At 65.3% G+C, this 43,431-nt stretch carries 41 protein-coding genes, 1 tRNA gene and 2 pseudogenes (1 of these 44 only partly in view); 21 read left to right on the top strand and 23 right to left on the bottom strand.

Annotated features, from left to right (window positions below):
* Positions 1-446: 446 nt before the first annotated feature.
* The 3 genes and pseudogenes from JF542_RS04850 to JF542_RS04840 all read left to right on the top strand — a co-directional run.
* Positions 447-1,271, top strand: coding sequence for a hypothetical protein (locus tag JF542_RS04850; RefSeq protein WP_207074929.1), 825 nt, complete (start codon positions 447-449; stop codon positions 1,269-1,271).
* The gene (locus tag JF542_RS04845; RefSeq protein ID WP_207074928.1) at positions 1,252-2,676 is read left to right on the top strand and encodes a hypothetical protein; all 1,425 of its coding nucleotides are present in this window, start codon (positions 1,252-1,254) and stop codon (positions 2,674-2,676) included. Before JF542_RS04850 ends, JF542_RS04845 begins: the two co-directional genes overlap by 20 nt.
* An 89-nt stretch (positions 2,677-2,765) precedes the next feature.
* Positions 2,766-3,083: pseudogene (locus JF542_RS04840) on the top strand (transposase); the annotation flags it as partial.
* Positions 3,084-3,104: 21 nt separating this feature from the next.
* On the opposite strand, the gene JF542_RS04835 reads toward JF542_RS04840, so the two are convergent.
* The 3 genes from JF542_RS04835 to JF542_RS04825 are packed head-to-tail and all read right to left on the bottom strand — an operon-like array spanning position 3,105 to position 4,239.
* Positions 3,105-3,644 (bottom strand): IS3 family transposase, encoded by a 540-nt coding sequence (locus JF542_RS04835; protein WP_207074927.1) that lies wholly within the window; start codon positions 3,642-3,644, stop codon positions 3,105-3,107.
* Positions 3,527-3,880 (bottom strand): hypothetical protein, encoded by a 354-nt coding sequence (locus tag JF542_RS04830; RefSeq protein WP_207074944.1) that lies wholly within the window; start codon positions 3,878-3,880, stop codon positions 3,527-3,529. Before JF542_RS04830 ends, JF542_RS04835 begins: the two co-directional genes overlap by 118 nt.
* A 41-nt stretch (positions 3,881-3,921) precedes the next feature.
* A complete protein-coding gene (locus JF542_RS04825; RefSeq protein ID WP_207074926.1) occupies positions 3,922-4,239 on the bottom strand; it encodes a transposase in 318 nt (105 codons plus the stop codon).
* A 56-nt stretch (positions 4,240-4,295) separates the two neighbouring features.
* Between JF542_RS04825 and JF542_RS04820 the strand changes: the two are divergent.
* Positions 4,296-4,730, top strand: a pseudogene (locus tag JF542_RS04820) (IS5 family transposase); the annotation flags it as partial.
* A gap of 18 nt (positions 4,731-4,748) precedes the next feature.
* Here JF542_RS04820 and JF542_RS04815 read toward each other — a convergent pair.
* The 4 genes from JF542_RS04815 to JF542_RS04800 form a co-directional block, all read right to left on the bottom strand.
* Positions 4,749-5,930 carry a TIGR02594 family protein gene (locus tag JF542_RS04815; protein ID WP_207074925.1) on the bottom strand — a complete coding sequence of 394 codons (1,182 nt, stop codon included), beginning with the start codon at positions 5,928-5,930 and terminating at the stop codon, positions 4,749-4,751.
* Positions 5,931-5,948: 18 nt separating this feature from the next.
* Complete coding sequence (locus tag JF542_RS04810) at positions 5,949-6,353, bottom strand: hypothetical protein (protein WP_207074924.1); 405 nt, start codon at positions 6,351-6,353, stop codon at positions 5,949-5,951.
* A gap of 863 nt (positions 6,354-7,216) precedes the next feature.
* Entirely contained in the window at positions 7,217-7,555 is a 339-nt protein-coding gene (locus JF542_RS04805; protein WP_207074923.1) for a hypothetical protein, read from the bottom strand.
* A 158-nt stretch (positions 7,556-7,713) separates the two neighbouring features.
* On the bottom strand, positions 7,714-8,982 hold the full coding sequence (locus JF542_RS04800; protein ID WP_207074922.1) for a plasmid recombination protein: 1,269 nt from the start codon (positions 8,980-8,982) through the stop codon (positions 7,714-7,716).
* Between the two features lie 499 nt (positions 8,983-9,481).
* Here JF542_RS04800 and JF542_RS04795 point away from each other — a divergent pair, with 499 nt between their 5' ends.
* The 4 genes from JF542_RS04795 to JF542_RS04780 all read left to right on the top strand — a co-directional run bounded on the left by JF542_RS04795 (position 9,482) and on the right by JF542_RS04780 (position 12,180).
* A complete protein-coding gene (locus JF542_RS04795) occupies positions 9,482-10,027 on the top strand; it encodes a hypothetical protein (protein ID WP_207074921.1) in 546 nt (181 codons plus the stop codon).
* The gene (locus tag JF542_RS04790) at positions 10,020-10,442 is read left to right on the top strand and encodes a hypothetical protein (protein WP_207074920.1); all 423 of its coding nucleotides are present in this window, start codon (positions 10,020-10,022) and stop codon (positions 10,440-10,442) included. Before JF542_RS04795 ends, JF542_RS04790 begins: the two co-directional genes overlap by 8 nt.
* A gap of 121 nt (positions 10,443-10,563) precedes the next feature.
* Positions 10,564-10,851 (top strand): hypothetical protein, encoded by a 288-nt coding sequence (locus tag JF542_RS04785; protein WP_207074919.1) that lies wholly within the window; start codon positions 10,564-10,566, stop codon positions 10,849-10,851.
* A gap of 204 nt (positions 10,852-11,055) precedes the next feature.
* Complete coding sequence (locus JF542_RS04780; protein WP_207074918.1) at positions 11,056-12,180, top strand: site-specific integrase; 1,125 nt, start codon at positions 11,056-11,058, stop codon at positions 12,178-12,180.
* A 55-nt stretch (positions 12,181-12,235) separates the two neighbouring features.
* On the opposite strand, the gene JF542_RS04775 is transcribed toward JF542_RS04780, so the two are convergent.
* The 3 genes from JF542_RS04775 to JF542_RS04765 all read right to left on the bottom strand — a co-directional run bounded on the left by JF542_RS04775 (position 12,236) and on the right by JF542_RS04765 (position 13,988).
* Positions 12,236-12,312 (bottom strand) — tRNA-Ile (locus tag JF542_RS04775).
* 74 nt (positions 12,313-12,386) lie between these two features.
* Positions 12,387-13,451, bottom strand: coding sequence for a site-2 protease family protein (locus tag JF542_RS04770; RefSeq protein WP_207074917.1), 1,065 nt, complete (start codon positions 13,449-13,451; stop codon positions 12,387-12,389).
* Positions 13,452-13,520: 69 nt separating this feature from the next.
* Positions 13,521-13,988 (bottom strand): YbaK/EbsC family protein, encoded by a 468-nt coding sequence (locus tag JF542_RS04765; RefSeq protein WP_207074916.1) that lies wholly within the window; start codon positions 13,986-13,988, stop codon positions 13,521-13,523.
* Positions 13,989-14,089: 101 nt separating this feature from the next.
* Between JF542_RS04765 and JF542_RS04760 the strand changes: the two genes are divergently transcribed.
* The 4 genes from JF542_RS04760 (at position 14,090) to JF542_RS24500 (ending at position 20,649) form a co-directional block, all read left to right on the top strand.
* Complete coding sequence (locus tag JF542_RS04760) at positions 14,090-16,867, top strand: [protein-PII] uridylyltransferase family protein (RefSeq protein ID WP_207074915.1); 2,778 nt, start codon at positions 14,090-14,092, stop codon at positions 16,865-16,867.
* Between the two features lie 13 nt (positions 16,868-16,880).
* Positions 16,881-17,144 (top strand): hypothetical protein, encoded by a 264-nt coding sequence (locus tag JF542_RS04755; protein ID WP_007801028.1) that lies wholly within the window; start codon positions 16,881-16,883, stop codon positions 17,142-17,144.
* Positions 17,145-17,258: 114 nt separating this feature from the next.
* Positions 17,259-18,509 (top strand): vWA domain-containing protein, encoded by a 1,251-nt coding sequence (locus tag JF542_RS04750; protein ID WP_207074914.1) that lies wholly within the window; start codon positions 17,259-17,261, stop codon positions 18,507-18,509.
* Between the two features lie 115 nt (positions 18,510-18,624).
* Positions 18,625-20,649, top strand: a complete 2,025-nt coding sequence (locus JF542_RS24500; protein WP_207074913.1) for an OmpA family protein — start codon at positions 18,625-18,627, stop codon at positions 20,647-20,649.
* Between the two features lie 84 nt (positions 20,650-20,733).
* Here JF542_RS24500 and JF542_RS04740 read toward each other — a convergent pair whose 3' ends face one another.
* The 3 genes from JF542_RS04740 to JF542_RS04730 form a co-directional block, all read right to left on the bottom strand.
* Positions 20,734-21,135, bottom strand: a complete 402-nt coding sequence (locus JF542_RS04740; RefSeq protein WP_207074912.1) for a carboxymuconolactone decarboxylase family protein — start codon at positions 21,133-21,135, stop codon at positions 20,734-20,736.
* The gene (locus tag JF542_RS04735; protein WP_207074911.1) at positions 21,080-21,505 is read right to left on the bottom strand and encodes a MerR family transcriptional regulator; all 426 of its coding nucleotides are present in this window, start codon (positions 21,503-21,505) and stop codon (positions 21,080-21,082) included. The genes JF542_RS04740 and JF542_RS04735 overlap by 56 nt, the downstream gene beginning before the upstream one ends.
* Before the next feature lie 249 nt (positions 21,506-21,754).
* Positions 21,755-23,362, bottom strand: a complete 1,608-nt coding sequence (locus JF542_RS04730; RefSeq protein WP_207074910.1) for a peptide chain release factor 3 — start codon at positions 23,360-23,362, stop codon at positions 21,755-21,757.
* Between the two features lie 101 nt (positions 23,363-23,463).
* Here JF542_RS04730 and JF542_RS04725 point away from each other — a divergent pair, with 101 nt between their 5' ends.
* A complete protein-coding gene (locus JF542_RS04725; RefSeq protein WP_207074909.1) occupies positions 23,464-23,718 on the top strand; it encodes a DUF7218 family protein in 255 nt (84 codons plus the stop codon).
* A gap of 438 nt (positions 23,719-24,156) precedes the next feature.
* Positions 24,157-25,422, top strand: coding sequence for an MFS transporter (locus tag JF542_RS04720; protein ID WP_207074908.1), 1,266 nt, complete (start codon positions 24,157-24,159; stop codon positions 25,420-25,422).
* A 7-nt stretch (positions 25,423-25,429) separates the two neighbouring features.
* On the opposite strand, the gene JF542_RS04715 is transcribed toward JF542_RS04720, so the two are convergent.
* Positions 25,430-26,446, bottom strand: coding sequence for a Hint domain-containing protein (locus JF542_RS04715; RefSeq protein ID WP_007801012.1), 1,017 nt, complete (start codon positions 26,444-26,446; stop codon positions 25,430-25,432).
* 209 nt (positions 26,447-26,655) lie between these two features.
* Between JF542_RS04715 and JF542_RS04710 the strand changes: the two genes are divergently transcribed.
* Positions 26,656-27,435 (top strand): SDR family oxidoreductase, encoded by a 780-nt coding sequence (locus JF542_RS04710; RefSeq protein WP_207074907.1) that lies wholly within the window; start codon positions 26,656-26,658, stop codon positions 27,433-27,435.
* A gap of 89 nt (positions 27,436-27,524) precedes the next feature.
* Complete coding sequence (locus tag JF542_RS04705; RefSeq protein WP_207074906.1) at positions 27,525-28,661, top strand: hypothetical protein; 1,137 nt, start codon at positions 27,525-27,527, stop codon at positions 28,659-28,661.
* Positions 28,662-28,748: 87 nt separating this feature from the next.
* Here the strand turns inward: JF542_RS04705 and JF542_RS04700 are convergent, their stop codons facing one another.
* Positions 28,749-32,459, bottom strand: coding sequence for an efflux RND transporter permease subunit (locus JF542_RS04700; protein ID WP_207074905.1), 3,711 nt, complete (start codon positions 32,457-32,459; stop codon positions 28,749-28,751).
* Complete coding sequence (locus JF542_RS04695) at positions 32,456-33,781, bottom strand: efflux RND transporter periplasmic adaptor subunit (protein ID WP_207074904.1); 1,326 nt, start codon at positions 33,779-33,781, stop codon at positions 32,456-32,458. The genes JF542_RS04700 and JF542_RS04695 overlap by 4 nt, the downstream gene beginning before the upstream one ends.
* A 260-nt stretch (positions 33,782-34,041) precedes the next feature.
* On the opposite strand from JF542_RS04695, the gene JF542_RS04690 reads away from it, so the two are divergent.
* The 3 genes from JF542_RS04690 (at position 34,042) to der (ending at position 37,671) form a co-directional block, all read left to right on the top strand.
* Positions 34,042-34,698: a tetratricopeptide repeat protein gene (locus tag JF542_RS04690; RefSeq protein ID WP_207074903.1), complete on the top strand. Its 657-nt coding sequence runs from the start codon at positions 34,042-34,044 to the stop codon at positions 34,696-34,698.
* 78 nt (positions 34,699-34,776) lie between these two features.
* Positions 34,777-36,102, top strand: a complete 1,326-nt coding sequence (locus tag JF542_RS04685; protein WP_207074942.1) for a PQQ-like beta-propeller repeat protein — start codon at positions 34,777-34,779, stop codon at positions 36,100-36,102.
* A gap of 105 nt (positions 36,103-36,207) precedes the next feature.
* Positions 36,208-37,671, top strand: a complete 1,464-nt coding sequence (der, locus tag JF542_RS04680; RefSeq protein ID WP_207074902.1) for a ribosome biogenesis GTPase Der — start codon at positions 36,208-36,210, stop codon at positions 37,669-37,671.
* Positions 37,672-37,881: 210 nt separating this feature from the next.
* Here the strand turns inward: der and JF542_RS04675 are convergent, their stop codons facing one another.
* The 4 genes from JF542_RS04675 to hpt form a co-directional block, all read right to left on the bottom strand.
* On the bottom strand, positions 37,882-38,781 hold the full coding sequence (locus JF542_RS04675; protein WP_207074901.1) for a c-type cytochrome: 900 nt from the start codon (positions 38,779-38,781) through the stop codon (positions 37,882-37,884).
* 3 nt (positions 38,782-38,784) lie between these two features.
* Positions 38,785-39,243, bottom strand: coding sequence for a c-type cytochrome (locus JF542_RS04670; RefSeq protein ID WP_007800995.1), 459 nt, complete (start codon positions 39,241-39,243; stop codon positions 38,785-38,787).
* A gap of 295 nt (positions 39,244-39,538) precedes the next feature.
* On the bottom strand, positions 39,539-39,724 hold the full coding sequence (locus tag JF542_RS04665; protein WP_207074900.1) for a hypothetical protein: 186 nt from the start codon (positions 39,722-39,724) through the stop codon (positions 39,539-39,541).
* A 1-nt stretch (position 39,725) separates the two neighbouring features.
* Positions 39,726-40,268, bottom strand: a complete 543-nt coding sequence (gene hpt / locus JF542_RS04660) for a hypoxanthine phosphoribosyltransferase (RefSeq protein WP_007800991.1) — start codon at positions 40,266-40,268, stop codon at positions 39,726-39,728.
* Between the two features lie 85 nt (positions 40,269-40,353).
* Here hpt and JF542_RS04655 point away from each other — a divergent pair, with 85 nt between their 5' ends.
* The gene (locus JF542_RS04655) at positions 40,354-40,809 is read left to right on the top strand and encodes a type II toxin-antitoxin system RatA family toxin (RefSeq protein ID WP_007800989.1); all 456 of its coding nucleotides are present in this window, start codon (positions 40,354-40,356) and stop codon (positions 40,807-40,809) included.
* Positions 40,810-40,815: 6 nt separating this feature from the next.
* On the opposite strand, the gene JF542_RS04650 is transcribed toward JF542_RS04655, so the two are convergent.
* From JF542_RS04650 to JF542_RS04640, 3 genes are read right to left on the bottom strand one after another with little or no spacing between them, the layout of a single operon-like run.
* Positions 40,816-41,295 carry a CinA family protein gene (locus JF542_RS04650; RefSeq protein ID WP_007800988.1) on the bottom strand — a complete coding sequence of 160 codons (480 nt, stop codon included), beginning with the start codon at positions 41,293-41,295 and terminating at the stop codon, positions 40,816-40,818.
* Positions 41,292-41,777, bottom strand: coding sequence for a phosphatidylglycerophosphatase A family protein (locus tag JF542_RS04645; protein ID WP_007800986.1), 486 nt, complete (start codon positions 41,775-41,777; stop codon positions 41,292-41,294). The genes JF542_RS04650 and JF542_RS04645 overlap by 4 nt, the downstream gene beginning before the upstream one ends.
* A complete protein-coding gene (locus tag JF542_RS04640; protein WP_207074899.1) occupies positions 41,774-42,910 on the bottom strand; it encodes a bifunctional 2-C-methyl-D-erythritol 4-phosphate cytidylyltransferase/2-C-methyl-D-erythritol 2,4-cyclodiphosphate synthase in 1,137 nt (378 codons plus the stop codon). Before JF542_RS04640 ends, JF542_RS04645 begins: the two co-directional genes overlap by 4 nt.
* Positions 42,911-43,087: 177 nt before the next feature.
* Here JF542_RS04640 and dusB point away from each other — a divergent pair, with 177 nt between their 5' ends.
* Positions 43,088-43,431, top strand: partial view of a tRNA dihydrouridine synthase DusB gene (dusB, locus tag JF542_RS04635; RefSeq protein WP_007800982.1) — the 5' end (the start) only. 640 nt of this gene lie beyond the right edge of the window; 344 of the gene's 984 nt are visible here — the first part of the coding sequence; it begins with the start codon at positions 43,088-43,090; its stop codon lies off the right edge, out of view.

Genomic DNA, 43,431 nt, shown 5'->3' with positions numbered 1-43,431 from the left:
GCCCAGAACCTCGCCCAACATGGCATCTCCCGCTAAGACACGTGCATAACTACGTCTTTATGCACGTGTCTTAGCTCACCCAGCCTTCGTCAGGCAGGCGGCTTCAATCGGGCGGTTACAACAGTCCTGGGCAGTGAGATCCATCCAGTGTCTGGCCGTTAAACTCGCACTTCTACAGATTGCCAGATCTATCCAGCTCGCAACCGAGTTTGCTTGGACGTACGCTAAAACGCTGAATTCGAAGAGCGCAGGGTTGCGACGACATGCCCAGATGGCGAAGATTGAGCCAAAGGTGCTCGTCATCAGAACGATTGACTGGATTGCCGTGGCAACTTATAGTTGTGGCATTGGGTGAGGTTATAGTTGTGGCATTGGGTGAGGGGATGCCGCCTGTTATTTTTGTAGAGCGGTATTGCGACCAAAACAACATGTCAACGGATTAGGCGATGATTAAAGTATTGGCATTTTCAGTCGGTTTCATGCTGATGCTGATCGGCATCATACTATCGACGCAACAGTTCATAAATTTTCCGGTATTTAATACTCTCTTTTTTCCAGACCCTAACTCACGGAGTCAGGTTGGGTTATTCGGATTGCTTTTTTTTGGGACGGGATTTTCCCTGATGTTGACCCAAGTTTTTGCTGAACGATACGGCGCAAAAATTGCAGGCATAGCTTTTGCTGGTACGCTGGCCGCGCTCTATATTTTTATGCTGATCTCAAGAAGTACGGTGTTTGATTTCGATGTATCCCTTTATTACCCGAGAGATCTCGAGCTTGGAATAAATTGCGGGAGGGAGAATTTCAGTGCGAGCAATAGCCACGTACAGAAGCCGGTACTGACAATATCCGCAAATCCTGAGAAAGTATCCCAGATAAAGTCCGCAGTTTTGAAATATCAAGAGAAGTATATAACCTCTCTAAATCAGCCGCCGATCCTGCTCGATGAGGCCGATAGAATAAATCGATTTCGCCAAGTTGGTGAACCCAAACGTGACCTGATGTTGGTTCCGGTAATGGATGAAGGGAACTTTGTTCGTTTCATGGTGCCACACGTCGTATTGGCGGAGCAGGATAGGCTTACCTTCTATGTGGCGGATGATGCCGGAACGACGGCAACTGGAATTTCAGCAGGGTCAGAGAAGCTTAGTGTAACTCGAGTCATGGTGTTGCAGATAGATAAGTCGGACCCCTATGATGAAAGCAATCATCCTGTGATTAGTGCGGTAATAAACCTTGAAGGGGTGGCGGATGCTTGTGGGAACTACTAAGTGGGTGATCGCTATTCTCGCAGTAGTGTATTTCAACACCAATCGAGTTGGCGCGGAAAGCTTGACAGAGATAATCGGAAGGATTGAGAGTTCAAGGAGTGATTTGTGCAGCGCAGATCCTAAGTTAGTTCACGTTTTGATCAAAGGTATGGAGGCTCGGGTTCGCGCGGGAGATGATTTGTCGGAGATATCAGAGGGGCTGGCTTTTCTCGCTGACGAGCGGGAGTGGAGAAGTGAAAATATTCAAAAAAGTCTTGAATCACTGATAGCCATAGGGAAGATGCGGCCCGAGTTGAAGCCCACTATAGCAGATGCCCAAGCTACTGCACGCGGAGAGTTGTTCCATATCCTGTCGCGCGATAGCAGTGACATAGAGAAGATTGAGGTTGATTTGGAGAACTTGGCCAAGGTGAATGCCTCTTTGGCCTCGGCGAACGAGTACTATGTTGCCAAGATTAAGCTTTCTCTTGCTGAAACACTAACTGATTTCGGCGTCGCGGAAATACTGAAAACCGAGCAGATTGTTCCTCTTAAGGTCAACCCTCCTCAAACTGGATCTCAAGCCGGCGCAAATGAATCCATCCGTGCGATTGACCTCCTAAATAGATCTATAGAGCTTTATGGGGAGCTGTCTACGTTCTATCGAAGGAAATTTCTTGAGGGGGAGTTCTTCTCACGAGACATTGGGATGGATCTTAGGTACCAAATGAGCCTCTTGCGGTATATATCGGGAGACTCGGATTGGGTGGGTGATCTGAAATATTTAGCAAAGATTAATTCTTGGAATGATATGTTTAACAGCTTTGCTCCTGTCGGGCATGTTTCTGTGCAGTACTTTATTTCGCCAGCATTATTGCCATCCCCGCCTGGCGACATTCGTGATTTGGGAGCTGGAGGCTGCGCACTTTCTTCTCAGAACGCGACTGGTCGGCCTGACTACGTAAAAAGGCAATTCTTCAATCCGATACAGCTGGCAAGCTATACGTGTGCTGAACTTTCTAGCAACTCTCCATTTGAAGATTTGACCGCCATACCTGCCCTCCTTTCTCGCTTCAAGAATTCTGACTATAGGGTTGTTCTGGGACATTTTCGCGGTGAGAACGTACGCTTTTCATATTTATCGAGAGCGAAAATTGCGGAGCTTGGTGATGAGGTCATTCGGAGCATTGATATTAGCGATATTTTGGGAGAGCGAGCGGAAATTCCTGATTACTGTGAATCTCAACTTGGCAGCGTTTCGCCTCGGTCCACGATATCCGCTGCTCGTGAGCAAGTGACAGGTGATAAAGAGGGCTACATATACATTGGAGAGGCGCTAAATTACATTGAGGCGCGACGACTACTCGACGAAGTGGTGAAGACGCCGGGCCTCGAGGAAGCATACTTGATCAGGCCAAAAATTTGAACACAACAAAGTAGAGTGTTGCACTAGGCTCAGGACCCATTGATTTTCCCTGAGCAGCGTGATTCAGCGTTCGGAAAGCGAGCGGTGACATGTCTGATCTCTTCTGGCTGAGCGACGCGCAGATGGCGCGTCTTGAACCCTATTTCCCGAAGTCCCACGGCAAGCCTCGCTTCGATGATAGACGTGTGCTGAGCGGGATCATCTTCATAAACCGCAATGGCTTACGCTGGCGGGATGCGCCGAAAGAGTATGGCTCTCATAAGACGCTCAACAATCGTTGGAAGCGATGGAGCGACAAAGGCATCTTTGCTCACATGATGGCCGGGTTGGCTGCCGAGCACGGCGAGAAGAAAACGGTGATGATTGATGCGACTTACCTGAAGGCACATCGCAGCGCGTCTGTATTGACCCAGCGAAATCTGCTCAGGTTAGGCCGCTAATCTGAATGCCTCGGCGGGCGTACGCATGGCAAGCGCCTGATGAGGGCGCCGGTTGTTGTAGAAGGCAATCCAGTCACCGATAACGCGCATCGCGTGCTGGATGGTCTCAAAACGGTGTTGATGCACGCACTGCTCCTTCAGGGTCCGGATGAAGCGCTCGACCATGCCGTTCTGCTGCGGGCAGTGCGGGGTGATGAACTCCTGCTTCAGCCCGTAGCTGCGGACGATCGCCGTGAAGTGGTGGCTGGTGAAGACCAAACCGTTGTCCGAGCGCAGCAGGAACTCCTCTTTGACCCGGCCCAGAGTGCCGAACCTCGCGATCAGGGCATGCTCCAGAGCGGCGCTGGCTGTCGTGGCCTTGCCGGATTTCGACACGTGCCAGCCCAATAGCTCGCGGGTGTGGCAGTCGATCACCAAGGCCAGCGAGGCCCAGCCGTCCTTGCCGGTCCAGATGCGGGCGAGATCGGTCGACCACCTCTCGTTCGGTGCAGCTGCGACAGACGGAACCGCCTGGATGCGGGGCCGCATGCCCACGGCACGCTTGCGAACCTCCAGCCCTTGATCTGAAAGATCCGCTGCACCGTGTTCTTGTTAAAGCCCAGGAGCCAGGCCACGGTCCGATGGCCGAAGGACGGCTCCTCCTCGATCATCTTCTTGATCGGATCGGCGAAGCGGGGATCGACCTTCGGCGCGGCTTTCACCGGCTTGTAGTAGACCGTACGCCGGGGAATGCCGAACCAGGTGTAGAGCTTGGCGATCGACACTGCGACGCCCTCCGCCAACAGGCCCTGCTGGATGCGACGGATCAGTTCCCGTCCTGCGCATCCAGCAGGGCCTGGAGCTTTTTTCGCGCCCGCAGCTCCAGCATGGCCTCGCCATAGGCTTCCTGCAGGTCCCGGAGTTGCTTCTCGTATTGCTCGCGGATGTCGAGCGGGTTGGCGCGCAGCGAGTTCTCCATGCCGCGCTTGGCATCCTCGACCCATCCTTCGATCTCGGAGGGCGCGAGATCGAAGGACCGGCTTGCCTCCGACACGGTCGTCTTGCCCTGGATGATCTCGATCACCAGAGCCGTCTTCCGCTTCGCCGTCCAACGCTTGATGCTGTCGTCCATCGTCATACTCATTGCTACGTTCTCCCTTGTAGCATGAGCAGGCTTTCACTGGGTCGATACACGTCCAGCTTGGGCGCGAAAAAGGGGGGCGTGGCCGCCTGATCGGTCGCACCAAGGGCGGCATTAACACCAAGCTGCATGCCATCTGCGACAGCAACGGCCGCCCGATCAGTTTCTTCGTCTTCGCTGGCCGAGTCAGTGATTACATCGGGGCACGAGCGTTGCTCAGCAGCCTGCCCGATGTCGACTGGCTGATCGGGGATCGCGGCTACGACGCCGATTGGTCCCGAGAAGCGGTGCAAGACAAAGGGATACGCGCCTGCATCCCGGGCCGGAAACAACGCAAGACAACCATGAAATACGACAAACGCCGCTACAAACGCCGGAACCGTATCGAGATCATGTTCGGCAGGCTCAAGGACTGGCGCCGTGTCCTGACCAGATATGACAGATGCCCAAAGGCTTTCTTCTCCGCCATCGCTCTCGCCGCAACTGTCATCTAGTGGCTATGAGTCCTAAGCCTAATTCATCCGAGGCATCATAATGGCTTCTAGACGCCTTGTTGTGTTCCCATATCCATCTTTGATCGGTAGTTTGTAGTAGCTTATCTTGACGGTATTAGACTGGTTGCCACCTAGCAAAAAAAGTCCATCCGAATCCGAGTCTACTATAAATCCCACATGTCCTGTGCCGTTATCCCAGTTGGCGTCGTCAAACGGCGCATCTCTAAGAACTGCGATAGCGCCATAAGCTGGTTGCCCCAGACGGATAAATTGGTGCATTCTATTCCAAAAAACTGATCTGGCTCCGGGATGCTCAGTTCCTACAAAGCCAGCATTTTCGAGGCAGTAGTTTATGAAACCAGCGCACCAGTTAATTTCGTCGCTATCAGCGGCGTCGGAGGCATAGAAGTCACAGCTATTGAGGTATTCCAGTATGCGTGGATTCTCCCTTCGGCCTAGCGGAGCACTGTCCGGCCATTCCGTTCTATTGTCTTCAGGAAGCGCTGCCTCCCGTTCCGCTATCTTCATCCATTCTTGCGCAACTTGCGCTGCGCTTACAATTGCACCCGAGGGCGGTTGGGATGCACGGGTATCTCTGAGCGTTCCCTCTTCCCAACCTTCCATCTTTTCAATCGCAGCAACAATCTTACGTAAATCACCAATCAAAAGTGCCGAGAGCATAGTGTTTTCATGGATTCCCGTCTCTTGGGCTACGTAGTTGACATACCCGGCACTATCATTTTCGTGTGGCGGGGCATAACGAAAGATCGCGTCTCGGATCGTCAAATTTCGGTACGAAGGCCCACGTAAAAGTGTTTCGATGGCCTTTCTTCCAATTTTTCTGCTTGGAAAGATTGCCATTACTCCATCGGAACCGATAGAGCCATTTGCTTCCGCAAAAGAACCAGCGATAATATTGCCAGGATTATTGTTCCGCCAAGAGCGGCTTCCTCGTGATTTCTCAAGTATAGAACCATCCTCGCGCCGGTAGTTGACCACTCTTCGTGTCGGAGACCACGCTACAACGAATTCGTCTCCACCCACTGCAACTACCCCACCAGCAGCCCCGTTTGCGACCGGACCTGGCGATGCGGCCCCTTGGGGGGCAGAAGAGCTTTTCAGAGGCTTTAGGGGTTTTAAGGGCTTTAGAGGTTTTATCGGGGAGATGGAAGGCAGGGGGGATAGTGTTCCTATCGGCATTGGATGCTCCTAACAAACCTAGCAAACATTTCGAGTATTAGAGGCACCTGCCTTTGCAGCAGCAGCACAACCCAAACCTTGCGCTATTCTCTGAGAAGACAGGCCGGTTGCAAAGAATTGTCCAATACCCACTCCTTCAGATGATGCCTGAGATTCGAAGGAGCCAAAGGTTGATAGCGCATCAGTAGCGCCACTTGCATTTGCTTCAATACGACCCGGCGCGACTTCTGAACCCGCAATCGTGGGGACGACCGCAACATTCTGCGACCTGAAACCGACTGTTATATCGGCCGGACCTCCGGCATTCCCTGTGCCAACGCCAACTCCTAAGGTCTGTGTCTGTGAGAAAAAAAGTGGTGCATGTGCTGGGTCGGTGCAGGCAGCAAGCCCTACAAGCAATAATGCCGAAACATATTCTTTCATCTTTATCTCCTTAAGTAGATGCAGTCGTTAGAAAGGTTTGGTAGAATTTCTTGGATCCGTGTGATCGCAGCCTCATTTGGATCAATGAAAACCGCGCCGCAGCGGGATGGAAAAGTTAATACTTCATGATATCCTATCCCTACCGATGTTGCTGAAGTACTGGAGACCGCTCCAATTGAGGTCACGCGGACGAACTGGCTGCCTGATTCTGCAGTTGGAATAACCACTCTGCCTATGACGAGGTAAGTGCGCTCTTGTTTGTCTGACACAGTAGAAATTGAGCAAGATGCCAGAATCGTAAATAGGATTGATGAAGTAAGCCTATGCAAAGAAAACGTCCCCACCGATCGATCATCCAATCGGACCTGCGATTCTTGGTTGTGTCAAGGTTGACCTGCTCTCTTAGGCGGTTTTACTAGGAGTTTATTCTGGAAATGTCCTGATGTGATACCGGAAGTGTCCTCGAGCGTCAGCACAGCCATTCTGCGAAAGCGGACTTAGGCGCAGCTGCAGCGAAAGGCGGTTTTGTCCGCACTGCGGCCCTTGGCTCATCAGATATTGCTGCGCGATGGTACGAAGGGCCGGTTCGAGGAAGCCGCAGTGCGGCGATGGGCGCCGAACGAACGACAGGTTGGGGCCGGTTGCGTAGTTAGGTGATGATGAAGCCACGCGGATCGACAAGGCAGCTACCTCCACATCCCAGCCATTCGTGTATCCAGCAAGCAACGCTTGTCGCAGGCCATGCTCCGTAACAGGCCCTTCGGCAAAAGGACTCATACGCATGGCGTGATGCAGCCCCAGAACACAAAAAAGGCGCGGGCCAGGTCCCGCGCCTTTCTCTCATCTCACCGAAGTGACGGAGTTTACTCCGCCGGCTTGTCCTTGTTGGTGCGGTTGCCCTCGCGCTCGGCCTTGCGGGCCGCTTGCTCGTTGGCGGCCTGCGTCCGCATCTGCTCCACGAGCGCGCTGACCTCATCGCGGCGCAGGCTGTGCTGGGCGATGAGCTTGGCCGCGCTCCTGGTGGCGTGGAACTCGATGCAGGCGAAGAACCGGTCGAGGAGGTCAGGCTGCTCGTCGAGCTCGGCGAGCACCTTGTCGAACTTCTTGGCAAGCGCCTCCAGCGCGGCATCCTGGGCCGCGCCGTTGGTCATGGTCTCGCCGATCTGCGCGATGACGCGCTGCTGGTTCTTGGTAAAATTCATGCGTATTTCCTTATATATGGCATGGACTTCAGATGGTGCTATCGCACCGGTGAGGGTCGGAGCGGGTCGGCGTTTGTCCTGGTCGCCACCGCCCCGATGATGAGGAGGTGTGATCTTTTTTCTGACGCCAAAACATTGGTTCGGTTTGTCCCGCGCGATCACTCGTCAGAGCGCAGGTCGGTGGGATCCGACCGGTCCTGACCGAGCTGTTTCGGCAGGCGGACAAGAGCACGGGCGAGGGACTTGCGGGCCTCGGCAATCGCGCCACGGGCCTTCTCCGGCAGAGATTGCGCCACCTCGATAATGGCGTCATCCGCCTTTCGGATCTCGTCGAAGGCTTGCGTCAGCTCCTCCCGGGCCTCGCGCTTGGCACGGATCCGCAGGGCCTCCAGGGCTTTCGAGAACAGGGATTTTGCAAGCCGTCGGCGCGGCCCGTCTGCCGCTGGGTCCTCCGCCTCTGGCAGAATGGTCGCGCCGCTGGCAACCTTGCGGGCAATATCGAGCACCGCATCCGCGTCGGCTTCGCGGGACCTGACGTCGGTCTCCCGTTGCGAGACGTCGTCTTCCCGCGTGGCAAGCTCCTGCTGTCGCGCCGCAAGTCTCTCCTCCTGTGCGCGCCGCCAATCCCGCGGGCTCACGTGCTCACGCCGCTCCGGCACCTTCACCTTGGCGGCCGGTGCGGCATCCTCCCCGGCGTCTTTCGCCTCCGGATCCGTCACCCGCTCCCGGATCCCACGATTGTGCTTGATCGCAGCCCGGATGGCCTCGGCCCGCCGTTCGCCGCGGTGCAGGCCGATCTCCGAGAACCACGCACCGACGCTGTCCTGCGCAGCCTCGTAGTCGCGGATCATCGCGTGCTTCGAGGGCTGCAGCATGCGCCGCCCGTCCTTTGTCTCGCCCCGCGGCAGGATGACTGCGTGGATGTGGTAGGCCTCCTCATCGAGATCGGCCCGGGCGTGGATCACGTCGTCGCCGAACTGCTCGGTGAGCCAGCTCACCGCCAACGTCTGGAAGCGCTTCTGCCGGGTGTCGCCAAAGACGTCGTGGAAGGACTCGCTGTCGATCTCCTCGAACCAGGCCTTGTTGGCGGTCAGGATGACCTCTCGGAGCGGGCCGTGGCGGGTGGCGCGCCAGGGATCCCGCGGGCCTTCCACGATCCGCTTCCTGATCTCTGCCGTGCGGCGGCGCTTGCGGAGCTTCTCCAGCTCGCTGGCGAAGTTCCCGGTGCGCATGTCGTCGATCTCCGCCAGCGCCGTTGCCGCCCAATCCTTCTTGCCGATCAGCGGTCGATTGAGCTTGGATCGTTCGCGGTCCACATGGCCGAGATCGCCGCCCTTGCGGTGGCGATGACCTTCGTAGCCGCCGAGATCCTTCGGGAACATGCCCGCCATGCGCAGCACGATCGGGTGGGTTTGCCTGGTCGGCATGGGTCGTCCTCCTGTTGTGGAGGTCGGGACATCGGATCGGCTATGGGTCTCCGGAAACGCGGGTTCGGTTTGCCCTCGCGATGCGCCGGTGTGCAGGGGGGATTACTCACTAATCAGCCCGCGCAGTTTCCCCTGGAAACCGCTCGGGCTGGCGTTCGTCGGGGCGCTGCCCCGAACCCCGCGCCTGTGCGGCGGACACGCCTGCGCGGCGCGCGGAAGGGGCGTCGTTCTGCACTCCCCCTTCACCCCCTGCGCCCGGGGACACCGCTCCGCGCGGTATCCCCGAACCCCTTCCGGCTCGGAGGGCGCGTTCGCCACATCCCTCCACCCTGTGGCGTCTCCGACGGCTCGGGAGGCTGCACCCCCAAGACCCCGGCGAGAGGCGCGGACGGCAGGGCAGGAGCCCGCGTCCGGCTGCGCAGCACGGGTGTCGCGCAGCCGGACGCGGGCCCCGGCCCAGTCGGCGGAAGACGTGACAGATCATCGATAAGGACATCCGATGACCGGACAGACCCTTTTGCAGATCCCGGCGCCGTGGCACGCCACCGTCGCACCGGGCGACATCGTTGCGTTCCGCTTCCCGCACGAGACCGACGAGGCCGATGGCAGCGAGCTGCCCAAGGTGCGCCCGACGCTGGTGATCGACGTCGTCGAGCGCTTCGGCGAACGCTACGCCGTCCTCGCCTACGGCACGACCAACCCGCGCCGCTTCGGACGCCGGGAGGCCTACGCCATCGACGTGCTCGATGAGGCCGAGCGCGACGGCGCGTCGCTGCACCGACAGACCCGCTTCCATGCCTCGCGTCGGCTGATGGTCTCGCTCAAGAACAGCGGCTTCGACATCCGGCGCGACGCGTGCACGGCGCGGCTGGGGCGACTGTCTGGCGACAGCCTCAAGCGCCTGCAGCAGGTCCGCGCGAGGATCCACGCCGAGCAGGACATGCGCCGTGACCGCAACCGACAGCGCCGGGCCGCACGACCGGTCGTGATCGAGACCAGGCGCAAGGGCCGCATCCGCAGCGAGAAGGAGGTTCGCCATGTCTGATCTCGATTACGATCCGCTGATGAAGCGCATCCACGCGGTGCTGCTGCTCTTCCCAGCTGCGGAGACGGCGCTCGACACGCTCGATGCGCTTGAAGTGCTGCGTCACATCAAGCTGGCGCGGGACCTCCGCCGGCGCTTCTTCCGCCGGCAGATCTTCGGCGGGAAGGATCTGCACGATCTCGAGACGCTGCTCGGACCGATCACGCAAGTCCTCGAGGCCGAGTGGCGCATCGAAGTGATCAACGATGAAGGCATGGTACAGCCGCATGTCGAGCGCACCCGCACCTGTCGGGGCGCAGAAGTCCATGCCGCGAGCCGGCCGCTCTACGCGCTCCGCGACGGGCTGATCGACATCTTCGAGCTGCGCCACGCCGAGGAGATCGCGATGGCGCTGCGCCAGGAGACGCCCGACTGAGACCTGCGGGGGCGCTGAAAGGCGCCCCCGCGAGGGATCCGAACCGAACCGTTTCTGCGATCCATGCAACGGCAACACGTCCTCCCTGCCCAAGAACGGGCAGGCTTTTTGAGGACTGAGCATGACCAAGACCAACACCGCAATCGACCTGCAGACCGCCAACGACAACCCCGGCGGCGCACAGAGCATCGAGGGCGCACTGAGGCTGCTACGCACGATCTGCTCGACCAGTGGGCCGCGAGCGCGCTCATACAGAAAACCGAAGAAAACGGCTCCTGATTGCTTCGATTTCAGTGACGGCTTGTGGGTTTGTCGGAGGTATTTAGTGGTGACTGAAGCGACGGATACAAACCAAATTTCCGCAGAAAATTTACGGTCAGATTTCCCGATCTCATCAAGTGAGGTGTGAGACATTGCCGTCAGCAACGCTAACAAAAGCGTCTGTTTCCAATGCGTTGTCCGCTGCGGCGGATGCGGGGCTGCCAATCACTGCAATGGTCGTCCAGCCAGATGGCTCTTTGCGTCTCGAATTCGCCGCACACGGTCAGACGGACAACGCAAATATCAACAGAAAAATTGGTGAAAAAGCACCGAAGAAGTGGGGCGGGACAAGATGAAATACCGTTTTAAGGGATTGCTCAAAGACAAGACCGCAGCGGGCAGCCTTCGTTGGCGCGTTCGTGTTGAGGGCGATCGGGATCGTAAAATTACAATTCCGATGGGTCCAGGCGAGCCTCGATTTCATGAGCACTACGCTGCTGCTCGCGCAGGACACGCACCGCAAGTCAGGAAGCCGGAGAAGTCTGTTGCCGGGACCTTGGACGCCCTCTGCGAGGGCTATCTGGCATGGCTATCCGAACAGATAAACGACACCGAAATTGAATCACAATTCAAGCCGTCGCCGTTAACCCTGAAGGGTTATAGACCTTTGCTGAATCGCGCATGTGACATCAAGGATCTTGATGGGGATCGGATGGGGAGCTTGGACGCGGATCTGCCGAGGGAAGCATTTGTACACATCCGAGACTCCTTTGGTTCGAAGACAGGGTCCGCCGACAATTGCCTGAAAGCGCTGCGCGCGGCTTATAGATGGGGCGAGGAGCGCTCTGGTTTCCCTGACACTTCCGCGATCTTCGATGTGAAGAAAGTGCACAAGAACCGCGGCGGAGCGACGCCATGGGCCGTCGCCGATATGAGGAGATTTCTGCAGCACCATGGGCCTGGTACTATGGCAAGACTATGGTTCTTGCTTTCGCTCAATGTGCTACCCCGGATTGGCGACGTGTATCGTCTCGGCCCGGAGCATATTCTGTGGTCGCCGACTGGTGACGCAGTGTTGTCTTTTCAACCGTCCAAGAAGGGCTCCGCACATGTTGACGTGCCCGTCCTCAGACAACTGCTCGAAGAGCTGAAACTGCATCCAGAGCGGGACATCTTCATCGGCAACAAAGCGGGTGGACGGTTTGCCTCCGCTGAGGTCGTGCGCAACAAGATTCAGGATTGGACGGCCGAGGCCGGGTTGCCGAGAGGGCGTACTCAGCACGGAATTCGAAAAGGCGCTGCTGAGTTGCTCGCTGCTGCAGGCGCGACGCAATACGAGATCATGGCACTGATGTCGCACACCCAGGCGCAGACCTCGGAGATCTACACTCGAAAGGTCGAAAGAGCAGGGTTGGCCGCACGCGCTATTGAGCGGATTTCCTGCCTGGATCTCGGAAAAGTGGACCACGTGGTGTGACGCGTGGTCCAAAAGCGTCGAAAAATGAAGAAAAAATAGTGTCTTATTTCATCTCTGGTAGGCCCGGCAGGACTTGAACCCGCAACCAAGGCGTTATGAGCGCCCTGCTCTAACCAATTGAGCTACAGGCCCACCGTGACGCTCTCCGTAGCATTCCCGCCACCGGGGTCAAGCGTTTCGCGCCTCGGGCGGCGATGCCGGCCGGCTCAGCGCGGAGTGCGCAGCACCATCAACTCGCCCACGTTCTCGCGCGTGATGTAGCCCAGCACCCGCGCATCGGGATCGACCACCGCCACCGAGGGGGCCTCGCTCAGCGCGTCGAGCGCGGCATCCAGCGGGGTGTCGAGCGACACCTGCGGCACGTCCTCCATCACCGCGCCGATCTCGAGCGTGTTCTGCCCCTCGGCCACCGCGTGAAACAGCGCCGTGCGCGTGAGGAAGCCAGCGAGCTTTCCGTCCTCGCCGAGCACCGGGAATTCGTGCTGCGTGGTGCGGATCAGGGTCTGCGAGGCCACATGGATCGGATCGGCGGGGCTCAGGCTCTCGAAGCTGGTGATCATCGCATCGCGCGCCATCAGCCCCTTGGCCACTGCGCGCGAGCTGACATCCTGGCTCTCGGCCTGGCCGGCGAAGAACACGAAGATGGCGATCAGAAGCAGCATGAAATTGCCCGAGGCCAGCCCCCAGAACGCAAACAGGAACGCCATGAACTGGCCCGCCGTGGCGGCGGCGCGGGTGGCGTGGACACGGTCCATGCGGGTGGCGAGTGCCGCGCGCAGGACGCGCCCGCCATCCATCGGGAAGGCGGGCAGCAGATTGAACAATGCGAGGAACAGGTTCACCGCAGCAAGCTGGCCAAGGAAGGCGCCGGGCGCGTTGCCAAGCGCGATCAGCTCGTCGAGATGGGTGTTGGCCCCGAAGAGCAGAAGCACCGCCCAGATCACGATGTTTACCGCCGGGCCTGCCAGCGCCACGATGATCTCGTGACGCGGATTTTCCGGCATCCGCTCGAGCCGGGCGAGTCCGCCGATCGGCAGGAGCGTGATGTCGGGGGTCTTGATGCCGTAGCGCCGCGCGGTCAGCGCGTGGCCGAACTCGTGCGCCACCACGCAGGCGAAGAGCGCCAGCACGAAGGCCACGTTCTGCAGTGCCGCCGCCGGCCCGCCATAGGACCAGGCCGAGACCGCGATCCAAGCCAGCAGCAGGAAGAAGGTGGCGTGCACCCGCAGCTCCGAGCCGAACAGCCGACCGATGGGAAAGGACCAGCCCATGACAAAATCTCCTCGCTTTGCCCGCAGCATGGCGCCGCCACGCCGCAGCGGCAAGGGCTCAGCGGCGACTCAGAGCGTGAACTCTGCCGCCACCGCGCCGGTCAGCTCGGGGAGCAGGTGCGCGTCGAGTGCAAAGACGTGGCGCGGCGTGCCGGCGGCGGCCCAAATGGTGGTAAAGTCGAGCAGGCGCGGATCGATCCACGCCCGGATCGGGTTGAGATGACCCACCGGCGAGACGCCTCCGATGGCAAAGCCGGTCTGGCTGCGGATCAGGGTGGCATCGGCCTTGCCCAGCGGCTCGCCTGCCAGCGCCGAGGCCTTCTCGGCGCAGACCTTGTTGCCGCCGGCGGTCAGGAACAGCACCGCCTCGCCGCTGTCCTCGGCGCGGAAGATGATCGACTTGGCGATCTGGTCGATTTCGCAGTCGACGCTGTCGGCGGCCTCTTGCGCGGTGCGGGCCTGGCCCACCTCGCGGATCTCCGGGGTCAGCCCTGCGTCTTCCAGCGCCGCTCGGACGCGTTTGAGGCTCTTGCTCATCGTGGTCTCCTGTTCTTGCCGGCCCGGTTAGAGCGCGTCGCGTGCCCGGCTGCAAGCGCAGCCCATTGCGCAATGCCGCCGCGCTCCGCCATATAGGCGGCATGAGCTTTGCATCCCGCATCACCCGCCTGCCGCGCCCCTTCGAGCCAGACCTCGGCGCCGAGGCGCTTGCCGCCACGCCCTGGGCCGAGGGCGATGTCGCCACGCTGATCGAGGGCACCGGCGGCACCAGCCCCTACCTTCAGGGCCTGATCCGCAAGGAGGCCGACTGGCTGCACGCCGCGCTCGACGATTCCGACGCCGCGCTGCCCGCGCTTTTTGCCGAGCTCGACGCCGGCGCACCCGACGAGGTCGACGTGGCGCTTCGGCAGGCCAAGCGCCGCGTGGCGCTGTTGGCAGGGCTGTCGGACCTTGCGGGCGTCTGGACGCTCGAGGAGGTCACCGGCGCGCTCACCCGTTTTGCCGATCTCGCGGTGCAGAAAGCGCTGCAGGCCGCCATCGCGCGCGAGATCCGCCGCGGCAAGCTGCCCGGCGCGACCGAGGACGACATCCCGACCGCCGGCGGCATGGTGGTGCTGGCAATGGGCAAGATGGGCGCGTTCGAGCTCAACTACAGCTCGGATATCGACCTGATCTGCCTGTTCGACGAAACCCGCTTCGACCGCGATGATTTCCACGAGGCCCGCAGCGCCTTCGTCCGGGCGACGCGGCGCATGTCCGGCAGCCTCGGCGACCTGACCGGCGAGGGCTATGTCTTTCGCACCGACCTGCGGCTGCGCCCGGATCCGGCGGTGACGCCGGTCTGCATCTCGATGGAAGCCGCCGAGCGCTATTACGAGAGCCTCGGCCGGGCCTGGGAGCGCGCCGCCTATATCAAGGCGCGGCCCTGCGCCGGGGATCTTGCCGCCGGTGAACGCTTTCTCGAGACCCTGCGCCCCTTTGTCTGGCGCCGGCATCTCGATTTCGCCGCCATCCAGGACGCGCACGACATGCGGCTGCGCTACCGCGACAAGCACGGCCACGGGCCGATCACCCTGCCGGGGCACGACATGAAGCTCGGCCGGGGCGGCATCCGCGAGATCGAGTTCTTCACCCAGACCCGCCAGATCATCGCCGGCGGGCGCGACCCGGAGCTGCGGGTGCGCGGCACGGTCGACGGGCTCCGCGTGCTGACCCGGACCGGCTGGGTGCCGCAAGGCGTCACCGAGAAGCTCACCGAGCATTACCGCGCCCATCGCGAGATCGAGCACCGGGTGCAGATGCTGCGCGACGCCCAGACCCACCAGCTGCCAGGCTCGGATCCCGAGTTCGACCGGCTGGCGGCGCTTTGCGGGCGCGACCGCGCCGAGCTCGAGCAGGATCTGAAGCGCCGTCTGGAAGAGGTGCACGAACTGACCGAGGGCTTCTTCGCCCCCGACGCGCCCTGCGAGACCGACGTGCCCGACGAGATCGAGCGCAGCGAGCTGGTGGCGCGCTGGCCGAACTATCCGGCGCTGCGCTCGGGCCGGGCGGTGGAGATTTTCAAGCGCCTGAAGCCCGAGATTCTCGGACGGCTCGCCAAGGCCGCGAAGCCGCAGGAGGCGCTTTCGGCCTTCGACGGTTTTCTTGCCGGGCTGCCGGCGGGGGTGCAGCTGTTCTCGCTCTTCGAGGCCAACCCGCAGCTCATCGACCTGTTGATCGACATCGTCTCGACCTCGCCGGATCTGGCGCGGCACCTGTCGCGCAATTCCAGCGTCTTCGATGCGGTGATCGGCGGCGATTTCTTCAGCCCTTGGCCAGGGGCCGCCGCGCTCACCGCCGAGCTGAAGGAGATCCTCGCGCGCGAGGGGGACTACGAGACCCGGCTCGACATGGCGCGGCGCTGGCAGAAGGAATGGCACTTCCGGGCCGGGGTGCACCTGCTGCGCGGCCTCAGCGAGCCGGAGGAGGCGGGCGAGCATTATGCCGACCTCGCCGAGGCGTCTCTGGCCGCCGTCCTGCCGGTGGTTCAGGAGGAATTCGCCCGCAAGCATGGGTCCGCCCCGGGGCGCGGCGCGGTGGTGGTGGGCATGGGGTCTCTGGGCGCGCGACGGCTGCACGCGCTCTCGGATCTCGATCTGATCTCGATCTATGATCCCGACGGGGTCGAGGCGTCCGACGGGCGCCGCCCGCTGCCCGCGCGGCAATACTACGCCCGGCTGACCCAGGCCGCGATCACCGCGATGACGGCACCGATGGCGGAAGGAAAGCTCTACGAGATCGACATGCGCCTGCGGCCCTCGGGCAATCAGGGGCCGGTGGCGACCTCGCTGGCCTCGTTCCGCAGTTACCAGAGCGAGCAGGCCTGGGTCTGGGAACATCTCGCGCTGACCCGGGCCCGCGTCGTGGCGGGCCCTGCGCCGCTGGCCGAAGATGTCGAGGCGCTGCGCGCCACGCTGCTCGCCAGCCCGCCCCCGCGCGACAAGGTGCTGGGCGAGCTTGCGACCATGCGGGCGCGCATCGCTGCCGCAAAGGGGCAGGGCGCGGTCTGGGATCCCAAGATCGGGCGCGGCCGGATGCAGGATATCGAGCTCACCGCGCAGGCCGGCGCGCTGCTCTCCGGGCAGGCGCCGCGGCGCACCACGCGCGGGCTCGCAATGGCGGCGCGCGAAGGCTGGCTGAGCAAGGCGGATGCCGATCACCTCGCTGCCACCTACCGGCTGTGCTGGAGCCTGCAGATCGGCGCCCGCCTGATTGCCGAGGGCGCGCTCGACCCAACCGAACTCGGCGCCGGGGGCTGTGCCTTCCTGACCCGCCTGACCGGGACCGACGGCCCCGACGAGCTGCGCGAAAAGCTCTCCGAGATGACCGCCCGCGCGGCCGATATCATCGACGCTGCCCTGCCGCCGCCCGAGACATGAAGGAGCCTGACCCATGAAGAAGGGAACCCCCGAGGACCCAAAGGGCCTGATCGCCGAGGCCTACCGCATCGACGGCATAACGGACGCGGAATGTCGCTCGATCTTTCTCGACTGGGCGCTGTCGCTGCCCGGGGATGCCGAAGCCCGCCCGCTGATCGAGGTGCTGCTCGCGCGTCATCGCGAGGAGGGCCACCCGATGACCGCGGTGCTGCGCGAGGGCATGGCGCGGGGCGGTGCGCCGCGACGGCGCGGAGGGGCATCCGGCCGGCGCAACTGACCGGGCCCCGCGACCAAGGAAGCACTTGCCCCGCGTCTTGCGATGCGGTTCGCTGGCCCGACCCGGAGGAGAGGAGACCGGCGCCCGCGCGCTGCCGGCAGGAACAGAGGCCTAATGCCCGAATACGTCCCCATCGCGATCCCCGACAACCCGAGGCTCGCGCAGAACATCATCCATTTCGCCCGCGCCCTGCGGCGCGCGGGTCTGCCGGTGGGGCCGGGCCGGGTCATCGATGCGATCCGCGCGGTGGCGGCGGCGGGCTTCACCGACCGGATGGATTTCTACTGGACCCTGCATGCCTGCTTCGTGAACCGACCCGAGCATCGCGTGGTGTTTGCGCAGGTCTTCCGGCTCTACTGGCGCGATCCGCGCTATCTCGAGCACATGATGTCGATGATGTTGCCTGCGGTGCGCGGCGTGCAGGAGGAGAAGGTCGCCCAATCTGCCGAGAAGCGCGCGGCGCAGGCGCTTCTGGGCGACCAGATGCCCGAGATCCCGCAGCCCGAGGGAGAGGAGGAGGCGACCAAGATCGAGGTCGACAGCTCCTTCACCCTCTCGGCGGAGGAAAAGCTCAAGACGCTCGATTTCGAGCAGATGTCGACCGACGAGATCGCCGAGGCCAAGCGCATGATCGCACGGCTCACCCTGCCGGTGAAGCCGATCCCCTCGCGGCGCGGAATGGCGGCTCATGGCGGGCGGCGCATCGACTGGCGCCGCACCCTGCGCGGCTCGATGCGGCAGGGGGGAGAGCTGCGCGAGCTCGCCCATCTCAAGCCGCGCCCGCGCTGGCCCAATCTCGTGGTGCTCTGCGACATCTCGGGCTCGATGTCGCAATATTCCCGCATGGTGCTGCATTTCCTGCACGCGGTGGCCAACGAGAAGGGCGCCGGCTGGGCCAAGGTGCATGCCTTCACCTTCGGCACGCGGCTCACCAACATCACCCGCCACCTTGCCACGCGCGATGTCGATGCCGCGCTGAAATCCGCCGGGGCCGAGGCGCAGGACTGGCAGGGCGGCACCCGCATCGGACAGTGCCTGCATGACTTCAACCGGGACTGGTCGCGTCGGGTCATGGGGCAGGGCGCGGTGGTGCTGCTGATCACCGACGGTCTCGACCGGGACGACGCGGGGGCTCTGGCGAAAGAGATGGAGCGGCTGCACCTCTCGGCCCGGCGTCTGATCTGGCTGAACCCGCTGCTCCGCTGGGACGGGTTCGCACCGAAGGCCGCGGGCATCCGCGCCATGCTCCCGCATGTCGACAGCTTCCGCGCCGGCCATTCCATCCGCACGCTCGAGGAGCTGGCCGAGGCGATCTCGCGTCCCGAAGATGCCGGCGAGAAGGCGCGGCTGATGGCGGCGCTCTGAGCGGCGACTGCCCGGATCGGCGGCGTTTTGCCTGCTCTTTGAACAAAACCTGTCTGGCCGCGTTGTGTCCTTCAAACCGCCTCTTCTGACGGCGGTCCGGAGGAAAGGACGCACAATGACCATGACCAAACCGTTTCTGAGAACCACCACCGCGCTGGTGATGATGGCCAGCATGACACTTCCCGCAGTGGCGCAGGGGCTCGACGGGATGACGCCGAAGGACATTCTCAAGGGTGCCCGTGATGGCTCGCTCGATGTGGGGTTCGAGACGGACGGCATGAACCGCAAGCAGCTGGTGGCCGAGCTTGCGCGTCTGCAGGCGCTCTGCGAGGCCGGAGAAGCCTCGGAGGGCGTGAACTGCGACCAGATCGTGGAACTGCCCGACGCGGCGGCGCTGGCGGGCGGCAATGGTGCGCTCGGCGCGGCCGTCGAGGACGCGCAGGCGGAAGGCAACGGCCAGACGCAGGAGATGAGCGCCGAGGTGGACGCCACCGCCGAGGCCGAGGCACAGGATGCCCCCGCCGAAGCGTCGGCGGCCGAGGCGGAGACTGCCGAGAGCGAAGGCACCGACGAGCTGCGCGAAGCGCTCGAGGAGGCGGAAGCGCAGGACGCGCCAAGCGAAGCGCCTGCCGCCGAGGCGCAAACTGCCCAGACCGAAGAGGCGGGCGGGTCGAGCGAAGCGCCCGAGGAAGCCGAGGCGTCGGATGCCCCCGCCGAAGCGCCGGTCACGGAAGCCGAGACTGCCGAGACCGAAGGCACCGACGAACTGCGCGAAGCGCTGGAGGAGGCGGAGGCACAGGACGCCCCTGCCGAAGCACCGGTCGCCGAGGCCGAGACCCCCACGACGGAGGGCAACGAACCCCCTGAGGACGCCGAGGCACAGGAGGCCCCGGCGCAGGAGCCGGTCGCGGAGGCGGAGCCGCAGACCGATACCGCTTCCGATGAGACTACCGAGGTGCAGGCCGAGGCCGAGACCGAGGAGCCCAGCCTGCAGGCCGAGCCCGAGGAGGTCTCGGACCAGGAGCAGGCCGACGCCGCCGCGCGCCTGTCGCAGCAACTCGGGGCCGCCGCTGCAGCGCTTGGCCTCGCAGAGGCCGGCGAGCCCGAGGTGGTCGAGGAAGAAGTCTCCGATGCCGACGTGCGCAGTTCCGACGAGGATTTCGGCACCCGCATCGGGGAGGCGCTCCAGCAAGCGCGCGACGGTGTCGCCGAGCGTGATCGCGACAGCGCCGACGACAATGATCGCAATGACACGCTGCGCAATCTGGGCACCGCTGCGATCGCCGGCCTCGGGGCCGTGGCGTTGAGCAAGTTCCTCTCGGACGACGCAAGGGTGGTCGAAAATACGGGCGACCGTCTGGTGGTCGAAGAAAACGGCCAGTACCGCGTGCTGCGCAATGATGACGTGCTGCTGCGTCGCCCCGGCTCGGACGTGACAACCTATCGCTACGATGACGGCTCGACCCGCACCGTGGTGCAATACGAGGACGGCAACGCGGTCGAGACCGTGAAGGCCGCCGATGGCCGCGTGCTGCGCCGCATCCGCACCCTGCCGGATGGCGAGCAGATCGTGCTCTTCGACGACACCCAGGCCGAGCAGCAGGTCGTGGTCAACGACCTGCCGCAAACCCAGGAGACCCCGCGCCGCATGAACATCCGCGAGGTCGACGAGGCCGAGCTGGCGGCGGCGCTGGCGGCCGAGAACGGCACGGATGTGGGCCGCACCTTTTCTCTGAACCAGATCCGCAACATCGACACGGTGCGCCATCTCGTGCCCGAGATCAGCGTCGACTCGATCAATTTCGAGACCGGCTCCGCGGCGATCCGCCCGCAGGAGGCGCAGGCGCTCGCCGCGCTCGGCAATGCGATGAAGCGGGTGATCTCTGACAACCCGGGAGAGGTCTTTCTGATCGAAGGCCATACCGATGCGACCGGCGGCTGGGGCTACAACCTCGCGCTTTCGGATCGTCGCGCGGAATCGGTGGCGCTGGCGCTGACCGAGTATTTCGACGTGCCGCCGGAAAACATGGTGCTTCAGGGCTATGGTGAGAGTGATCTGGCGATCGAGACCCAGACCTCCGAACGCGCCAACCGCCGGGCCGCGGTGCGCCGCATCACGCCGTTGCTTCAGGGCAGCTGAGCCATCCCGGCCAGGCCATTCGGCCCCTGACAAACGGATCGCGGCGCGCCTCTGGCGCGCCGCGATTGTCTTGTGCGCAGCCGGTCAGTTGCCGCTCTCGGCGTCGCGCTCGGCAATCACGTCCTTGGCAACACCAAGAGCGTTGAGCGCGGCGGGAAAGCCGGCATAGACCGCCATCTGCATCATCACCTCGACGATCTCTTCGCGTGTCACGCCGACATTCAGCGCGCCATGCACATGCACGCCCAGTTGCTTCGGGGCGGTTCCCATCGCCGAAAGCGCCGCCACGGTGGCAATCTCGCGGTCGCGCAGCGACAGCCCCTCCCGCGCGTAGATGTCGCCGAAGGGGAATTCGAACAGCAGCTCGGCAAAGTCCGGGGCAATGTCCTGCAGGCCGGCGATCACCGCCTCTCCGGCGGCGCCGTCGATCTCATTCAGCAGCCTGCGGCCGCGTTCCGCTCTGGTCTCGGTGGTCTGGTGCAGCATGGTCAGGTCCTTTCGCGTCTGACATCATCGCCTCGTAGGTGGCGATCTTGGTGTCGAGAACGGAGAGGCACTCCTGCAGGTCTGCCACGCGGGCAGCGACCTCGGCCCGATGCTGGCGCAGCATCTCCGCGCGCTCGGGGGCGGTGGCATCGCCCTCGGCCCGTGCCCGCGCATAGGCCAGCATCTCGGAGATCGACATGCCGGTCGTCCTGAGCCTGTGCAGGAATTCCGCCCAGCGCAGTTCGGCGTCGCCATAGACCCGGTGCCCGGCGCTGTCGCGCAGCGGCGGGTCGATGAGACCGATCTTTTCGTAATAGCGCAGCGTATCCACCGGGAAACCGGTGGCCCGCGCGAACTCGGCGATCCGCATGATCCGGGCTCCTCTCCGTTCGACGCTTCCCTTGCTAGGGGGTGGAGCGCGCTCCAGGTCAAGCGGAAAGTTCTGTGGAGAGGAGGTTGCGCGTGGAGGCGGGCAGGGCTCCGCGCGTAGACGCCGCAAACGCTCTCCCCGGAGCGTTTGCCGGGCCCGAAGGGGCCCGGACAGGCTGGGCTCCGCCCGTAAACGCCTCAAACGCTCCCCCGGAGCGTTTGCCGGGCCCCGACGGGCCCGGACCGGCGTTTACACCATCATTTCCTTGGTGGCCGAGAGGGTGATGTCGGGATAGTCGCGCACCACGCGGTCGATATCCCATTGCAGGCGGGTCATGTAGACCACGTCACCGTCATTGTCGTGGGCGATGTGCTGCTTGTTGGCGTTGACGAACTTCTCCACCGCCGCCTTGTCACCATGCACCCAGCGGGCCGAGGTGAACTGCGAGGCCTCGAAGCGCACCGGCAGGCCGTATTCCTGCTCGATCCGCGCGCCCAGCACCTCGAACTGCAGGGCACCCACCACGCCGACGATGTAGCCCGAGCCGATATTCGGCTTGAAGACCTTGGCCGCACCTTCCTCGGCGAACTGGAACAGCGCCTTCTCGAGATGCTTGGCCTTCATCGGATCGCCCGCGCGTACGCCCTGCAGCAGCTCCGGCGCGAAGGAGGGGATGCCCGTCACCTTGAGCGCCTCGCCCTCGGTCAGCGTATCGCCGATCCGCAGCTGTCCGTGGTTCGGGATGCCGATGATGTCGCCGGCCCAGGCCTCTTCGGCAAGCTCGCGGTCGGAGGCGAGGAACAGCACCGGCGCGGTGATGCTCATCGGCTTCTTGGTGCGCACATGGGTGAGCTTCATGCCGCGGTTGAAATGGCCCGAGCTGAGCCGGACAAACGCGACCCGGTCACGGTGCTTGGGGTCCATGTTGGCCTGCACCTTGAAGACGAAGCCCGAGACCTTCTTTTCCTTAGGCGCAATCTGCCGCGGCTCGGCGCTGGTGGGCTGCGGCTCGGGCGCGAGATTGCCGATGCCGTCCATCAGCTCCTTCACCCCGAACGAGTTGATCGCAGAGCCGAACCAGATCGGCGTCATGTGGCCTTCGAGCACCGCCTGCGGGTCGAGCTCGGGCAGCAGCTCGCGCGCCATCTCGATCTCTTCCTTGAGCTGCTCGAGCAGCTCGCCCGGCACATGCTCGGCCAGCTTGGGATCGTCGAGCCCGTCGATCTTGATCGATTCCGCCACCTTGTTGCGGTCGGCCCGGTCCATCAGCTCGAGCCGGTTGCGCAGCATGTCGTAGCAGCCCACGAACTCGCGCCCCATGCCGATCGGCCAGGAGGCCGGGGTCACGTCGATGGCGAGGTTTTCCTGGATCTCGTCGATGATCTCGAAGACGTCGCGCGCCTCGCGGTCCATCTTGTTGCAGAAGGTCAGGATCGGCAGATCGCGCAGGCGGCAGACCTCGAAGAGCTTCTGCGTCTGGCTTTCCACGCCCTTGGCGCCGTCGATCACCATGATCGCCGCGTCCACCGCGGTCAGCGTGCGGTAGGTGTCTTCCGAGAAATCCGAGTGGCCGGGGGTGTCAACGAGGTTGTAGCGGAAGTTGCCGTAGTCGAAGGACATGGCCGAGGCCGAGACCGAGATCCCGCGCTCCTGCTCCATCTTCATGAAGTCCGAGCGCGTGCGCCGCGCCTCGCCCTTGGCGCGCACCTGTCCGGCCATCTGGATGGCACCGCCATAGAGCAGAAATTTCTCCGTCAGCGTCGTCTTGCCGGCATCCGGGTGCGAGATGATCGCAAAGGTGCGGCGGCGGGCGATTTCCGCGGGAAGGTCGGGGCGGTTGGTGGGCGTGTCCAGCATGAGCGCGCATATAACGCCGGCCATGCGCCAAGGGAAGAGCGGCCTGCGCGGAACCGGGGCCTTGCTTCGCGGGTTCTGACCGCGACACAGGAGGACCGATCATGGCCAACCCGAGCCTGAAGAACGAGAAACTCTACGAGGACCTGCGCGAGGACGGCATGTCCAAGGAGAAGGCCGCGCGCATCTCGAATGCGCAGGCCAACAAGGACATGCACCCCTCCGAGAAGGGCGGCAAGGCGCCGCCCTACGAGGACTGGACCAAGGACGATCTCTATGCCCGGGCTCAGGAGATCGGCATCGATGGCCGCTCCGACATGACCAAGGAAGAGCTCATCGACGCGCTGCGCAACCACTGAGCGCACCCTCTCTCCGTGCCGGTCGGGGGCCTCGGGGTCGGCGGCCCGAGCAAAGATCAGGCCTGACACCCGGCCGCGAAGGACGGCCTGCCTCCGGCGGGAGTATTTTTGACGAAGAGAAGCAGGGGCGCAGCGCTCCTGGCTTCTTTGGTTCAAAAATACCTCGGGGGTGAATTGGCGCACAGCGCCAAGAGGGGGCAGCGCCCCCTCCCTCCGTTTAAAGGCGCAGCTCGGGTGCGACAGGCGGGAGCGCCCCGTGGAGCGCTGCGCGTCTTCCGGTCGCGCCATGCGTCGAGAGGCATCGAGGCTGCCACGCCGGCGCTGATTTCTTCACCAATGTCGCGAAGGACGCGTCCCGTGACGCAGCGATGCTCGCGGATCGCGCCGGGCTGTTGCATGGATCGGGGAATTCCCGGCCGGCGACTCGAGGGGCCCCGCATGATTTCCGTTCTCGGCAGCGTCTGGGCGCTGCTTCTTGGCACGCTTCTGATCATGCTCGGCAACGGCATGCAGTTCACGCTCATCGGTCTGCGCGGCGATATCGAGGGCTTCTCCGCCGGCGCGCTGGCCGTCATCACCTCGGGCTACTACATCGGTTTCTTGTCCGGGGCCCGCGTGACCCCGATCCTGATTCGCCGCGTCGGCCATGTGCGGGTCTTCGCCGCGCTCGGCAGCTTCATGTCCGCCGGGCTCATCGCGTTCCCGCTGATCACCGAAACCTGGGCCTGGACCCCGCTGCGCCTGATCCTCGGCTTCTGCATGTCCGGCGTCTACGTCGCTGCCGAAAGCTGGCTCAACCACGCCGCCACCAACGACACCCGCGGCAAGATCCTCTCGGCTTACATGATCGCCCAGACCCTTGGCGTGATCGGCGCGCAATGGCTGCTGACCTTCGGAGACGCCGCCACATCGGTGCTGTTCATCGTCGCCTCGATCCTCGTGTCGCTGTCCTTCGGACCGATCCTGCTCTCGGCCACGCCGACCCCCGCGGTCAGCGTGGCGCGGCCGATGTCGCTGCGCCAGCTGTTCGGGATCGCGCCACTGGCGACCGTGGGCACGTTCTTTCTCGGCAGCATCTACGCCACGCAATCGGGCATGGGCGCGGTGTTTGGCACGCAGATCGGCCTCACGACGCCGCAGATCGCGTTCTTCGTCGCCATGCTTTTCGCCGGCGCCCTGTTCCTGCAATACCCGATCGGCTGGCTGTCCGACGTGCTCGACCGTCGCAAGCTGATCTTCGCCGCCGCGGCGATGGGGGCGGGCGCCTGCGCCCTGGGGCTGGTGACCGAGGGGCGCTCGGAGATGCTGTTCGTGGCCGCCTTCCTTGCCGGGGGCGTGACCACGCCGCTCTATTCGCTGTTTCTCGCCTACGCCAATGACGACCTGTCCGCCGACGACATGCCCGCCGCGTCCGGGGGCCTCGTCTTCATCTTCGGGCTTGGCGCGATCGCCGGCCCGCTGCTCAGCGGCTGGGCGATGCAGTCACTCGGGCCGCATGGCTTCTGGCTGGTGCTGACGCTGACCTTTGCCGGGATCGCGCTCTACGCGCTTTACCGCATGACGCAGCGCCCGGCGATCCAGGTCGAGGATACCGACAGCTACCTCACGGTCCTGCCGACCACCTCTCCGGTGGCGGTCGAGGTCGCGACGAGCTGGGCGGTCGAACAGGCGGAAGCATCACAGGATGATCCGCCCGCCGAGTGACGCCGGCTCAGCCGCTCGAGGATTTGCGCAGCAGCTCCGCCAAGTCCGGCCGGTCGAGCAACGCCTCCTGCACCTCGAGTGCGCGGTGATCGCTGCGGCTGTGTCCCGGCAGAAGCTCCGAGAGCCGCTGGTGCAGCTCGTCGGGCAGAGCGGCATGGGTGCGGGTGTCGATCAGCATCGATTCCGCCGCGATGCCCTCGGCATAGATGATCTGGTGATGATCGAAGAGCATCTGGTAATAGTCCACGAAGCCGCCCTGCATTCGGCGGATGCTGTCGCCGTTGACCAGGTGACGCGCCTTGACGAGCAACTCCGAGCGCCCGACGCCGATCTGGTCGCGACGCTGGTAGATGAACAGGCGGTGATCCGGGCTCACCAGCAGGTCGCCGGAATTGTTCAGCACCCCCTCGCGGATCAGGATCGGGGCGAACTCGCCCACCGCGCGCACCGTGTGATGCCCCAGCCAGCGGATCTCCTGCGGGCCGTCGTCGCGGGTCAGGACCCGGTCGCCCACCGCGAGCTCTTCCACCGGGCGCTGCGCCCCGGAGGCCATGGTGATCATCGTGCCCCGGGTGAAAGAGACGCAGGCCGATTGCGCAAATTTCTGCAGTGCGCCGTCGCGGGTGATGCCCACCAGCGCAAGGTCCTGGCGGGGATCGAGCGCGGCCAGCGGCAGGAACAGGATCGCTGCCACGTCGCCGCCCGCGTCGGTCTCGACCAGCACCAGCCCCTCGGTGGTGTGGCCGTCGCCCGACATGAAGGTGAGCACGCAATCGAGATGCAGATCCGCTCCCGGCGTGCCGATCTCGCTGTCGGCCGCGATGCGGAACGGCGATTCGGAGGCCGGGTAGAGGCTCAGGCGATGCTGCGCCGCGACCGGAGACAGCCGGTAGATGTCATCCGGCACCAGTTCCTCGGCAAAGCTCAGCCCGTCGCCGAGATTCGCGCCGTTGATGACGCGGATCTGGTCCGCGCGGTAGACGGTGACGCCATGCGCGACGCGTACGCCTTCAGCCTCGGTCATGTCGGGTCGGCCCCTGCCTGTTCTGTCGTTTTCCGTGGTCTTCTGCGGTCTTCTGCGGTCCGGCCCGCCACCGGCCGGCGCACGCCGGCCGCGCCGGATGTGGATCATGCCATTGTATGCCAAACCATTGTGGCATCAAATGGGATCTCGGCCGGTCTTTTTCCCGGCCCGCCCGGGCACGACCCGGGCCACAGAAGGAGACTGACGACATGGATCTTGGAATTTCCGGCAAGCGCGCGCTGGTCTGCGCCTCATCGAAGGGGTTGGGGCGCGGCTGTGCCGAGGCGCTGGCCGAGGCCGGCTGCACGCTGGTGATGAACGCCCGCAGCGCTGGTCCGCTCGAGCAGGCCTCGGGCGAGATCAGCGAGGCCTACGGCGTCGAGGTCACCGCCATCGCCGGCGACATCACCGATCCCGAGGGCCGCGCCGAGGTGCTGGACGCCGCCGGCCCCTGCGATATCCTCGTGACCAATGCCGGCGGCCCGCCCCCGGGCTACTGGACCGACTGGGACCGTGGCGATTTCATCGATGCGCTCGACGGCTCGATGCTCTCGCCCATCGCGCTGATGCAGGCGCTGGTGCCCGGCATGATGGAGCGCGGCTGGGGACGGGTGGTCAACATCACCTCGCGCTCGGTCAAGGCGCCGCTGCTGCCGCTGGGCCTGTCGAACGCCGCCCGCGCCGGGCTCACCGGCTTCGTTGCCGGCACCTCCCGCCAGATCGCCGACAAGGGCGTCACCATCAACAACCTGCTGCCCGGCGTGCACGACACCGCCCGCATCGACCAGATGGACGACGTCATGGCCGCGCAGAAGGGCATCAGCCGCGACGAGGCCCGCAAAATCCGCGCCGCCGGCATCCCCGCCGGCCGCTACGGCGATCCGGCCGAGTTCGGCAAGATGTGCGCCTTCCTGTGCTCCGCCCATGCCGGCTACATCGTCGGCCAGAACATCGTGCTCGACGGGGGCGAGACCTTTGCCACCATCTGAGATGCCCACAGCTTCTTCTGGCCGGAAATATCCCGGGGGAGTCGCCCGGAACGGGCGGCGGGGGCAGCGCCCCCAAACCCGCGACGCCCATGGCCCGCGGTCCTGACGGCAAGGGCGGCGGCGCGGGGTTCTCCCTCGCCGACCAGCTCTTCAACGCCGACAGCGCCGGGGCGCTTGCGCAGGAATTCTCCGTGCTGCCCGGCTTCGAGGCCGGGCGCTTCCTCGATCAGGTCCTGCCGCGCTTTCAGGGGCTTGGTGTGCATGCAAGGCTCGAGGTTCTCGCGGATGGGCTGGAGGCGCAACTCCCAAAAGATTTCAATGCCATGGCCGAAGCTCTTGACGCAACGCTTCCGGAGCCGCTCGACCGCGCCCGCAAGGATGACGACTTCGGTCGCTTCATTCACGCGGTGCATGGCGTGCTCGCAGCGAGGCACGGGATCGACCATCCAGAGCGTGCGCTTGACCTGCTGCATGCGGCGACCCAGCGCTTCTCGATGGAATACGCCATCCGGCCGTTCCTCAACCGCTGGCCCGATCTGGTACTGGCGCGGATGCAGGGCTGGGCCCGCGATCCGCATTACCACGTGCGCCGGCTGGTCTCCGAGGGCACGCGGCCCAAGCTGCCTTGGGGCATCGGCATCACGCTTGATCCGCGCGCGCCGCTTCCGCTGCTCGACGTGCTGCATGCGGACGACACCCGCTTCGTGACGCGCTCGGTGGCCAATCATCTCAACGATCTGAGTAAGACCCATCCCGACGCGGTGCTCGGGCGGCTGACCGCGTGGCACGAGAGTGGCGCGCAAACCCCGCGCGAGCGCGACTGGATCACCCGACACGCCCTGCGCACCGCGGTCAAGCGCGGTGAGCCCGGGGCGCTTGGGCTGCTGGGCTATCGGCCGGACCTGCCGGTCACCGCGCGGCTCGACATCCAGCCCGAGCTGCGGATCGGCGAGGTTCTGACCATCGCTGCCAGCCTCGAGAGCCCGGAGGCCGGGCCGGTGCTGGTCGACTACCGGCTGCGCTTTGCAAGGCCCACGGGCAGCGCCGAGAAGGTCTTCAAGCTGAAGGCCGCCGAACTCGCCCCGGGCAAGCCCCTGACACTCACCAAGCGCCACCGGTTGAAGGGCGATGCCACCACCTTTCGGCTGCATCCCGGGCCGCATGCGGTGATCCTGCAGGTCAACGGGCGCGACGTCGCCGAGGCGGGTTTCACGCTGCGGAACTGAGGTTCGCCGCCCCGCGAAGCGATTGCCCGGGACCGGTGCGGCAGTGACGACAGGTCTTGACGGTCCTTGTCTGAGCCCTCGTGCGCCTCACTCCGCCGCCTTCAGAGCGTCCTCGCCGCCGGTCTCGTCGGGCGTGCGTGAGGGGCGGGACGGGAAGGGCGGCACCTCTTCCCAGAGGATGGTCGGCGCCTTCACCCGCCGCGCCGCACGCGCCAGCGCCCAGTCCTGCGCCGCGCGGCTGCCGCGGCCCAGCGACAGCGCCGCCAAGGCCCGGGCGATCCAGCCGAGATAGGTGTTGAACCAGACCCGTAGCGCCAGCATCGCCGGCGTGAAGACCAGCGTCAGCACCGTGGCGATGGCGAGGCCGAAGACCACCGCCGTGGCCAGCGGCTTCCACCACAGCGAGGTCGGGCTGTCGATGGCATAGCCGCCGCCGAAGAAATCGAGGCTGAGGCCGATCATCATCGGGAACAGCCCGGCGATGGTGGTGATGGTGGTGAGCAGGACGGGGCGGATGCGATCCTCGGCCGTGCGGATGATCGCCTCGATCCGCGGCATGTAGCGCGAATACTCCTGAAAGGTGTCGATCAGCACGATGTTGTTGTTCACCACGATCCCGGCGAGCGCCACCACGCCGGTGCCGGTCATGATGATCGAGAAGGTCTGGTCCATCACGATCATCCCGAGGAACACGCCGGCGGTCGAGAGCACAACCGCCAGCAGCACCAGCACCGCGTTGTAGAAGCTGTTGAACTGCGCCAGCAGGATGATGAACATCAGCGCCAGCGCCGCCGAGAAGGCCTGGCTGAGGAAGGCCTGGCTGTCGGCCTCCTCCTCCTGGTCGCCGGTCCATTCCCAGCTCACCCCCTGTGGGAGCGGGTCGGTCTCGAGCCACGCGGTCAGCGCCGCGATGCGCTCGTTGGCATTGACCGGCACCACCTGCAACGCGCCGTTTTCGGCCAGGGGCGCCGGGTCGGCATCGCCCTCGACCTGCGTCAGCTCATAGGCGGTGCCGCGCAGGCTGAGGTCTCCGGGGCCGGACTCGGCCTCTGTCCCGTAGCCCACGGTCGCGCCGTCGCTCACGAATTTCACCAGCCCCTCGCGCACCCCGGCCTTGATGTCGAAATGGCGCTTCTGGTCGACGCGGTTGATCTCGGCGAGCTTTTCCACCGGCTGGCGGGTGATGAAATTCGACAGCGGCACCAGCCCGTCCTGCGTGCGCACCTTGAGGCTGTCCAGCGTCGAGAGCACCCGGTCCTCCTCGGGCAGGCGCACGCGGATGTCGATCTCCTCGTCCGAGCTGTCGACCCGCATGGTGTCGAGGGTCAGCCCGCGGGTGACGAGTTGCACCATGGCGCCCACCGTGGCCACGTCGGCGCCGTAACGGCCGGCCTTCTCGACATCGACATCGATCTGCCAGTCGATGCCGGGCAGGGGGCGGGTGTCCTCGATCTGGCGCAGCCCGGCCATGGCGTCGAACTGCGCGCGCGCGCTCTCCGTGGCGGCGAGCAGAGCGTCCCAATCGTCGGATTTCAGCCGCAGGTGCACTGGCTTGGCCGAGGCCGGCCCCATGGCAAGGTCGAGGATCTCGATCTGGATGCCGGGCAGGGCCTGCATCGCCTGGGTCAGCTCGGCCAGCACCAGATCGCCATCGAGTTCGGGCCGGTCGCGGCGGTTCTCCCACGGCACGATCTCGAGCTGGATCTGCCCGATCGTGTCCTTGGGTGGCTCGGCCCCGCCGGTGTTGGAGCTGAGCCCGCCATCGCCGGAGAAGGCGAAGGCGGTCTCGATGCCGGGATGGGCCAGCACGATTTGCTCGGCGCGTCGGACGAGCGCATCCTTCTCGGCCAGCGAGAGGTTGCCGCGGGCGCGGACATAGACGATGGCCTGCTCGGGCTCGCTCTCGGTGAAGAACTGGGTGCCGTTGTTGTTCTCGCCGTAGTAGCCGAAGACCGAGATGACAAAGAACACCACCGCGCCGATGGTCACCACCGGCATCACCGGGTTGGCGGTGATCAGCTGAATCAGCCAGCCGAAAGGCGTGCGGCGGTACTGCGCCTTGATGCGCTTGCGCCGGTGCTCGATGCGCGCGGCATCCAGCGTGATCGAGGCCATCACCGCGAAGACGAGGAAGACCGCGACGCCCGGCAGGCGGGCGGCGTAGCCGGTGAAGGGCGAATGGAATAGGAAATCCGGGTTCAGCACCATCATGGCGCCCACGAACATGCCCAGCAGCGCCACCGGCACCAGTGCCGCGCGCGCCCACCAGTTCGGCAGGCGGCGGCGCAGCCGCGCGCCGCGGCGATGCAGCCCGCGCGAGAATCGCCCCGAGACGCCGCCCATCACCGGCAGGTAGATCAGCGCCACCACCAGCGAGGCCGAGAGCACGAAGATCAGCGTCACCGGCAGCATGCCCATGAACTGCCCCGCCACGCCGGGCCAGAACAGCATCGGCAGGAAGGCGCAGAGCGTGGTGGCGGTCGAGCTCACCACCGGCCAGAACATGCGCTTGGCGGCCTCGACATAGGCGTGCATCGGCCCGGTTCCTTGCGCGATGCGCTTGTCGGCGTACTCGACGACGACGATGGCGCCGTCGACCAGCATCCCCACCGCGAGGATCAGCCCGAACATGACGATGTTCGACACCGTGATGCCCATACCGAGCAGCAGCAGGAAGCAGAGCAGGAAGCTGGTCGGGATCGCAAAGCCCACCAGCAGCGCCGCGCGGGTGCCGAGCGCCGCCAGCACCACGATCATCACCAGCGCGATCGCGGTCAGCACCGAGCCCTCGAGCTGCTTGACCATGCTGTCGACGATGCGGCTCTGGTCATTGCTGGCCGAGACCGTGACCGCGGCGCGCAGCTCGGGCGGCCAGTCGGCCTCGGCCTGTGCCACGACGGCGCGCACCTCGGTCGCCGTGTCGATCAGGTTGAAACCCTTGCGCTTGACCACCTGCAGCGCCACCGTGCTGTGGCCGTTGAAGCGAGCGGTGCCTTCGCGATCCTCGAAGGTCAGGCTGATGGTGGCCAGCTCGCCCAGCGTCACCACCCGGTCGCCATTGACCTTCACCGGCAGGTCGTAGATGTCGCGCGGCTCGTCGAAGCTCGAGGGGATCTTGACCGAGAAGGCGCCGGTCTCGGTCTCGACCTCGCCTGCGGCGACCAGCAGGTTGTTGTTCTGCACCACGTTGATCAGCTCGCTGGCGGTGACGTTGTAGCTCTCGAGCCGCAGCGGGTCGATGATCACCTCGACCATCTCGTCGCGATTGCCGGCGATGCCCGCCTCGAGCACCGAGTCGAGCGCCTCGACCCGGTCCTGCAGGTCCTTGACCACCTGCGCCATGGTACGCTCGGGCACCGGGCCGGTGAGCGAGATGATCAGGATGGGGAATTCCGAGAAGTTGATCTCGTTGATCGAGTAGCTCTCGGCACCGTCGGGAAAGCTGCCCTCGGCGGTGTTCATGGCGTCGCGCACGTCGGCCATGGTCTCGGACTTGTTCCAGCCGAACTCGAACTCGAGCGCCACGCCGGCATAGCCCTCGGAGGCCACGCCCGAGAGCGTCTTGAGCCCGTCGAGATCGGCCAGCTCGGTCTCCATCGGCTTGACCAGCAGCTTCTCGGCATCCTCGGCCGAGATGCCGGGGAAGGGGACCGAGATGAACAGCGCCGGGATCTCGATATCCGGCTCGCCCTCCTTGGGCAGCGTGGCGTAGGCATAGGCGCCGGCGACCAGCGACAGGAAGATGAAGGCCATCACCATGCGGGCGCGCTCGGCGGCCCAGTCGACGAGGCCGGTCACTGCACGACCTCCTCGAAGCTGGGCCGGACAGGCACGCCGTCGGTGACGTATTCCTGGCCCACGGTGATCACGTCGACGCGCTCGGGCAGGCCCGAGACCCAGATGCCGCTGCGGGTGTCGCGCAGCACGCTCACCGGCAGGAACTGCGCCGCGCCGTCGGCGGCGACCGAGCGAATGCCGAGCCTGCCGTCATCGTCGAGGGTGAGCGCCGATTGCGGCAGCAGATGCGCCATGGCGCCGTCGGCTTCGATGGCGATCTCGGCGGTCTGGCCGGCGCGGATCGCCAGATCCGGGTTCGGCAGGGTGATGTCGACGCGGAAGGTGCGGGTGGTCTCGTCGGCACGGCGGGCGATGAAGGTGACCTTGCCCATCACCTGCTGCTCGCCGACCAGCCGCGCGCCGGCGTTGGCTCCGGGGATCACGCGGGACACATCGGCCTCGGGCACGTATCCCACCAACCGGATCGGATCGAGCTGCAGCACCGTGGCGCAGCGCGTGCCCACGGTCATCAGCGCGCCGAGCTCGGCGGTGTCGTCCTCGAGCACGCCGGCGAAGGGCGCGGTGATCGAGAGGTTCTCGACCTCGGTGCGGGCGCGGGCGACGGCGGCGCGGGCGCTTTCGATCTGTGCCTCGAGGCTGTCGATGCCGCTGTCGGCGGATTTCAGCCCGGCCTCGGCGCTGCGCACCCCGGCCTCGGCGGCGCGCTGCCCGGCGCGAGCCGAAGCCAGCGTGGTGCGCGAGGAGTAGCCGCTCTTCGACAGCTCTTCGGCGGCGGTCAGGGTGATCTGCGCCTCTTCGAGCTGGGCTTCGGCCTGCGCCAGCGCTGCCTGCGCCTCGGGCACGCGCGCCTCGACCTGCGGGCGCTGCGCCTGTGCCTCGGCAAGCGCTGCCTCGGCTTCGGCCAGCGACGCGCCGGAGGTGCCGGGATCAAGCTCGCAGAGCAACTGCCCGGCCGCGACCGCGCTGCCCTTGGGCAGGGGCTCCGAGATCACCCGGCCGGTGGCCTCGGAGAGCACGTCGACCTCGCGGAAGGCCTGACTCTGGCCACGCAGCAGCACCGCGTCGTCGATCTCCTGCGCGGTGGAATGCCGCGCAATGACCGCGACGGCGCCGTCTTCGGGGGGCATTGATGCCGCAGCGGGATCAGTCGCGGCCACGTCCGTCGCTTGTGGGCCGTCCGCGGACGCGGGCCCGTCGGACGCGGCGGCGCTCTCCGCCGGGGCGATGTCGCGGGCAAAACCGAGCAGGCGATCGCGCTCGATCACCACGCCATAGAGCACGGCCATCACGACGAGCGCCGTCAGGATCGAAATGATACGCATGGTTCGGGGCTTCCCACTCGGCTCGGGTCTACGGGGCAAGGGATAACGCGAAACGGTGCCGCCGCAATGCGACCATTTCGATAACGGGTCTTGAATGTTCCCGGGTCTGAACTGACCCGTTCAGATTACCCGCCTTGGCCCGCCCGATCAAGCGGCGCGGGGCGATCGCCGCCGCGGTCCCGGCGGCGGATCCGGAGATGCCTTGGCAGTGCCCGCCGGGGCCTGTAAGAGGGGGCCGACAAAGACTTGTGAGGCCGCCCTTGAGCAATCCCGACAGTTTCATCGACGAAGTCACCGAAGAGGTCCGCCGCGACCGGCTCTTCGCCGCCATGAAGCGCTATGGCTGGATCGCCGTGCTGCTGGTCATCCTGCTGGTCGGCGGGGCCGCGTGGCGCGAGTACAGCAACGCCCAGAGCCGCGCCGCGGCACAGGCGCTCGGCGACGAGATCCTTGCCGCGCTCGAGGCCGACGAGGCGCAGGCCCGTGTCGCCGCTCTGTCCGAGATCGATGCGCCGACGCCCGGCGCCGAGGCGCTGATCGCCATGCTGACCGCGTCCGAGGCGGCCCGCGCCGAGGACATGGAGGCCGCTGCGCTGAGCCTCGAATCCGTCGCCGCCAATGGCGAGGTGCCCGAGATCTACCGCGAGATCGCCAGCTACAAGGCGATGAGCCAGGCCGGCTCCGGCCTGTCGATCGACGAGCGCCGCGCCGGGCTCGAGTCGCTCGCGGTGCCCGGCAAGCCGCTGCGCCTGCTGGCCGAAGAACAGCTCGCGCTGCTCGATATCGAGGCCGGTGACCGGCTCGCGGCCGAGGAGCGGCTGCGTCGCATCGTCGAGGATTCCGAGGCCACCGCCGGCTTGCGCCAGCGCGCCTCGCAGATGATCATCGCCCTTGGCGGCGCACTGGATGCCAGCTAAACCGGTGCAAACACAACGGGTCTGACCGGCGCGCCGGGCAGATCGAAGCGTGACAGGCGAAAGACGGGGGCAGTGGATTTGCGCATCACCACCATCACGGCGGGGCTTCTCGGGCTGACCATGCTGTCGGCCTGCTCGGAGCCAGAGGTCATCCTTCCCGGCGAGCGCTTCGGCACCCGCGAGGTGCTTCAGAACGGCGGCCCGGCCGAGGTCACGCCGCCAAACACCTCCCGCGCGCTGTCGCTCTCGGCCAGCACCGTCAATGCCGGCTGGGCACAAAGCCCGGTCTCGCCCTTCGCGCGGGTCGACAACGCCGCGCTGAACCGCGCGCTGACCCCGGTCTTCTCGGTCGATATCGGCGCAGGCGACGGACGCCGCCAGCGCATCAACGTGGACCCGGTGGTCTCGGGCGGTCGGATCTACACGATGGATTCCGAGCATCTGGTCAGCGCCGTGAGCAGCGCCGGCCAGATTCTCTGGCAGAAGAGCATGGTCCCCGCACGCGAACGCTCCGGTCAGGCGCAGGGCGGCGGGCTCGCCGTCGCCGACGGGCGGCTCTACGTCGCCTCGGGTTATGGCCGCCTCACAGCGCTCGACGCCGCCAGTGGTGCCGAGATCTGGGAACAGCGCCTCGGCAACACCGCCACCGGCGCGCCCACGGCGGCCGGCGGGCTGGTCTACCTCACCTCCGGCGACAGCCGCGCCTGGGCGCTCGAGGCTGAGAGCGGTCGCATCCGCTGGCAGATCGACGTGCCGGAAAACACGACCAACGTGGCCGGGGCGCCTGCGCCGGCCCTGAGCGAGAAGGCGGTGATCTTCGCCTTCGGCAACGGCGCGGTGCAGTCGGCCTTCCGAGAGGGCGGCATGCGTCTGTGGAGCGCCGACGTGGTCGGCAGCCGCATCGGCTCGGCACTGGCGCAGGTCGGCGACATCACCGGCGGGCCGGTGATCGCGGGTGACCGGGTCTATGTCGGCAACCATTCGGGCCGCGTCGTGGCCTTTGGCCTCGGCAATGGCGAACGGCTCTGGACGGCGCGCATGGGCGCCCGCGGGCCGGTCTGGCCGGCTGGCGATTCGGTGTTCCTCGTCTCGGACAAGAACCAGCTCGTGCGGCTCGACGCCGCCAGCGGGGCGCAGATCTGGGCGGTCGACCTGCCGGGTTACGAGCCGGTGCGCCGGCCGCAGCGCCGCCGTGACAGCGCCTTTGCGCATTACGGCCCGGTGATGGCTGGGGGCAGGCTTGTGCTGGCCTCCTCGGACGGTCTGCTGCGCAGCTTCGACCCGGCCTCCGGCGCGCTGATCGCCGCCACCGAGGTGGCCGGCGGCGCCACCACCGCGCCGGCGATCGCCAACGGCACGCTCTACGTGGTGACCAAGAAGGGCCAGCTGGTCGGCTATCGCTGAGCTGGCAGGACGAACGTGACAGGGGCGCGCGGGGACGATCCGTCGCCCCTTTCGCCGTGCCCGCAAATGCGCTATCGGGGCGGCTTGTGATCTGGGAGTCAGGACATGACCTTCTCGCTGGCCATCGTGGGCCGCCCCAATGTGGGGAAATCGACGCTGTTCAACCGGCTGGTGGGCCGGCGCCTTGCCCTGGTCGATGACCAGCCCGGCGTGACCCGCGACCTGCGCGAGGGCGAGGGCAAGCTCGGTGACCTGCGCTTCACGGTGATCGACACCGCGGGGCTCGAGGATGCCACCGATGACAGCCTGCCGGGCCGCATGCGGCGCCTGACCGAGCGCGCGGTCGACATGGCCGATGTCTGCCTGTTCATGATCGACGCCCGCGTCGGCGTGACCCCGACCGACGAGATCTTCGCCGAGATCCTGCGCAAGCGCGCCAAGCACGTGATCCTCGGGGCCAACAAGTCCGAGGGCTCGGCGGCGGATGCCGGGGTGCTCGAGGCCTACGCGCTGGGTCTGGGCGAGCCGTTGCGGATCTCTGCCGAGCATGGCGAGGGCATGCTCGACCTCTACGGCGCGCTGCAGCCGCTGGCCGACGGCTTTGCCGAGCGCGCCGCCGAGGAGGCGCCCGAAACGGATGTGAGCGTCGACGAGGAGGTCTCGGAGGAGGCCGACGAGTCGCTGCCGGAGATCACCGCGACGAAGCCGCTGCAGATCGCCGTGGTGGGCCGCCCCAACGCCGGCAAGTCGACTCTGGTCAACAAGATCATCGGCGAGGAGCGTCTCCTGACCGGCCCCGAGGCCGGCATCACCCGCGACGCCATCTCGGTGCGCACCGAGTGGGGCGGGGTGCCGATGCGGATCTTCGACACCGCCGGCATGCGCAAGAAGGCGCGGGTGCAGGAGAAGCTCGAGAAGCTGTCGGTCTCCGACGGCCTTCGCGCGGTCAAGTTCGCCGAAGTCGTGGTGGTGCTGCTCGACGCGGCGATCCCTTTCGAGCAGCAGGACCTGCGCATCGCCGATCTCGCCGAGCGCGAGGGCCGCGCGGTGGTGATCGCGGTGAACAAGTGGGACATCGAGGACGAGAAGCAGGAGAAGCTGCGCGACCTCAAGGAATCCTTCGAGCGGCTGCTGCCGCAGCTGCGCGGCGCGCCGCTGGTCACCGTCTCGGCCAAGACCGGGCGCGGGCTCGACCGGCTGCAGGCGGCGATCATGAAGGCGTGGGAGGTGTGGAACCGTCGCATCTCCACGGGCCAGCTCAACCGCTGGCTCGAGGGCATGGTGTCGAGCCACCCGCCGCCCGCGCCTCAGGGCCGCCGCATCAAGCTGCGCTACATGACCCAGGCCAAGACCCGGCCGCCGGGCTTTGTGGTGATGTGCTCGCGCCCGCAGGACATGCCCGACAGCTACACGCGCTACCTCGTGAACGGCCTGCGCGAGAGCTTCGACATGCCCGGCACGCCGATCCGGCTCTACATGCGCGGGCAGGGCGACAAGAACCCCTACAAGGGCCGTCGCGAGAAGAACGCCGGCGCCCTGAAGAAACACCTCGGCAAGAAGAAAGGCTGACACCAAGCGGTGCCGCTGCGCGGCGCTGTTTTGTTGGTGCAGGGGGCGCTGCCCCCTCTTGGCGCTGTGCGCCAATTCACCCCCGAGGTATTTTTGAACCAAAGAAGCCAGGAGCGCTGCGCCCCTGGCTTCTCTTCGTCAAAAATACTCTCAGCGGAGGCAGGCCGGTGCGTGCGGCCGGGAGGTGGTTTCGTGGCCGGTGCGCCGCGCTCAGTCCATCGCCCCGCCGGCGGGCAGGGCCTTGAGATAGGCCGCGACGGCCTCGCGGTCGGCCGGGTCCAGCTTCGCAAAGTTCTCCACCACAGCCACCATGTGGCCGCCGGCACTGTCGTAGTCCGGGGTGAAGCCGCTTTCGAGGTAATAGGCGATGGAGCCCGCGTCCCAGTCGAGCCGGTCTGGCGTCAGGCCCGGGATCGAGCCCCTGCCGTTGGGGTTCGGCGCGCCGGTGAGCCAGGCGGAGGCGTCGAGCCCGCCGAGCCCGTCGCGGGGCGTGTGGCACTCGCCGCAATGGGCCAGCGCCTCGACGAGATAGCGGCCGCGCTCGAGCTGCGCGTCGGGCACATCGCTCATCACCCAGTCGTCGCTCATGTAGAGCAGCTTCCACGCACCGACGCCGCGGCGGATGTTGAAGGGGAAGCCGACCTCGTGGGGCGCGCTCGGCGTTTCGGAGGCAGGCAGTGTCAGCAGGTAGGCCCAGAGATCCACCACATCCTTGTCGCGCATGTGGGCATAGGCGGTGTAGGGGAAGGCCGGGTAGAGATGCTGGCCCGAGGGCGAGACGCCGCGCATCACGGCGTTGGCAAAGTCCGCAAGGCCCCAGTCGCCGATGCCGTTCTCGGGATCTGGCGAGATGTTGGGGGCCACGAAGGTGCCGAAGTCGGAGGCGAAGCGCTGTCCGCCGGACAGCACCAGCTTGTCCTCGCCCGACGCGTCGGGGGCATGGTGACAGGAGGCGCAGCCGGCGGCGGTGAAGACCCGCTCGCCCGCTGCGGGGTCTCCGGTCATGCCGGTGAAGCGCGCCTCAGGCAGCCGCTTTGGCGCGGTCAGCACCCATCCGGCCCCGGCGGCGGCGATCGCCGCCAGGACCACGATCCCGATCGCCTTGCGCATGGATCAATTCCGCGGCGCGCGGTAGCTGTCGTGGCAGGCCTTGCAGGCGCCGCCAAGAGCGCCCATCGCAGGCCCGATCGCCTCGGCGCCGCCGGCGGCCGCCGTCTGCATGGCGGTGGCGGCCTCGCCGAGTGCCGACCACTTGGAGCCGAAATCTTCCCAGTCGTCCCAGATCTCGGCCTTGGCGCGGGTGCCATCCATGTCCATCTCGGACGAGCCCTCGGGCCACAGCGGCCCCTGGTGGATCATCGAGACCGCGACCAGCGAGTCGGCGGCAGCCTGCGCCGCCTCGGCATCGTACTCGGTCTTGCCCTGGGCCATGTCGCCCAATGTGCCGAGATTGATCGCGAGGATGCGGAACTGGCCCTGACGGGCTTTCAGCTGGCCGGAGTAATCCTGTGCGATCGCGGCGCCCGAAAGGCCAAGCGATAGGGCGGTGACGGCGGTCAGAAGGCGGGTCATCGAAAACTCCCTGTGGGTGATGTAATTTCTACCTATGGGTGCCATGAGAACTAGACCGGCAACCCGGCCTTGGCAAACCTAGCCTTGTCGCTCGACAGTGCTGTGACAACCGGAGAGTTTGCGCATCGATCGCGATATTCTGCGCGGGGACGATCTCGTGATCGGCCTGTCCGTTCGGGAATTATATTTTTAATCAGAGGATTAAGTGTGGTTTTTCACGTCGTTTGTGAGCCGTCAAGAGCCCTGTCCTGACCGTGCCTGACATGTCGCTCGCCAAACCGTGATCGGCCTTGGCTCAGGGGCTCACCCGCATCGGCGCGCGCAGGCGCTCTGCGGTCAGCGCGTCGGGCCAGCCGATCCAGCGCTCGACCGCATAGAGCGCGAGGCACAGGGCCACCACCGCCAGAACCAGCCTGACGCGACCCGACGATGGCGGGTTCCGGACCCATCGCGCCATGCGCAGCAGCCAGTGAGGGTTCATCCTACGCCTCCGGGAAACGCACCTTGCCGATGAACGGCAGGTTCCTGTTCCTCTGCGCGAAGTCGATGCCGTAACCCACGACAAACTCGTCAGGAATCTCGAATCCCGTCCAGTCCGCCTTGAGCGCGACCTCGCGTCGCGCGGGCTTGTCGAGCAGAGCGATGGTGCGCAGCTTGCGCGGCTCGCGCGAACTCAGCAGCTTCAGAACGTGGTGCAGGGTGAAGCCGGTATCCACGATGTCCTCGACCACCAGCACGTCGCGTCCCTCGATCGGTGAGCGCAGATCCTTGAGGATGCGCACCTCGCGGCTCGACTGCATGGCGTCGCCATAGGAGGAGGCCTCGAGGAAATCGACTTCGACCGGCAGGTCGAGCTCGCGCACCAGATCGGCGATGAACACGAAGCTGCCGCGCAGAAGGCCCACCACCACCAGCTTCTCGGTGTCGGCATATTCGCGCCCGATCTCGCGCGCGAGGTCTTCGATGCGCGCGGCGATGGTCTTGGCCGAGATCATCTCGTCTACGACATATGGCCGCTCTGTCATGGCATTCCCCTTGCAAAGACGGCCACAGCATATGAAGAAACCCCCGACCATTGTCACGCGATAAAGGGGCGCTAGAAAGACCGTCATGCCGACCCACTCCGAGACCAAGCACCTGCCTTACAGCGCCCAACAGATGTATGATCTGGTGGCCGACGTCGGCAGCTATCCCGAGTTCCTGCCGTGGACCGCCGCGGCGCGCATCCGTTCGACCGAGGACAAGGGGGATCACACCGTGATGCTTGCGGACCTCGTGATCTCGTTCAAGGTCTTCCGCGAGCGCTTCGGCAGCCGCGTGACGCTGTATCCCGAGCCCAAGAAGATCGACACGGAATACCTCGACGGCCCGTTCAAGCACATGATTTCCAAGTGGCATTTCGAGGACAAGCCGGAGGGCGGCGTCGATGTGCACTTCTTCGTCGATTTCGAGTTCAAGAACCGCATCCTGCAGGGGGCCGCGGGGATGTTCTTTTACGAGGCGATGCAGCGCATCGTGCGCGCCTTCGAGCGCCGCGCGGCAGAGCTTTACGGCCCGCAGGGCTGAGGCGGCTCAGTCCTCGCTCAGCGCGTCCTGCAGCAGCTCGAGCGCGTGATGGGTGGCCGCCTCGCGCACGTTTCCGCGCCCGAGTGCGCCGAACTCGACTGTTTCGCTGATCGTGTCGGTGGCACTGGCCAGAGCGAAGCAGACCATGCCCTCGGGTTTCAGCTCCGATCCGCCGGGGCCCGCAACGCCCGAGATCGCCACGGCGAAATCCGCCTCGGCGGCCACGCGGGCGCCCTCGGCCATCTCGCGCACGACTTGCTCGGATACCGCGCCATGCAGCGAGAGCGTCTCGCCCCGCACGCCAAGCAGATCCTGCTTGGCGGCGTTGGAGTAAGTGACGAAGCCGCGGTGGAAGATGTCGGAAGAGCCCGCCACGTCGGTGATCGCCGCCGAGACCTTGCCGCCGGTGCAGCTTTCGGCGGTGGTGATCGTGGCGCCGCGTTCGCGGGCCAGCATCAGGATGTCTCGGGCAAGAACTTCGGTCACATCAGCACTCCATGGGCAAGCGCGGCAAGCGCGATGCTGACGATAGCAGAAAATACGCCGGCGATCACGTCATCGAGCATGACGCCCATCGCGTCGCCTCGACGGTCGGCCTTACCGACCAGCCACGGCTTCCAGATGTCGAACAGGCGGAAGAACACGAAGGCCGAGACCCAGCCCGGCCAGAGCCGCCAGATGTCGACCGACATCATCATCGCGCCGTAGCCCACCGGGAACAGCGCGATCCACTGGCCGACCACCTCGTCGATGACGATCCAGGAGGGATCGTGGTCGGTGGCGTTGCTGGTCATCCGTTCGGTCGCGACGAGGCCCAGAACGAAGGCTGCGACGGTGGCGGCGGCGAGCAGCCAGAAGCCGCCGGCGAGCAACAGCGCGTAGGCCACGGGCAGGGCGGCGAGCGAGCCCCAGGTGCCGGGGGCGGGCTTCAGGAAGCCGACGTAGAAGAAGGAGGCAATGGCTTTCATGATTTCACCAGCGTGGCAGTTGCAATGGCGGCGATGCCCTCTTCGCGACCGGTGAAGCCCAGCCGTTCCGAGGTGGTGGCCTTGATCGAGACCCGGTCGGCCTCCATGCCCATGATGCGGCACATCTCGGCGGTCATGGCGGGGGCGTGGGGGCCGATCTTGGGGCGCTCGCAAATCAGTGTGAGGTCGATATTGGAGATGGTGAAGCCCTTGGAGCCGGCCAGATCGACTGCGTGGCGCAGGAAGATCTCGCTCGCGGCGCCTTTCCACTGCGGATCGCTCGGCGGGAAGTGACGACCGATATCGCCCTCGGCCATGGCACCGTAAAGCGCGTCGGTGACCGCGTGCATGCCGACATCGGCGTCGGAATGGCCCTGCAGGCCGCGCCCGTGCGGCACCTTGATGCCGCAGAGCACCACGTGATCGCCATCGCCGAAGCGGTGCACGTCATAGCCGTTGCCCAGTCGGATATCCATTCTCTCGGTCTCCTTCAGCAGTGCCTCGGCGCGGGCAAAATCGTCCGGGCCGGTGATCTTGAGATTGCGTTCCTCGCCCGGAACGATGGCGACGTCCAGACCGGCGGCGCGTGCCACCTCGACATCGTCGGCGGCGCCGCCGGGATGCGCCGCGTGGGCCTGCACGATGGCGTCATAGCGGAAGCCCTGCGGCGTCTGGGCGCGGTAGAGCCCGTTCCGGTCGCGGGTCCCGGTGACGCGGATCCCGTCGCCGGTCCAGAGCGCGTCGGTCACCGCAAGCGCCGGTGCCGCACCCGGCGTGGTGGCGAGCGCGGCGATCACCGCCTCTATCAATTTCCGGGAGGCGCAGGGCCGCGCCACGTCGTGGATCAGCACCCGCTCCGGTGGATCACCGGCAAGCGCCTCCAGCCCGGCACGGACCGAGCCGGCTCGGTCTCCTGCACCCTGCACAAGCGTGACGGGAAAACCCTCGCAAAGCGCCTCGGCGCGGGGCCGGTCATCGGGGTGAATCACCAGCACGAGGCGGGGCAGGTGGGCGAAGGCGCGCAGGGTCCAGAGCGCCACCGGCGCACCGGCGATCTCGCGCCATTGCTTGGGCAGCGCGCCCCCGGCGCGGGTGCCGCGCCCGGCGGCGACGATGATGGCGGCGGTGGTCATATCAGGCGTCCTTCCCGCCGCCTTCTCTAGGCGCTGCCCCGGCGCTGCGCAATGCGACCAGAAGGGGCGATCAAAAATTAGGCAAGCTGCGATGAGATGGGGCGATAAACCCTTTGGGCAATTGAATGTCGCGACATCACAGGTTACCTCACAAGCATCTGCACAAGGAATAGGCGCTTGAGTATCCTCCTCGGAGACAGGTCGATCACTCCCCCCGTCCTGCTGGCCCCGCTGGCGGGAATCACCGATCTGCCCTTCCGCACCCTCGTGTCGCGATGGGGCGCGGGGCTTGTCGTGTCCGAAATGATCGCCAGCGGCGAGTTCCTCACCGCACGCCCCGGCACCCGCGAAAAGGCCGAGCTTGGCGCCGCGATCGAGAACACCTCGGTCCAGATCGCCGGCCGCGCCCCCGAGCCGATGGCAGAGGCGGCGCGCATGGTCGCCGACATGGGCGCGCGGGTGATCGACATCAACATGGGCTGCCCGGCCAAGAAGGTCACCGGCGGCTACTCTGGGTCCGC

Source organism: Salipiger bermudensis, assembly GCF_017309175.1.
Taxonomy (GTDB): Bacteria; Pseudomonadota; Alphaproteobacteria; order Rhodobacterales; family Rhodobacteraceae; genus Salipiger; species Salipiger bermudensis.
The sequence above is the reverse complement of the archived record's forward strand: the minus strand, read 5'-3'. Positions and strand labels throughout refer to the sequence as shown.

What these genes read in the sequence shown, in the direction of transcription:
- JF542_RS04705 (WP_207074906.1), top strand. Translation starts at nt 27,525, where the DNA reads ATGGCCCGCGGTCCTGACGGCAAGGGCGGCGGCGCGGGGTTCTCCCTC.
- JF542_RS04640 (WP_207074899.1), bottom strand. Translation starts at nt 42,910, where the DNA reads ATGACCACCGCCGCCATCATCGTCGCCGCCGGGCGCGGCACCCGCGCC.
- JF542_RS04805 (WP_207074923.1), bottom strand. Translation starts at nt 7,555, where the DNA reads ATGAATTTTACCAAGAACCAGCAGCGCGTCATCGCGCAGATCGGCGAG.
- JF542_RS04785 (WP_207074919.1), top strand. Translation starts at nt 10,564, where the DNA reads ATGACCAAGACCAACACCGCAATCGACCTGCAGACCGCCAACGACAAC.
- JF542_RS04645 (WP_007800986.1), bottom strand. Translation starts at nt 41,777, where the DNA reads ATGAAAGCCATTGCCTCCTTCTTCTACGTCGGCTTCCTGAAGCCCGCC.
- JF542_RS04720 (WP_207074908.1), top strand. Translation starts at nt 24,157, where the DNA reads ATGATTTCCGTTCTCGGCAGCGTCTGGGCGCTGCTTCTTGGCACGCTT.
- JF542_RS04770 (WP_207074917.1), bottom strand. Translation starts at nt 13,451, where the DNA reads ATGGGCTGGTCCTTTCCCATCGGTCGGCTGTTCGGCTCGGAGCTGCGG.
- der (WP_207074902.1), top strand. Translation starts at nt 36,208, where the DNA reads ATGACCTTCTCGCTGGCCATCGTGGGCCGCCCCAATGTGGGGAAATCG.
- JF542_RS04740 (WP_207074912.1), bottom strand. Translation starts at nt 21,135, where the DNA reads ATGCTGCACCAGACCACCGAGACCAGAGCGGAACGCGGCCGCAGGCTG.
- hpt (WP_007800991.1), bottom strand. Translation starts at nt 40,268, where the DNA reads ATGACAGAGCGGCCATATGTCGTAGACGAGATGATCTCGGCCAAGACC.
- JF542_RS04760 (WP_207074915.1), top strand. Translation starts at nt 14,090, where the DNA reads ATGAGCTTTGCATCCCGCATCACCCGCCTGCCGCGCCCCTTCGAGCCA.
- JF542_RS04810 (WP_207074924.1), bottom strand. Translation starts at nt 6,353, where the DNA reads ATGAAAGAATATGTTTCGGCATTATTGCTTGTAGGGCTTGCTGCCTGC.
- JF542_RS04800 (WP_207074922.1), bottom strand. Translation starts at nt 8,982, where the DNA reads ATGCCGACCAGGCAAACCCACCCGATCGTGCTGCGCATGGCGGGCATG.
- JF542_RS04675 (WP_207074901.1), bottom strand. Translation starts at nt 38,781, where the DNA reads ATGCGCAAGGCGATCGGGATCGTGGTCCTGGCGGCGATCGCCGCCGCC.
- JF542_RS04725 (WP_207074909.1), top strand. Translation starts at nt 23,464, where the DNA reads ATGGCCAACCCGAGCCTGAAGAACGAGAAACTCTACGAGGACCTGCGC.
- JF542_RS04730 (WP_207074910.1), bottom strand. Translation starts at nt 23,362, where the DNA reads ATGCTGGACACGCCCACCAACCGCCCCGACCTTCCCGCGGAAATCGCC.
- JF542_RS04825 (WP_207074926.1), bottom strand. Translation starts at nt 4,239, where the DNA reads ATGAGTATGACGATGGACGACAGCATCAAGCGTTGGACGGCGAAGCGG.
- JF542_RS24500 (WP_207074913.1), top strand. Translation starts at nt 18,625, where the DNA reads ATGACCATGACCAAACCGTTTCTGAGAACCACCACCGCGCTGGTGATG.
- JF542_RS04750 (WP_207074914.1), top strand. Translation starts at nt 17,259, where the DNA reads ATGCCCGAATACGTCCCCATCGCGATCCCCGACAACCCGAGGCTCGCG.
- JF542_RS04845 (WP_207074928.1), top strand. Translation starts at nt 1,252, where the DNA reads ATGCTTGTGGGAACTACTAAGTGGGTGATCGCTATTCTCGCAGTAGTG.
- JF542_RS04755 (WP_007801028.1), top strand. Translation starts at nt 16,881, where the DNA reads ATGAAGAAGGGAACCCCCGAGGACCCAAAGGGCCTGATCGCCGAGGCC.
- JF542_RS04715 (WP_007801012.1), bottom strand. Translation starts at nt 26,446, where the DNA reads ATGACCGAGGCTGAAGGCGTACGCGTCGCGCATGGCGTCACCGTCTAC.
- JF542_RS04780 (WP_207074918.1), top strand. Translation starts at nt 11,056, where the DNA reads ATGAAATACCGTTTTAAGGGATTGCTCAAAGACAAGACCGCAGCGGGC.
- JF542_RS04795 (WP_207074921.1), top strand. Translation starts at nt 9,482, where the DNA reads ATGACCGGACAGACCCTTTTGCAGATCCCGGCGCCGTGGCACGCCACC.
- JF542_RS04735 (WP_207074911.1), bottom strand. Translation starts at nt 21,505, where the DNA reads ATGCGGATCGCCGAGTTCGCGCGGGCCACCGGTTTCCCGGTGGATACG.
- JF542_RS04790 (WP_207074920.1), top strand. Translation starts at nt 10,020, where the DNA reads ATGTCTGATCTCGATTACGATCCGCTGATGAAGCGCATCCACGCGGTG.
- JF542_RS04665 (WP_207074900.1), bottom strand. Translation starts at nt 39,724, where the DNA reads ATGAACCCTCACTGGCTGCTGCGCATGGCGCGATGGGTCCGGAACCCG.
- JF542_RS04710 (WP_207074907.1), top strand. Translation starts at nt 26,656, where the DNA reads ATGGATCTTGGAATTTCCGGCAAGCGCGCGCTGGTCTGCGCCTCATCG.
- JF542_RS04815 (WP_207074925.1), bottom strand. Translation starts at nt 5,930, where the DNA reads ATGCCGATAGGAACACTATCCCCCCTGCCTTCCATCTCCCCGATAAAA.
- JF542_RS04695 (WP_207074904.1), bottom strand. Translation starts at nt 33,781, where the DNA reads ATGCGTATCATTTCGATCCTGACGGCGCTCGTCGTGATGGCCGTGCTC.
- JF542_RS04850 (WP_207074929.1), top strand. Translation starts at nt 447, where the DNA reads ATGATTAAAGTATTGGCATTTTCAGTCGGTTTCATGCTGATGCTGATC.
- JF542_RS04670 (WP_007800995.1), bottom strand. Translation starts at nt 39,243, where the DNA reads ATGACCCGCCTTCTGACCGCCGTCACCGCCCTATCGCTTGGCCTTTCG.
- JF542_RS04655 (WP_007800989.1), top strand. Translation starts at nt 40,354, where the DNA reads ATGCCGACCCACTCCGAGACCAAGCACCTGCCTTACAGCGCCCAACAG.
- JF542_RS04765 (WP_207074916.1), bottom strand. Translation starts at nt 13,988, where the DNA reads ATGAGCAAGAGCCTCAAACGCGTCCGAGCGGCGCTGGAAGACGCAGGG.
- JF542_RS04835 (WP_207074927.1), bottom strand. Translation starts at nt 3,644, where the DNA reads ATGCGGCCCCGCATCCAGGCGGTTCCGTCTGTCGCAGCTGCACCGAAC.